Source organism: Streptomyces sp. NPDC091281, from assembly GCF_044757425.1.
Classification (GTDB): Bacteria; Actinomycetota; Actinomycetes; order Streptomycetales; family Streptomycetaceae; genus Streptomyces.
Genome location: NZ_JBIVUY010000010.1, coordinates 286,242 through 342,654, shown reverse-complemented (window position 1 = coordinate 342,654; position 56,413 = coordinate 286,242). Strand labels below are relative to the sequence as shown.

Genomic DNA, 56,413 nt, shown 5'->3' with positions numbered 1-56,413 from the left:
CAGCATCGAGGTGCTGGAGGGGGTGGAGGCCGTACGGAGGCGGCCGGGGATGTACGTGGGCTCGACCGGGGAGCGCGGCCTGTACCACCTGGTGTGCGAGGCGACTCACCGGTCCGTGTCCGAGGTCCTCGCCGGACGGGCCACCACCGTCGACGTCACCCTCACGGCGGACGGCCGCGTGCGGGTCCGCGACGACGGTCCCGGTGTCCCCTTCGAGGCGGCGGGACACCCCGGTCGGCCCGGCCTCGAAGCGCTCCTGACCAGCACGACCGCCAGGGAGAGGCCCGACGACCGGCACACGGTCGACCTGACCCGCCTCGGGATCGGCCTCATCGTGGTCAACGCCCTGTCGAGCCGCCTCACCGCCGAGGTGCGGCGCGACGGCGTCCACTGGGCGCAGGAGTACGCGCGCGGTGTCGCCCTCGCACCGCCCGCCCCGGTGGGGCCGGCCACGGGAACCGGGACCACCCTCACCTTCCGGCCCGACCCCGGCGTCTTCCCGACGGCACGCTGCTCCCGCGACGCGCTCGCGGACCGCTTCCGGGAACTGGCGTTCCTGAACCGGCCGCTCGCCCTCTCACTGGCCGACGAGCGCCCTCGCGACGCCGACGGCTACGACGGGGCCGTACCAGGCGGGACGTGGCACGAGCGGTTCGACTTCCCAGGCGGCCTGAGGGACTACGTCGCCCACCTCGACGCACGCGAGGGAACGCCCGTCCGCCACCCGGACGTCGTCCACTTCGAGGCCGAGGCTCCCCGCATGGCGGGCACGGTGGAGGTGGGCCTCCGCTGGAACGACTCCCGCGAGGAGCGCGTCCTCGGGTTCGCCAACAGCCGGGCCACGCCGGAAGGCGGCACGCACCTGACCGGTCTCCGCGAGGGAATCGCCGCGGCGGTCGGCGCGTACGCCCGTGGGCGGCGGCTGCCCGCGGCGACCGACCGCGCTCCGGGCGGCACCTGGACCGGTGCCGGTCTGACCGCCGTGGTGTCGGTCAAGCTCGACCGTCCCGAGTTCCAGGGCGCCACAAGGAGCCGACTGGGCGGCGCCGTCGTGCACGAGTGCGTCGCGGAACTGGTCCGTGAGCGGCTCGGCGCCTGGCTGGAGGAGCATCCGGAGCAGGCCGCCGCCGTCGTCGTCGGCCGGAGCTGACGCGGGGGCGGCAGACTGACGGTATGACTGCCCTGGACTTCAAGACCGATCTCCGCTCGTACCTCCAGTCGGCCCGCGACGCGTTGCTGTGGAAGCTCGACGGGCTGTCCGAGTACGACGTACGGCGGCCCCTGACACCGACCGGGACCAACCTCCTCGGGCTCGTGAAGCACACCGCCGGGGTGGAACTCGGCTACCTCGGGGACACGTTCGGGCGGCCGTCCGGGGAGGCGCTGCCCTGGCTGGCCGACGGGGCCGAGGCCAACGCGGACATGTGGGCGACCGCCGCCGAGTCACGCGAGTCGATCGTCGGGCTCTACCGGCGGGCCTGGGCGCACGCCGACGCGACCGTCGAGGCGCTGCCCCTGGAGACCGTCGGCCGCGTCCCGTGGTGGCCGGACGGCAAGGACGAGGTGACCTTGCACCACGCCGTCGTCCGGGTGATCGCCGACACCCACCGGCACGCGGGGCACGCCGACATCGTCCGGGAACTCCTGGACGGCGCCGTGGGCATGAACCAGGACAAGGACAACATGGCCTCGCACGACCCGGCCTGGTGGGAGGAGTACCGCGGCCGCCTGGAGCGGGAGGCGCGGGCGGCGGACGGGACGGACGGCTAGGGCCTGTCTGACCATTCCCGTCTGCCGCGCGACGCCATGCACGCACTCTCGCCGCACCGGGCGCGGACCCGAGTACGTCCAGTACGAGGGTCCACGCCCGGCACGCCGAGAGCACGCACCTGACGCCGCGCGGCCGCCCTCCGGGCGACGACGGGAATTGTCAGACAGGCCCTAGGACTTCTCCGAGCCGAGCCGAGCCGGGGCGGCTCGGGGCGGGCCGAGCCGGAACGGCGGAGGGAGAGGGGCTGGACGGCGGGTCGAGCCGTCCTGCCTTCGGCGCGTCTCGCTTGACACGAAAATCGAACATCCATTCTCATGGGGGTTCCGGGCGAGGCGTTCGGAGGCTGTTTCGTCCCGTTTCGGGGCGGAAAGCGCCTGAGTTGTCCACAGGCCGGACCAGCGTCGAGGCGCATTGTCAGTGGCAGGCGTTAGCGTCTTTGACGTGAAGCGATCGACTCAAGCAAATCGGGTGGAACCCATGGCAGGAACCGACCGCGAGAAGGCGCTGGACGCCGCACTCGCACAGATTGAACGGCAATTCGGCAAGGGCGCGGTCATGCGCATGGGCGAGCGGACCAAGGAGCCCATCGAGGTCATCCCGACCGGCTCGACCGCCCTCGACGTGGCGCTCGGCGTCGGCGGCCTCCCGCGCGGCCGCGTCGTGGAGATCTACGGACCGGAGTCCTCCGGAAAGACCACGCTCACCCTGCACGCCGTGGCCAACGCGCAGAAGGCCGGCGGCCAGGTCGCGTTCATCGACGCGGAGCACGCCCTCGACCCCGAGTACGCGCAGAAGCTCGGCGTCGACATCGACAACCTGATCCTCTCCCAGCCGGACAACGGCGAGCAGGCCCTGGAGATCGTGGACATGCTGGTCCGCTCCGGCGCCCTCGACCTCATCGTCATCGACTCCGTCGCCGCGCTCGTCCCGCGCGCGGAGATCGAGGGCGAGATGGGCGACAGCCACGTCGGTCTCCAGGCCCGTCTGATGAGCCAGGCCCTGCGGAAGATCACCAGCGCGCTCAACCAGTCGAAGACCACCGCGATCTTCATCAACCAGCTCCGCGAGAAGATCGGCGTGATGTTCGGCTCGCCGGAGACCACGACCGGTGGCCGCGCCCTCAAGTTCTACGCCTCGGTGCGCATCGACATCCGCCGCATCGAGACCCTCAAGGACGGCACCGACGCGGTCGGCAACCGCACCCGCTGCAAGGTCGTCAAGAACAAGGTCGCCCCGCCCTTCAAGCAGGCCGAGTTCGACATCCTCTACGGCCACGGCATCAGCCGCGAGGGCGGCCTGATCGACATGGGTGTGGAGCACGGCTTCGTCCGCAAGGCCGGCGCCTGGTACACGTACGAGGGCGACCAGCTCGGCCAGGGCAAGGAGAACGCCCGCAACTTCCTCAAGGACAACCCCGACCTCGCCAACGAGATCGAGCGGAAGATCAAGGAGAAGCTGGGCGTCGGCGTCCGTCCCGTCGAGGAGCCCGCCGCCGAGCCGGGCGCCGCCGTCACCGAGGGCACCCCGGCCGACGACGCCAAGACGGTTCCCGCCCCCGCGGCCAAGGCGACCAAGACCAAGGCCGCCGCCGCCAAGAGCTGACCGTGACACGACGAACGGACTGGGCCGAGTACGACGTCCACCCCGGCGTCCCCCCGGAACAGGGGACCGGGGGTGGCGACGGCCCGGCCGGGGACGACGGCTCCTCCGGGGGAGAGCGGGCGGGGCGGCGTCGGCGCGGCCGGGCGGGACAGCACGGCGAGGGGGGTTCACGGGGCGGGCGCCGACGGCGCGGCTTCGGGGAACCGTCCGCCGAGGACGAAGGCACCCCTGCCTCGTCGAGGGCCGAGAAGGGGGAGTCTTCAGGGGACCCGGTGGAGCGGGCACGGGCGATCTGCCTGCGCCTGCTCACCGGGACCCCGCGCACCCGCAAGCAGCTCGCCGACGCCCTGCGCAAGCGCGAGATCCCGGACGAGGCCGCCGAGGAGGTGCTCTCCCGCTTCGAGGAGGTCGGGCTCATCGACGACAGTGCCTTCGCGGACGCCTGGGTGGAGTCCCGGCACCACGGCCGCGGACTGGCCCGGCGCGCCCTCGCCCAGGAACTCCGTACCAAGGGCGTGGACGCCACCCTCATCGAGGAGGCCGTCTCCCAGCTCGACTCCGAGCAGGAGGAGGCCACCGCGCGCGAACTCGTCGACCGCAAGCTGCGCTCCACCCGGGGCCTCGACCGCGACAAGCGGCTGCGCCGCCTCGCCGGAATGCTCGCCCGCAAGGGCTACTCCCCGGGCATGGCCCTGCGCGTGGTCCGGCAGGCGCTGGAGGAGGAGGGCGACGAGGGGGACGACGGCGGGGACCTGGACTTCCTGGCCGACGAGTCGATCTGAGGCGGGCGGGAGGCCGACCGGCCGGTGGGCGGAACCGGACGACCGGACAGCAATCCGCTGACGAGACTCCGTCGCTCCGCCGTCAGGCTCTGCCGCCCGACTCCGACATCAGACCCCGCCGCCCGGTTCCGCCGGTTCTGTCGTTTCCGCCAGTTCCGCCAGTTCCGTCGGTTTCGTCGTCAGGACTCCACCGGCAGGCCCGCCGTGCGCCAGGCCTGGAAGCCGCCGATCAGATCGGTGGCCCGGTGCAGGCCCAGCTGGTGCAGGGAGGCCGCCGCCAGGCTGGACGCGTAGCCCTCGTTGCAGATCACCACGACCCGCACGTCATGGCCGGTCGCCTCAGGGAGGCGGTGGCTGCCCCGCGGGTCGAGGCGCCACTCCAGCTCGTTGCGCTCCACGATCAAGGCGCCGGGGATCGCGCCGTCCCGGTCCCGCAGAGCCGCGTACCGGATGTCCACGAGCAGCGCGTCACCCGCGCGGGCCGCCTCGTACGCCTCCGACGCCGCCACCCGCGTGTACCGGGCCCGCACCTGCTCCAGCAGTTCGTCTATGCCCGGTGCCGTGCCCGGAGACGGCACCTCGGTCCCGCCGTCCGTCGCGCCGGTCGTCGCCCCGTTCGCCGGACGGTCCGCCGTGCTCACTGCCAGTCCTCCGGCCGCTCGACCTGCTCCAGCCGCAGCACCTGGCCGCTGCGGCTGTAGCGGCGGATCTGCGGCAGGGGCGGGTAGTAGGCGTGGACGGAGATCGCGTGCTCCTCCGTGGACTCGTTGAGGACCTCGTGGACGTGGTGGCGGCCGAAGGCGCGGCCCTTGCCCGGGGTCAGACGGCGTTCCCGGTCGACGCCCTCGGTGAGTTCCAGGGTCTTCCAGCCGTCGGTGGGCAGCCGGGCGGCGAGGGAGTACTCCTTCAGCTCGCCGCGCGCGGTGAGGAAAGCGCCGACCGAGTCCGCGTGGTCGTGCCAGCCGGTGCCGCTGCCGGGCGGCCAGCCGATCAGCCACGCCTCACTGCCGCCGGGGCCCTCCAGGCGCACCCACGTGCGGCCTTCCGGGTCGAGCGGGAGGGAGGCGATCAGCTCGGGGTCGGCCGCGGTGCGCCGGACGAAGTCGAGCAGCTCCGCCTGGGTGGGCGCGGCGGCGGGAGAAGCGACGGCGGTAGGAGCCGAGGGGGAAGGGGAGACAGACACAAGTACCGTCCTGAGAGCGTTCGCTGGAGCGCGCGGCAGCGGGGAACCGCTTCGGCGGCGCGCGCCGGAGGAGAAGTCGGTCGCGAAGTCAGCAGGACGGACGACACACGCAGCCCGGATAGCGGACCAGGTCCATATGGACCCTCCGCCACAGGTGCACACAGGTGTCGGTCACGATCCGGAGTACACCATGCCGGTGAGGGCCGGTCAATCGGCTGCCACGATGTGGACAGATGGAGGAGAGGGGAGGCGGGGGAGCCGGGGCGAGCAGTGCCCGGCCCGCTCCCCGCCCGCCGGCCCGACCTCCGTCGGGAGGCCTAACGCCCCCGCCCGTCAGCGCGGCCGGCTCCCGCACGGGCCTCCGCGTCCGCCGCGGTCGCGCTGCCCGTCGACGGGCCCCCACCCGCAGCCGCACCCGTGCCCGCAGCCGCACCCGTGCGCGCCGCTGAACCCGCGTCCGCCCCCGCGGTGGCGCTGCTCGCCGCGTCCTCCGGAGTGCCGTCCACCGCGCCCCCCGTCGCCGCCTCCGCTGCCGCGTACAGGTCGGCGGGGCGTACCCCGTTCAGCGCGGTGACGAGGTGGCCGTCGGGGCGGACGAGCAGGACGCTGTGGGCGGCGGCGCCCGGATAGCTCTCGGCGACCAGCAGTTCGGCGGGGCAGGGCAGCGCGCTCACCGCGGCGGCGAGCCGGGGCATCAGCCCGGCGCCCACCCAGTGCCGCCGCTCCCACACGCCCGTGCCCGGAGCGATCAGCACCACCAGCAGCGCGCCCCGGCCGAGCCGGTCCCGCAGCCGGACGAAGGAGCCGTCCTCGGCGGTCACCCGGACGTCCGTGACCTGGGCGCCGGGCGCGGTGTCCACCGGCACCTCGGCCTCCAGGTGCCGGGGCGCGAGCGACGAGACCGGATAGGCGCCGGGCGCCCCCAGCGCACCGCGTCCCAGGTGGCCGTCGGTGACCAGGCTGTCGTGGTTGCGGGCGGCGCCGGGGACGTACGCCCTTATGCCGGGGCCGCCGCGCAGCAGGGGGAGTGTCTGGTCGGCGGCGCGCAGGCGGGCGGCGACGACCGCGCGCCGCTCCTCCTGGTAGCTGTCGAGGAGGCCTTCGTGCGGGCCGTGGTGCCAGGCCAGGGCGAGCTTCCAGGCGAGGTTGTCGGCGTCCCGCAGGCCCTCGTCGAGGCCCTGGGTGCCGAACGCGCCGAGCAGGTGCGCCGCGTCCCCGGCGACGAAGACCCGCCCCGCGCGCCAGCGGCGGGCCAGCCGGTGGTGCACGGCGTGGACGCCGGTGTCGAGCAGTTCGTAGGCCGGGGCCGTGCCGCCGCTCCAGCCCGCGAGGGTCTCGCGGACGCGGGCCACCAGCAGTTCGGGGGTGACCAGGTCCTTGCCGGGCGGCAGCAGCCAGTCCAGCCGCCAGACGCCCTCCGGCAGCGGGCGGGCGGTGATCTCCCCGGCGGACGGTCCCGAGGTCCGCCACGGCGGCGAGCGGTGCAGCAACGCCTGGTCGGACCAGGGGAGTTCGGCGCGCAGCGCGGCCACCGCGTGCCGTTCCACCGCCGTGCGGCCGGGGAAGCGGATGTCGAGGAGCTTGCGCACGGTCGAGCGGGGGCCGTCGCAGCCGACGAGGTAGCTGCCGCGCCACCAGGTGCCGTGCTCGCCGCGGGTGTGGGCGGTGACGCCGGAAGGTTCCTGCTCGACGGTGTCCAGCCGGCTGTCCACGGCGATCCGGACCAGCCGTTCGCCCGCCAGGGCGGTGCGCAGGACGCCGGTCAGCACATGCTGGGCGAGGTGCAGGGGGGCCGGTCCTGCGGTGCCGTCGGGGACGGCCTGGCCGTCGGCGTCGACGGCACCGGCCAGGCCGCCGCCCGGAGCGGACCGTGCGCCCGGAGTGATCCGTTCCGCCGCGGCGACCGGGGGGTCGAAGGCGATCTGCTGTGTCACCTGCTTGCGTCGCATCGACCGCCAGCCGGTCCAGCGGGTGCCGGCCCCGTCGAGCGGGGTGCCGGTGAGGCGTTCCACGAGGGCGGCGGTGTCCTCGCGCAGCACGACGGTGCGGGCGAGCCGGGGTTCGTCCTTGCCGGGGCCTTCGTCGAGGACGACCGAAGGCACCTCCTGACGCGCCAGCGCCAGGGCGAGCGTGAGCCCCACGGGCCCCGCTCCGACGATGATCACCGGGTCCACGGAGTGGCGCCCCCTGCCCGTGTCGGCGTCCGCGGGGACGTGAGTGAACAAGAGGGAGGAGCAGGGTGCACGATCACAGAACGTATGCAACCCATTGCCGGTGCTCGCGTCAAGTGACGGAGGCAGCGGCGCGCACGCCACTGCCTCCGTACAGCTCACGCGGGGTGGGGGTGGGTCGGACCTCCGTCCGTCCGGACCACCGCACCACGCGCCCGCCGGTCGCTAGACCGTGCCGCCGCCCGCCCCGGTGCCCGGGGTGCCCGCGATGGCCGCCGGGTTGTCCTCGACGTCCTCGCCGCCCAGGACCGTGCCCGTGGAGCGCTTGCTGCGCCGCAGCCGGTCCTCCAGCCAGGAGGCGAAGGAGGTGAGGGCGAAGTTCACCACGATGAAGATGATCGCCACCATGATGAAGCTGGGGACGACGTTGGCGTAGTTGGCCGCCAGGGTGCTGCGGGCGTTGAGGAGTTCGGGGAAGCCGATCAGCACACCGCCGAGCGCGGTGTCCTTCACGATGACCACGAGCTGGCTGACGATCGCCGGGAGCATCGCGGTGACCGCCTGCGGCAGCAGGATGCTGGTCATCGTCTGGCCCTTGCGCAGACCGATCGCCTGCGCCGCCTCCGTCTGCCCCTTCGGCAGCGAGAGGATGCCCGCCCGGACGACCTCGGCGAGGACCGAGGCGTTGTAGAGGACCAGGCCGGTGACGACCGCGTACAGCGGACGGTCCTCGCTGCTGATGTCCGAGGCCTGCACGTACAGCTCGTTGGCGAACAGCATGAGCAGCAGCACCGGGATGGCGCGGAAGAACTCCACCACCGCGCCCGCCGGGACGCGCACCCAGCGGTGGTCCGACAGCCGCAGGATGCCCAGCAGGGCGCCCAGCGGGAGGGCGATGACCATGGCGAGCGCCGCGGCCTTCATGGTGTTGCCGAGACCCGGCAGCAGATACGTGTTCCACGCCTCGCCGGTGAAGAACGGGTCCCACAGCGCCCATTCGAGCTGGTTCTTGTCGTCCATCTTCAGCCAGACCCACCACAGCACCAGGGCCAGCAGCAGGAAGAAGAGGACCGAGAAGAGGACGTTGCGCCGCTGGGCGCGGGGCCCGGGAGTGTCGTAGAGGACCGAGCTCATCGCTTCACCGCCAGTCGCTTGCCGAGCCAGCCGAGCAGCAGGCCGGTGGGAAGGGTCAGCACCACGAAGCCGAAGGCGAAGACCGCGCCGATGGCCAGCGTCTGGGCCTCGTTCTCGATCATCTCCTTCATCAGGAAGGCGGCCTCGGCCACGCTGATGGCGGCCGCGACGGTGGTGTTCTTGGTCAGGGCGATCAGGACGTTCGCCAGCGGGCCGATGACCGCGCGGAACGCCTGGGGCAGGACGATCAGCGTCAGGGTCTGGCTGAAGCTCAGTCCGATCGCGCGCGCCGCCTCGGCCTGTCCGAGGGGCACGGTGTTGATGCCGGAGCGGATCGACTCGCACACGAAGGCCGCGGTGTACGCGACCAGGCCGAGGACCGCGAGGCGGAAGCCCTGGAGGGCGAAGTCGTTGGGGGCGCCCATCGTCATGCCGAAGATGTCGGCGAGGCCGAGCGAGGTGAAGACGATGATGACGGTCAGGGGGATGTTGCGGACGATGTTGACGTAGACGCTGGCGAACCCGCGCATCAGCGGGACGGGACTGACCCGCATCGCGGCCAGCAGGGTGCCCCAGATGAGGGACCCGAGGGCGGAGAAGACGGTCAGTTTGATCGTCATCCAGAACGCCCCGAGGACGTCGTAGCCTTCAAGAAAGTCGAACACGATCTCCCGCGCTTCCGGGTGGGTGGGGTACGTGGAGGGCGTGACACGCCGCCCGCCGTGATCGCGACGGCGGGCGGCCTGCCCGCGGGACCCCACGTCGCGCGCGGGGATCCAGTGGCAGCGGGTGCCGGGTTACTTGACGACGACGCCGATCTTCGGGGCCGGCTCGTTCTTGTAGTTCGCCGGGCCGAAGTTGGCGGTGACGGCCTTGTCCCAGGCGCCGTCGTCGACCATCTTCTCCAGCGCGGTGTTGATCTTGTCCGTGGTGGCCTTGTCGCCCTTCTTGACGCCGATGCCGTAGTTCTCGTTGCTGAGCTGCTCGCCCACCAGCTTGAACTGACCCTTGTACTTGTCCTGCGCGGCGAAGCCCGCGAGGATCGAGTCGTCCGTGGTCACGGCGTCGACGGCACCGCTCTGGAGGGCGGCGATGCACTCCGAGTAGCCCGCGTTCTGCCGCAGGTTGGCCTTCGGGGCGATCTTGTCGCGGACGTTCTGGGCCGAGGTCGAACCGGTGACGGAACACAGGTTCTTGCCGTTGAGGTCCCCACCCTTGCTGATCTTCGAGTCGGCCTTGACCAGCAGGTCCTGGTGGGCGAGCAGGTACGGGCCCGCGAAGTCGACCTTCTGCTTGCGCTCGTCGTTGATCGAGTAGGACGCGACGATGAACTTCACGTCGCCGCGGGCGAGGGCGTTCTCGCGGTCCGCGCTCTTGGTCTCGACGAACTCGATCTTGTCCTTGTCGTAGCCCAGTTCCTTCGCCACGTACGTCGCCACGTCGACGTCGAAGCCCGAGAAGGAACCGTCGGGCTGCTTCAGACCGAGACCGGGCTGGTCGTACTTGATGCCGACCTTGATCTTGCCGCCGCCGCCGGAACCGCTGCCGGCGTCGTCCTTGTCGTCGGAACCACCGCAGGCGGTGGCGGCCAGGGCGAGGGCGAGAACGGCGGCCGAGGCGGCGGAGACCTTGCGAAGCTTCATGGTGACTTCCTTTGGGTGATGCCTTCTGGTGGTGAAGGAATGCGGGCCGTCAGGTGCGGGTGGCCGGGCGGTGGCGGTCGGACCGGATCGTGGTCGATCGGTCGCGGCCGGACCGGGTGGCGGCCGCCTGGCGCCGTCGTGCCGGGCCGCGGGGTGCGGCACGGCCGTCGGCGACGGGCGACGCGTCAGTGGTGCAGGATCTTCGACAGGAAGTCCTTGGCGCGGTCGCTGCGCGGGTTGCTGAAGAACTGGTCGGGGGTGGCCTGCTCGACGATCCGGCCGTCCGCCATGAACACCACGCGGTTGGCGGCCGAGCGGGCGAAGCCCATCTCGTGGGTCACCACGATCATGGTCATGCCGTCCCGGGCGAGCTGCTGCATGACCTCCAGCACCTCGTTGATCATCTCCGGGTCCAGGGCCGAGGTGGGCTCGTCGAAGAGCATCACCTTCGGGTTCATGGCCAGGGCCCGCGCGATGGCGACGCGCTGCTGCTGGCCGCCGGAGAGCTGGGCGGGGTACTTGTCGGCCTGGGTGCCGACCCCGACCCGGTCGAGGAGGGCACGGGCCTTCTCCTCGGCGTCCTTCTTGTCGGTCCTGCGGACCTTGATCTGGCCCAGCATCACGTTCTGCAGCACGGTCTTGTGCGCGAACAGGTTGAACGACTGGAAGACCATGCCGACATCGGCGCGCAGCCGGGCCAGCTCCTTGCCCTCCTGGGGCAGGGCCTTCCCGTCGATGGTGATCGACCCCGTGTCGATCGTCTCCAGGCGGTTGATGGTGCGGCACAGGGTGGACTTGCCGGACCCGGAGGGTCCGATGACCACGACGACCTCACCGCGTTCGATCGTCAGATCGATGTCCTGGAGAACGTGCAAAGCGCCGAAGTGCTTGTTGACGCTCTTCAGGACGACCAGCTCGTCGGGCACGGCCTTGTCTTCCTTGGCCACCGATACTTCGGTCATCGCTCTCGGGCTCCGTCCTCCTCGGTTTCGGAGGACAGTAGTGACGCTGCCCGACCAGCGTCATTACATCTGAGGTGAATCTGAGCATCACGATCCGATAGCAATCGGACACGTGTCGTAGCCCGGCCCCCGTGGGCGCGTATCGGGGGGATAACTAAAGTCCCGCGCAACCGGAACCCACTTGACGGCGTCCTCGTCCATCAGCGTGACTGCCAGGGTGCACGCGCGCGTGCGACGCGCCGGCCGCGCGCCGGAACCGTGAGGCCCTGGTCGTATGACTGTGTACAGCATTCGAGGGTACGCCCGATGAACCGGAGGAGGCCGGAGTGAGACTGCTGCTCGTGGAGGACGACAACCATGTCGCCGCCGCGCTCTCCGCGGTCCTGAAACGGCACGGTTTCGAGGTCACCCACGCGCGCAGCGGCGAGGAGGCGCTCCAGGCGCTCGTCCCGGAGGGCCCCGGCTTCGGGGTCGTCCTGCTCGACCTCGGCCTGCCCGACCAGGACGGATACGAGGTCTGCGGCAAGATCCGCAAACGCACCGCCACCCCCGTGATCATGGTGACGGCCCGCTCCGACGTCCGCTCCCGCATCCACGGCCTCAACCTGGGCGCCGACGACTACGTGGTGAAGCCCTACGACACCGGGGAGCTGCTCGCCCGTATCCACGCCGTGAGCCGGCGCACCGTCCCCGACGACCCCGCCGAGGCGGGCGACGGCGAGCTGCGGCTCGGGCCCGTCCACATCGAGCTGCCCACCCGGCGCGTCACCGTGGACGGCGCGGTCGTCCAGCTGACCCGCAAGGAGTTCGACCTGCTGGCGCTGCTCGCCCAGCGGCCGGGCGTGGTCTTCCGGCGGGAGCAGATCATCAGCGAGGTGTGGCGCACGAGCTGGGAGGGGACCGGGCGCACCCTGGAGGTGCACGTCGCCTCGCTGCGCGCCAAGCTCCGCATGCCCGCGCTGATCGAGACCGTGCGCGGGGTCGGCTACCGGCTCGTCACCCCGGCCTGACGGGGATCACGCTTGCGCACCCGTCTGCTGCCGCTGCTCATCGTCCTGATGGCGGCCGTCCTGCTCGCCCTCGGGGTGCCCCTCGCGGTGAGCGTGGCGGGCGCCCAGCAGCAGGACGTCGTCGTCGACCGCATCGACGACACGGCCCGCTTCGCGGCGCTCGCCCAGTTCGTCACCGCGCCCACCGGCGGCTCGGCGGCCGTCGGCACCACCAACGACGAACGCCGTCAGACGCTCGCCCGCGAGCTGACCAACTACCACGACGTCTACGGCATCCGCGCCGGTGTCTTCTACGGCAACGACACCCCCATGGCTCATGCCCCGAGGGACTGGTACCTCCCCGCTTCGGGCGAGGTGCGCGACGCCTTCGACGAGGCCCTTCTCAGCCGCCGCAGCCACGACCCGCGGCAGGTGTGGCCCTGGCAGCGCAACCGCATGGTGGTCGCCTCCCCGGTGATCCGGGACGGCGACGTCGTCGCGGTCGTCGTCACCGACTCGCCGACCGGGCCGATGCGCTCGCGCGTCCTGCACGGCTGGCTGCTCATCGCGGCGGGGGAGGTCGCGGCGATGCTGCTCGCCATCGGCGCCGCGCTGCGGCTGACCGGCTGGGTCCTCAAGCCCGTGCGGGTGCTGGACGCCACCACCCACGACGTCGCCACCGGGCGCCTGAAGTCCCGGGTCGCCGTCGACAGCGGCCCGCCGGAGCTGCGGCGGCTGGCCCGCTCCTTCAACGAGATGGCGGACAACGTCGAGGACGTGCTGGAGCAGCAGCGCGCCTTCGTCGCCGACGCCTCCCACCAGCTCCGCAACCCGCTCGCCGCGCTGCTGCTGCGCATCGAGCTGCTCGGCTACGAGCTGCCCGAGGGCAACGAGGAGATCGCGTCCGTGCAGAGCGAGGGCAAGCGGCTCGCCCAGGTCCTCGACGATCTGCTCGACCTCGCGCTGGCCGAGCACACCGAGGCCGACCTGCGGATCACCGACCTCGGCGCGCTGACCGCCGAGCGGGTCGCCGCCTGGGCGCCGACCGCCGCCGCCAAGGGCGTCCGGCTGGTGGGCGACTGCCCGCCCACCACGGCCTGGGCCGACCCGGTCACCCTCTCCAGCGCGCTCGACGCGGTGATCGACAACGCGGTCAAGTTCACGCCGGAGGGCGAGCGGGTCGACGTGACGGTGGCGTCCGTCGGCGAGACCACCACCGTCGTCGTCGCCGACCGCGGGCCCGGCCTCACCGACGAGGAGCTGACCCGGGTCGGCGACCGCTTCTGGCGCAGCGGACGCCACCAGAACATCAAGGGCTCGGGCCTCGGCCTGTCCATCTCCCGCGCCCTCCTCGCCGCGGGCGGCGGCTCCCTGTCGTACGCCCACCACGAGCCCACCGGCCTGCGCGCCACGGTGTCGGTGCCGCGGTCGCGGCCGACGGGGTAGCCGGACGGCCCACGGCGCGTGGCGCACGGCGTACGGTGCGCGACGTTGATCGCGCGCCCGTGGATCGCGCGGCGTACGGCGGGACGCGCGGCGGGGTGGGGTTGTGCCGGCGGGGGCCGGTTGCGGACGGTCAGCGCAGGGCGGTGCCGTCGCCGTGGGTGGCCAGGTCCAGGCCCTCGCGGGAGGGCAGGCCCTCCCAGTCGCCGTTGGTGCCGACGCAGGCCGCGCCCGCGGTCGCCGCGCGCAGCAGGCGGTCGGCCGGGGAGAGGCCGTCGAGGATGCCGGACAGGTAGCCCGCGACGAAGGCGTCCCCGGCGCCGACGCTGTCCACCACGGTCACCGGGACCGCGGGCTGGTGGAGGGTGCCGCCGGGGGAGTGGGCGTGGGAACCGGCCGCGCCCGCGGTGACCACCACCTCCGCCGTGCCGCGCGCCAGCAGGTCGGCGACCGGGAGCGGCGCCGCGCTGAGCAGGTCCAGCTCGTCCTCGGAGGCGAACACGGTGTGCACCCACGGCAGCAGCTCGCGCAGCGTGCGCGCCGCCTCGGCCCGGGACCAGAGCAGGCCCCGGTAGTTGACGTCGAGACAGACGTGGGTGCCCGCCGCGTGGGCCGCGCGTGTCACCGCCCGGACCGCCTCGCGGGCACCGGCGGACAGGGCGGGGGTGATGCCGGTGACGTGCAGGACGCGGGGCGCGGTGGCGGCGCGCGCGGCAAGGCACTCCTCGGCGGTCAGGGTCGAACCGGCGGAGCCGGAGCGGTGGTAGCTGACGCGGGTGACGTCGTGCGCGGGCCGGTCGAAGACGACGAAGCCGGTGAACGCCCGGTCCGTCGTGCGGACGTAGCGGGTGTCGACGCCCTCCGCGCGCAGGGTGCGGCGGATCAGGGACCCGGGCTCGTCGGCGCCGACCACGCCGAGCCAGCAGGCGGTGTGGCCGAGGCGGGCCAGGCCGATCGCGACGTTGCTCTCGGAGCCCGCGACCGACAGCCAGGCCCGGCCGCCGAGCCGGACGGGCTGCGGGGTGCGGATCGAGGCCATGGCTTCGCCGAGGGTGAGGACGTCGGTCATCGCCCGGCCTCCGCCCCGCCGCGCGGACCGTCGGCGGCACCGGGTGCCGTACCCGTACCGGCACCCGCTGCCGCAGAGGTGGGCGCCCGGTCCGCGCCGACCGCGGCGAGCAGGGCGGTGGCGCGGGCGGCCAGGGCGGCCTGGTCGCCGCCGCGGCCCGCGTCCCCGAGCAGCGGGGAGCCGACGCCGACCGCGCGGGCGCCCGCCGCCAGGTACTCGGGGGCGGCCACCGCGTCCACGCCGCCGACCGCGACGAGGGGGGCGTGCGGCAGGGGGGCCAGCAGTTCGCGGAAGTAGCGGGGGCCGTGCACCCCGGCAGGGAACACCTTGACGCCCGTCGCGCCGAACTCCAGGGCCGCCACCACCTCGGTCGGCGTCAGCGCCCCGCAGAGCAGGGGCAGGCCCGACTCGACCGCGCGCAGGGCGCCCGCGGTCAGCGCCGGGGTGACGGCGAAGGCGGCGCCCGCCGCGGCCACCTCCTCCGCCTGCGCGGCGGTGAGCACCGTGCCCGCGCCGATCAGCACGGACGGCGGGCTCTCGGCCCGCGCCCGCGCGATCACCTCCACCGCGCCGGGCGTGGTCAGGGACACCTCCAGGGCCGTGACCCCCGCGCCGGTCAAGGTGCGTACGCACTCCAGGGCGCGCTCCGGCCGGTCGGCGCGGATGATGGCAAACACCCTGCGGTCCGTCAGTTCCGTCAGCAGGTCCACGGCTCCTCCGATGCTTCGACGGGGCTCTCACCCCGAATCTTGGTGGATGCTACTTTCAACATGCGCAATAACCAAGGCATAGTGTGGATTACTCACCACTAGGAGAGCCTGTGCGGATCACCCATGTGACGACCTACGTCATCAAGCAACCCACCGAGACGGCCTACCTCGGCGACGACGGCGAGGAGCCCCGACCGCCCTCCGATCCGGGCTACTTCACCCGACCGCCCTGGCGCAGCCTCTACTCCGCGCGCATGGAGACCCTTCTGGTCCGCGTCACCACCGACGACGGCCTGGAGGGCTGGGGCGAGGCCCTCGCGCCCGTCGGCCCCGAGGTCGTCGCCGCGATCGTCGACCGCCTCCTCGGCCCGTGGCTCGTCGGCCGCGACCCCCGCGCCGTGCGCCCGCTCTGGGACGGCATGCGCGACCTCATGCGCGAACGCGGCCACCTGGTCGGCCACCAGGCCGACGCCATGGCCGCCCTCGACATCGCCCTGTGGGACCTCCTCGGCCACGCCACCGGCCTCTCCGTCGCGCAACTCCTCGGCGGCACCTACCGCACCTCCATACCCGCCTACATCTCCGGACTCGGCGAGCCCACCGACGAGGGCCGCGCCCGGCTGGCCGCCGAGTGGGCCGCCCAGGGCGCCACCACCGTCAAGATCGCCGCGGGCAACGGCGTCGAGGCCGACCTCGCGACCTTCGACGCCGTCCACGCCGCCGCCCCCGGCCTGCGCATCGCCGTCGACGCCCACTGGGTCTACTCGCTCGCCGAGGCTCTCGAACTGGGCCACGGACTCGACCGCCGCCGCGCCCTGTTCTTCGAGGCCCCCCTCGCGCCCGAGGACGTCGACGGCCACCGCGAACTCGCCTCCCGCATCACCACCCCGGTCGCCGTCGGCGAGGCCATGCGCAACCGCTACGAGTTCCGCGACTGGCTCACCCGGCGCTCCCTCGCGATCGCCCAGCCGGACGTCGCGCGCACCGGCCTCACCGAGGCCATGGCCATCGCCGCGCTCGCCGACGCGCACCACGTGCCCGTCGCCTTCCACCACTCCGTCGGCCTCGGCGTCGCCCTCGCCGCCGGACTGCACGCCTCCGCGGCCTCCGCCGACTGTCCGTTCTTCGAGTTCCAGCCCACGGTCGTGCCGTACGCCCAGCGCGTCCTGCGCCACCCGATCGTCGCCGGACCCACCGGGTTCACCCTCCCCGAAGGCCCCGGCCTCGGCATCGAGGTCGACCGCGACGCCGTCCACGCGTTCGTCAAGGAGAGCTGACCGTGTCCCGCACCCACACCCCCGTCGGGCTCATCCCCATCCTCGCCACGCCGTTCACCGACTCCGGTGCGCTCGACCTGCCCTCCCTGCACTCCCTCGTCGAGTTCCAGCTCTCCGCCGGGGTCGACGGCGTCGCCGTGTTCGGCATGGCCAGCGAGGGCTTCGCGCTCACCGCCGACGAACGGTTCACCGTCCTGCGCGAGGTGCGCGCCGTCGCGGGCGCCGACCTGCCCGTCGTCGCCGGGGTCAACGGCACCAGCACCGTCGTCGCCGTCGAACAGGCCCGTCAGGCCGCCGCGGGCGGCGCCGACCAGCTCATGGTGCTGCCGCCCTTCCTCGCCAAGCCCAACCGGCAGCAGGTCATCGACTTCTACGCCGAGGTCGCCGCCGCCACCGAGGCCAGCGTGATGATCCAGGACGCGCCCGGCGTCACCGGCGTCCCCATCGACGCCTCCGCCATCGCCACCCTCGCCGAGGTCCCCGGCATCACCTCCGTCAAGGTCGAGGCACCGCCGACCCCGCTGAAGATGGCCGCCGTCGGCGCCGCCGCGCCCGACGGCTTCGCCGTCCTCGGCGGGCAGAACGCCGCCGCCCTCATCGAGGAGTACGGCAACGGCAGCGTCGGCACCATGCCCGCCTGCGAGTTCACCGACCGGCTCCGCCCGATCCTCGACGACCTCGCCGCCGGCCGTCACGCGGACGCCCGCGCCGCCTTCGCGCCCCTGCTGCCGCTGATCCACCTCGGCATGCGGCCCGGCCAGGCCTGGGCCGTCCACAAGGAGGTGCTGCGCCGCCGCGGCGTCATCGCCTCCGCCGCCGTCCGCCTCCCCGCGCAGGACCTCGACCCGCTGACCGCCAGGGCACTCGGCGACATCCTCGACGACCTGCGGCTCAGCAGCCGCGAGCAGGCCGCGGCGTGAGCCGCGCCGTCCTCCTCGTCGGGGGCTCCTCGCCCATCGGCCGCGCCATCGCCGGGGCGTTCACCCGCTCCGGCGACCGGGTGGTGGCCGTCAGCCTCGACGCGGACCCGCTCGACGCCGGGAGCCTCGCCCTCGACGTCAGCACCCCCGAGGGCGCCGACGAGGCGGTCCGCCGCACCGTCGAACGCCTCGGCGGGCTCGACGTCCTCGTCCTCGCCGCCGCCGTGATGGCGCCCGGCGCGGCCCACGAGGTCTCCCCGGAGGACTGGCGGCGGGCCCTCACCAACACCCTCGACACGGCGTTCTTCCCGGCCCGCGCCGCCCTGCGCGTCCTGCCGCCCGGCGGCGCGGTCGTCGCCGTCGGCTCTGTCAACGCCACCCTCGCCGCGCCCTCCCTGCCCGGCTACTCCGCCGCCAAGGCCGGAGTGGAGGGACTGGTACGGCAGCTCGCCCTGGAGTACGGGCCCCGCGGCATCCGGGTCAACGCCGTCGCGCCCGGCATGATCGGCAACGAGCACCTGCCGAAGGTCACCGAGGGCTACCCCCTCGGCCGGGTCGGCCGCCCCGACGAGGTCGCCGACGCCGTCCACTTCCTGGCGGGCGCGGGCTTCGTCACCGGCGCCGTCCTCCCCGTCGACGGCGGCCTCTCCATCGCCTCCCCGGCCGCCTTCCTCCGCCCCGACCTGCGCCGACGCCTGCTCGGCGAGGAGGACAACAGCGCCTGACACGCCACGGGGCGCCCCGGTCGGGGGGCACCCCGGCGGGCCCCTGACCCGGGCCGCACGAGGAAGAGGGGGCCGCACCACCGGGGGGTGGTGCGGCCCCCTCTTCGGCGTGGCCGCGGCCGTGGGCGTGGCGTGGGGCGCGGGGCGCGGGGGCGCCCAGGTCCGTACGGGCGGCTCGGGTGCCGGGCGACTGTGCCCCCCGGCCCGGGGGTCAGAGCAGGGTCGCGCGCGGGGCCGGGGGGCCCGGGACGTCCGTGTCCGCGCAGTAGGTCCAGCCCGAGTCCGGTTCGTCCGGGAGGCGGGCCGTGGTGATGAGGAGCCGGGTGCCTATCAGGGTGCAGGCGCTGGGGCGGGAGCAGGGGACCTCGACACGGCGCAGCTCCTCGCCGTCGGGGGAGAGGCGGACCACGCAGCCGCCGTTCCACAGGGCCACCCAGAGGCAGCCCTCGGCGTCGACGGTGATGCCGTCGGGGACGCCCACCGGGGCCTCCAGGGGCGCGCCGTCCGCCGTCCAGCCGCCGGTCGGTCCGGGGCGCAGGCGGTGGACGATCCGGCGGCCGCTGTCGACGACGTACATCCGGCGTCCGTCGGGGCTCCAGCCGATGCCGTTGGCCGCGAGGAGGCCGTCGAGGACCACCTCGGAGCGGGACGGGTCGAGCAGATGGAGCCGTCCCCAGGGGCCCAGCGGGCGGCGGGCGTCCATCGACCCCACCCAGAAGCGGCCGGTGGGGTCGACGGCGCCGTCGTTCAGGTGCGCGCGCTCCGGGTCCGGCTCCAGGACGGCGACCGTCGCCGGGAGGGTGCCGGGCCGCCACCGCGCGACCGTGCCGCCGGTGGCCAGCAGCCAGTCGTCCCCGGCCCCGGCCCGGACGGCGCAGCTCAGCGAGCCGGGGAGTTCCAGCACCAGGCGCGGCCGTGACAGCCACGCCCCGTCGGGTGCGTCGGCCGCCTCCGCGACCACGTCCGCCACCCACAGACGGCCCTCCACGATGTCCACCCAGCTCAGCGTGGACGTGGCGGCGTCCAGGCGCGGGCCCTCCCCCAGTTGCGTCCGCGGCAAAGCCGTACGGACCGTCTCCCCGTTCGCGGTGTGCTCCTCGTGCGGTGCGGTACGCGCGGTGTCCGCACGTACGGTGTCGGTGGGGCCCCGGGGATGCCGGGGCCCGCGGTCAGCCCGCCGACTCCTGCGCGGCCAGCGGCTGGCGCGGCTGGGCGACGCGGGTGACGGTGAAGCCGAGGGCGACGGACAGTTCGTCGGCCGCCTCGATCACGGTCAGGGCCAGCTCCTGCTGGCGGCCGGGCAGGCCCAGCTCGGAGAGCGGGCCGCTCAGCGACAGCGCGGCGACCACCCGGCCGCCGCGCCCCCGGATGGGCGCGGCCACGCAGGCCCGCCCGAAGGCCAGTTCCTCGACCTCGGTGGCGTAGCCGCGGGCGCGGATCTCCTCCAGCGCCGTCCCCATCGCGGCGACGTCGGTGATGGTGTGCGGGGTGTACGCGTCCGCGAGGCCCTTGGCGAAGTAGTCGCGCACGTACGCGTCGCCCAGCACGGCCAGCGCGGCCTTGCCCATGCCCGTGGCGTGCAGCGGCGCGGTGCGCCCGGCCATCGTGAACGACTTCGGGGACTTGGGGCCCTCGAAGTTGCACAGGTAGAAGAGGTGATCGTCGCGCAGCTCCGCGAGGTTCACCCCGAGCCCCGTGGTCTGGGACAGGTTCTGCGCGATCTGCCGGGCCGCCCGGAAGAGCGGCGAGCTGTTGAGCGCGACGGACCCGAGCGTCACCGACGTCGGACCCAGCCGGTAGAGCCCGGTCCGGGCGTCCTGTTCGAGGAAGCCCAGGCGGTCCAGCGAGGACACCATCCGGGACACCGTGGACTGCCCGAGGCCGGTCTGGGTACAGAGTTCGGAGATCCGCAGCTCGCTATGCTCGTCGGTGAAACAGACCAGCAGCGACATCGCCCGCTCGACGGCCTGCGTCCCGGCTCCGGATTCGACTGACATGGCCCTCCTCGTCGGACGCGACGAGAAGCCGCGCCTCTAAGTCATCCATAAAGTGCAACTTGCTTTCATATAATGACTGAGAGTATCGCAAGGCGGGGTGACCGACCAACCGTTCGGCGCGTTCCCCTGTGCGGCGGAACCGGGCCGGGGCCGGTCGTCGTGCGTCTCGCGGCTCCCCGTCCAGTCTGGGCGACGGACGCGCCGGGGACCCGCTCGGGGGCGGACCGGACGTCCCGGCCCGCCCCCGAGCGACGGCGTCACGACTTCTGGGCGAGGATGTCCTCGATCTTGCGCTTCAGGGTGTTCAACCCGTTCTGCACACCCGTCTGACCGGCCATGATGACGGCGACGCCCTCACCGATCGCGGTGTCGATCTGCGCCACGCTCGGCAGCTTGTCCCAGGCGGCGGCACGGGAGTGGTCGGCGATCGCGGTGCGGAACGCGTTCTGGAAGACGTCCTTGTCCAGGCCGGGCACCTTGGCCGAGACCTTGGCGTCGGCGGGGGCCAGCGCCGACTGCTTGTACAGCGCGGTGGCCGCGTCGACGTCCCCGGCGACGTACGTGATGAAGTCCTTGCTGGTCGCCTCGCCCTTGCCGGAGCTGCAGAACAGGCCGCTGCCCCAGAAGCGGTTGCAGGAGGGGAGGCTGTCGACGGCCGGCCGCTGGAGCGGGCGGATCGCGGCCGCCAGCTCCGCGGTGCCGCCGTTGGTCTGCACGAACTTGTTGGCGAGCGGGGCGTCGTCGTACAGGACCGCCTGGCCGCGGGCGAAGAGGATGCGCGCGTCGGTGCGGGCCACGCCCGCCTTGGTCAGCCCCTCGTCCTGGAGCTTCTTGTACCAGGTGATCGCGGCCACGCTCGCCGCGTCGCCGATGGTGCACTTGAGGTCGGGCGTGACGACCTCGCTGCCCCAGCTCCACATCCAGTGGACGGCGTCCTTGAGGTCCGGGTTCTTGGTGACCGCGGCGTACGGGATGAGCTTCTTGTCCTGCTTCTTGATCCGCTCCAGGGCGGCGGCGAAGTCCTCCACGCTCACCGCGTCCTTCAGGCCGACCTCGTCGGTGATCCGGCTGTCGCCGACCAGGCCGATGCCGGAGGCGTTCAGCGGCAGGAAGTACAGCTTGCCGTCGATGCGCAGCGAGTCGACGATCTTGCCGGGCAGGCTCATGCCCGCGGCCAGCTCGGAGAGGTCGGCGAGGATGCCGGTCGGGATCAGGACCTGCCAGGGGCCGCCCTGCCCGACGCCGCCGAAGTCGCCGGAGCGCGCGGCGAGCGCCAGCTGGGTGGACGCCTGGTCGTAGGGGTAGATCACCGGCTTGACGGACTTGCCGCTCTTCTTCTCCCAGCCCGCGATGGCGGCCTCCCAGGCGGCCTTCTGGGACTCCTCGCCGAGGACGTTGCCGTAGAACTTGATCGAGTCGACCTCCGTGGGGCCGGACTTCGCCGATCCCTTGTCGGCGGACGGGGTCGAGCAGCCGGAGATGCCGAGGGCACCGGCCACGCCGAGCGCGCCGATGGCTCCGAAGCCCGCGAGGAAGCCTCTGCGGGACGGGTCCGGCTGGTTCGAGAAGGTGTGCGTCATGGTCGGGCTCCTGTGCGACGAAAAGGGCGTGCTGAAGGGACGGGTGAGGGGGAGTCGCGGGGGGATTGCGGGGGGAGTTCCGAGGGGGCGCGGCGGCGGACCGGAGGCCGGTCGCCGGGGGGCGCGCCGGGGGAGGAGGGCGGGAGGTCAGCCCTTGACCGCTCCGGCGGCGAGGCCGGAGACGAAGTAGCGCTGGAGCATCACGAAGATGACCACCAGCGGGAGGGAGGTGATCACCGACGACGCCATCAGGGCGGGCCAGTCGGCGGCGCCCTCGTGGATGAAGGCGGTGGTCATCCCGACGGGAAGGGTCTGCTTGTCGGGTCCGGCCAGCGTCAGTGCGAAGAGCAGGTCGCTCCAGCCGCGCATGAAGGCGAACATCCCGGCGGTGACCAGGCCCGGCGCGATCAGCGGGAAGACGATCCGGAACAGGGTCGCCAGGTTGGACAGGCCGTCCACCCGCGCCGCCTCCAGCAGTTCGTCCGGCAGCCCGTCGATGATCCCCTTGAGCAGGAACGCGCAGAGCGGCAGCGTGAACGTGGTGAACGCGAGGATCACGGCGGTGTACGTGTGCAGCAGTCCGGCGGAGCTGAACATGAGGTACAGCGTCACCAGCAGCAGCGCGCCGGGCAGCAGTTGGCCGAGCAGGAACATGACCATGATCGCGTTGCGGCCGCGGTAGCGGAACTTGGACAGCGAGTAGGCCATGAGGCCGGACACCAGCACCGAGAGCAGGGCGGTGCCCGCGGAGACGACGACGGAGTTCCAGAGGTTCTTCAGCAGGACCGAGTCGTCGAAGAACGCGCTGAAGTTCTCCAGCGTCGGGTTCACCGGGAAGAGCGGACGGTCGGTGGAGAAGACGTCCTCGCGGTGCATGAACGCGGTGGCGAACAGCCAGTAGACGGGCAGCAGACCGAAGAGGGCCAGGGCGGCCAGTCCGATGCCGCCGGCCCAGCCCAGGGTCGGGTTGGTGATGCCCTCGCCGACGTGGCGGGAGCGGCGGCGCGGCCGGACGGATGCGGAAGCGCTCATGAGCGGGACTCCAACTTCTTGTTGAGCAGGAAATACGCGCCGCACACCAGGGACAGGGCCACCAGCCACAGGACGCCCATGGCCGCGGCCCGTCCGAGCGAGAACTCGGTGAAGGCGTACTGGTAGAGGCTCACCGCGAGGGTCATCGTGGACGTGCCGGGGCCGCCGCCCGTCATCACGAAGATCATGTCGAACGAGCCGAAGTTGTAGATGAACTCCAGCATCGCCACCAGGGCGACCGGGCCGAGCAGGTGCGGCAGCGACACGTGCAGGAAGCGCTGGCGCCGGGAGGCCCCGTCGATGGCCGCCGCCTCCAGCTGCTCGCGGGGCAGGGTCTGGAGGATCGCCAGGATGACCACCATCACCCACGGGAACGTGTTCCAGGTCTTGGCGATGACCACCGCGGCCATCGCGGTCCCCGGCTTGCCGAGGAAGTCGACCTCCGGCAGGGACAGCTGGGTCAGCACGTGGTTGAGGACCCCGTAGCTGTCGTTGAAGATCCAGGCCCAGAGGAAGGAGACGACGACGCCGGGCAGCAGCCACGGCAGCATCAGCATGCCCCGCAGCACGCCCCGGCCGCGCAGCCGTGCGTTGAGCAGGACGGCCAGGGCCAGGCCGACGAGCAGCGGACAGATCGTTGCGAAGGTGGCGAACACCAGGGTGGTGCCCAACCGGTCCACGAAGTCGGGCCAGACGGCGGTGTAGTTGTCCAGGCCGATGAACTCGCGCTCGGGCCGGATCAGGGACTGGTCGTAGAAGCTGGTCCAGACACCGGCCAGCAGGGGATAGACGGCCACCACGAGAAACAGGGCGACCGCGGGCGCAGCCAGCATGAACCCGAAGGTGCGGTCTCGGGCGCCCAGGGACTTCTGCTGTCCCTCGGGGCGGGGGGCGGGGGCTGCGGTCCGCGACGGCGGAGGCTTCATAGTGACCGCCATGTTGACTCCTCACAATGTGACGACACTTAACCGTACTGTAGAAGTCACATCCAGTAAATGAATGTCAGACTTACGAGGGGGATAATGTGACCTTCCCTCCCCGCGGGTGCGGGAGCCGGGTGGCTCCCGCACCCGCCGCCACGGGGACGACCGGACGCCGGTACGGTCGGACGGCCGGGCGCCGGGCTCAGCCCAGGGCGGTGACCTTCACGTCGCTGACGCCGAAGAGCTGCTGGTAGCCCTTGACGCCGACCCGGCCGGTGCCGAACACGAAGTCGTCCTTCGTCACCTTCTTCACGCCGTTCACCCAGCCGGTGAGCGTGTTGTCCTCGATCACCAGCTTCAGCCGGTACGGCGTGCCGGTGGTCAGGGCCTGCGGCGCCGTGGCCAGGACCGTGGAGACGCCCTTGACCTTCTTCACCAGCGCCACCTGCTGCTTCGCCGGGTCGAGTTGCAGGTAGTAGTAGTTCTGCGCGTCCGCCGCGCGGCCCATGAGCCCGGCGCCCTGGCCGGCCGCGTCGAGCGTGACCGTGGCCTCCGCGCTCACGTTCGTCCACTCCGGGGTGAACGGCAGCTCGTTGGTCTGCGGCGGGGTCGTCACCGGCTTGCCGAGCAGCCGGATCGCGTCACCGCTCGCGGAGGTGCTGCGCAGGGTGTGCCCGCCGTTCTGCGCGGCGACCGTCCACTGGGAGCCGGGGTTCTGCCACCAGCGGCCCGCCCCGTCCGCGAAGTCCTCGGTGAACGTGGTCGTCGCGGGCGGCATCGGCGTCGGGTCGTACGGCGGCGGGACCTCGCCGCCCGGCGCGTAGTAGGCGATCCGGTCGACGTCGAAGGTGCCGAAGCTGTGGCCCACCGGCACGTCGTCCCCGATGTACTGCGACGTCGTCAGGATCGACGAGATCCAGATCGACATCGGCGAGTTGTACTGGGCCGCGGGGAGGGTGGAGGTGCTGGGCAGCGGGTCCTTCACCGGGTTCGGCTCGCTCTTCACCGGCTTGCCGTCGAGGACCCAGGTGAGCGTGGTCGGGGTGTAGTGCAGGCCGTAGCGGTGCTTCTCGTCCCACGTCGACTTGCCGTTCGGCTTGGTCCAGGAGAAGCGCGGGGTGAAGTGGGTGTTCTTGACGTCGGTCCCGGAGGAATCGTTCTTCCATGTGATCACGCCGCCGTCGAGCTTGGTGCTGCCGCTGCCCCCGCCGCAGGTGGCGGTCGACTGCACCTCGAAGATGTCCAGCTCGGTGAAGGGGCGTTCGTGGACCGGCTTGGCCTCGGCGCCGTCCCAGATCTGGGTCCAGAAGGCGGGGTGCCAGCCGGGGGTCAGGTGGGGGATGGTCGCGGTCAGCTCGTAGTAGCCGTAGCCGAAGCGCTGCTTCGAGGAGATGCCGCCGCCGCGGAATCCGTCGCGCTCCTTCGAGGTGCTCACGCGCTTCATGTCGACGGAGAGCTTGCCGCCCGACACCGACACGTTGGCGTCGTTCGACCAGGCCGTCTTGCGGACGTTCCACTTGCTCGGGTCCAGCGCGGTGCCGTCGAAGTCGTCGACGAACACCGGTTCCAGGCAGTCCAGGGGGTAGGTGGCGGCCGGGTCGGAGGCCGGGGGGCCGGAACACGGCTCCTCGGCGGGCGCGGCCGGGGCGGCCTGCGCGGCTTGCGGTGCGCGGGCGGCCGGTCCGCCGACGGCCGTGGCCGCCCCGGTACCGGAGAGGAGACTGCCGACCGACACGACACCGACGGCCCCCGCGAGGAGGCGTCGGCGCGGAGTGCTGGCGCTTCTGGGTTGCATAGCTGCGGCCCTTCGAGACAGGCAGTGGGGTTGTTCGTATGGTGGCTATGACATTCATGTAACGCAATAGTCATGCACCATGTGTTTTCCATCTTCAATGAAGAGGGAGCTGCCGGGTGGGGGGCTGCTGGTGGGCCGCACGGCTGGGAGTGGGCCCGAATATCGCACAGCGGGTCCGCATTCCGGAAGGTCGGGCGGGCCGGACGGAGCCCCGGCGGCGGTGGGCGCGCCAAAAGTAGGGGGGTCCGGTAAGGGGGCCCGCAGGCTGGTGGGCGGGGTTCCCGGTGTGGCCTGAGGGGCGGGGGCGGCCCTGCGGGCGTGAGTGGTTCCCGTAGTCATGAATGTTCATATGCAGTATGTGCAATGGCACTGCGCGATGTGAACCTCGCCTGTAACACTGCTGCGCGGTGGTCGCCCACGGACGCGGCCGCCCCACCGCGCTGCCCGAGGCCGTACGGCGGTTCCCCCGGCCGTCCGGTCTCCCCTTCCCCCTGGAGAGTGATCGTGTTCCGTCCCTTACTCCGAGGCCGACGCCCCGGAGCGCTCCGCACCGCGCTGTCCGCCCTGCTGCTGGCCACCGCGGGCACCCTGGTCGCCGTCCCGTCCCCGGCCGCCGCCGCGGGCCCCGTGTACACGGGCGTGGGCACCCACTTCGTCGCCACCGGCGAGAAGGGCGGCGCCTGCGGTGTGCCGCCGGCCCAGATCGAGAGCACGAACTTCGTCGCGCTCAACGTCTGGGACACCCCCGGCTACTTCGGCGACGGCCTGCCCCGGCCGGTCCCCGCCGACCGCGCCGCCGTCAAGGGCGCCTGGGACAACGGGCGCAACTGCGGCCGCTGGGTCCGCATCAGCCTCGGCGACTTCTGCAGCGTCGCCAACGGCGGGCAGGCCGGGCAGGGCATCTGCCGCGGCGGCAGCTGGAACCCCGACCGCTTCAACGGCGCCACCGTCGACGCCGTCGTCACCGACTCCTGCGGCGACGACAACGAGTGGTGCCGCTCCGACCGCAACCACCTCGACCTGTCGACCAGTTCGCTGAGCCGGTTCAAGCTGAACGGCAACCCGGTCGGCGACCTGGACGCCCAGGGCGCCTGGAACAACCGCAAGATCACCTGGGAGTACATCCCGGCCCCGAACTACAGCGGCGACATCAAGCTCGGCTTCGGCACGGACGCCAAGGCCTACTACGCGCCGCTCGTCGTCACCAACCTCCCCAACGGCATCCACGGCGTGCAGTACCACGACGGCTCCGGCTGGCGGTCCGCGCCGCCCGTCGGCGGCGAGCTGGGCCAGCGCTACGAGATCGGCGCCCAGACGCCCGGCGGCAGCACCTACCGCGTCCGCGTCGTCGACGCCTCGGACCAGCTCCTGGGCGGCGGACGCGAGTACTCCTTCAGCCGCCCCGCGGGCTGCGACCCCTGCACCCCGCTCTACACCCCGCTCGGCTACACCACCTCCGGCGGACAGCAGCCGCCGACGGCCCCCGACACGACGCCGCCGACCGCGCCCGGCCCGCTGACCGCGACGCCGACCTCCGGCAGCACCGTAGCCCTCTCCTGGCAGCCCGCCACCGACGACGTGCGCGTCGCCCACTACGAGGTCTGGCGCGACGGACGGCTCGTCACCACCACCACGGCCACCTCCTACACCGACACCGGCCTCGCCGCGGGCAGCACCCACCAGTACCGGATCTTCGCCCGTGACGGCGCCTACAACGGCTCACCCGGCTCCGACCTCGTGTCCGTCACCACCCCCGCCGACAGCGGCGGCAACGGCGGGAACGGGGGCAACACAGGCGGCAACACGGGCGGCGACACCGGCGGGAACCCGGGCGGCGGCACCGGCACCGGCGCCGGCTGCTCCGCCCGGCTGACCTTCGCCGACACCTGGGGCAACGGCTTCAACGCGGCGGTCGTCGTCACCAACACCGGCGCCACGCCCACCGCGGGCTGGCGGCTGCGCTGGGACTGGCCCTCGAACCAGACCGTGCGCCACGCCTGGAACGGCGCCCTGACCCAGTCGGGCCGCTCCGTCACCGTCGACAGCGACGGCAACGCCAACTCCGTGCTCGCCGCGCACGCCACTACCGCGGAGGGCAAGCACCCCGGCCTGACGGTGGACGGCGACGTCCCCGCCACCCTGCCGACCGTCACCTGCACCACCCGCTGACACCCGCCGAGCGGCCGTCCGGTCGCCCGCCGACCCCACCGGACCGGTCCCGCCAGGGCCGGCCCGGTCCGGCGGTCACGCCGTACCCGTGACCGCCGGACCGGCCCCCGGGTCTCCCCGCCCGGGGGCCGGACCCGTTCCCGCGCCCCGCTCCCGTGCGCCTCCCGGTCGGGTCCGCCTGCCGGTCTGGTGCGCTACGGCCGCAGCGCCCGCGCCAGTTCCGTCCGGGCGGTGATGCCGAGCTTGCGGTAGATCCGCGACAGATGGACCTCCACCGTCTTCGGCGTGACGAACAACTGCTGCGCGATGCCCCGGTTGGTGTGCCCCCGCGCCGCCAGGTCGGCCACCCGGACCTCGCTCGGCGTCAGCGCGCGCGGGCCGGTCAGCGCCGACCGCCGGGGACGCGCGCCCGCCGCCCGCAGCGCGGCCCGCACCCGCCCCGCGAGCGGCGCCGCGTCGCACTGGTCGGCCAGGTCCAGCGCGACCCGCAGCCGGGCCCGGCCCTCCCGCGCCTGACCGGCCGCGTGCAGCGCCGTCCCGAGGTCGGCCTCCGCCTCCGCGTACTCCAGCCGCGCCTGCGAGCCCTCCAGGACCCCGACCGCCTCCCGCAGCAGCTCCAGCGCCCGCCCCCGGTCCGCGGCGAGCCCGGCCCCCACCCGCAGCGCCCGCCCCACGGGCCCCGGCGCCCCCCAGCCGCGGGCCAGGTCGAGTTCCCGTACCGCCAGCTCGTGGGCCTCCTCCGGCCGCCCGGCCGCCCGCAGGGCCAGCGCGGCGGGCAGACGCCACTGCGTCACCGCCGGGTTGACGATGCCCAGCTCCTCCGTGGCCCGCCCCACGGCCAGCGCCGACTCGGCGACCTCGGCGGCGGGCACCCCGCGGGTCAGGGCCAGCCGGACCCGCGGCCCGGACAGCATGTGCACCGGCCCGCCGAACCGGCCGCCTTCGGCCGCCCCGAGGACCTCCTCCGCCTCGTCCGCCAGGCCCCGCTGGAGCAGCGCGTCGGCGAGGGTCGCCCGCACCACCGGGCCCAGGACGGCCGTCCGGGGGAGACGCTCCAGGATGCGCGCCGCCTCGACCCCCTCCCGCGCGTCGGTCTCCGCCTCGGCGAGCTGGCCCAGCGAGAGCCAGCCCCGGGCGCGCACCGTGCAGGCGGTGGCGAGGATGCGCAGCGACCCGCGCCGCCGGGCGTACGCCATCAGCTCGTCCAGGCGCCGGATCGCCGCCGGGTCCTCCGCGAGGACCAGCACGGCCAGGCCGAGCGCGAGCGCGGTCAGCGTGTGCTCGGACGGTTCGAGGAGCCCGCTGGACAGCGCGCGCCGGGCCCGTTCCACGGCCCGCGGGTCGCCGGTCATGGCGTCCTGGTAGGCGATCGCGCAGTCCAGCATGCGCGCGCCGGGCCCCTCGGCCTCGGTCAGGCGGCGCAGCGGCGGCACCCGCCGGGGGAGGGCCGCCCGGCCGCTGCGGGTGGCGAACTCGGTGAAAAGGACGGTCGCCGCGATCCGGGCCCGCAGGTCGGCGGAGCCGTCGGCGCCGCCCGCCGCGTCCGGCTCGATCTCGGCCACCGCCCGCTCCAGGTCGGCCAGGGCCTCGGCGGTGGGCTGGACATAGGCGGCGGCCTCGCCGAGCAGCGCGGCGATCCTGGCCCGCTCCACGGAGCCGGTGGCGAGCCGCAGCGCGCTGTGCAGATGCCCGGCCGCCGCCCCCACGTCCCGCGCGAGCGTCACATCGGCCAGTTCCAGCAGCACGGCTGTCCGCTCGGCAGGCGGCGGGGGCTCCTCCAGGCAGCGCCGCAGGTAGGCGGCGGCCTCGGCCGGGGCGCCGAGCCCGCCCGCCCGCGCGGCGGCCCGGCGCAGCAGGGTCACGGTGCGCGGGTCGCCCGCGGGGACGGCGTGCAGCAGGTGGGCGGCGATCTGCGCGAGGTCCGCCTCGCCGCCGCGCGCCTCCACCAGCCGGGCCGCCGCCCGGTGCATGCGGGCCCGCCCGGCGGCGGAGATCGACGCGTACACCGCCGACCGGATCAGCGGGTGCACGAACCGGACCCGCCGCGCCCCGGCCGCGTACCCGCCGCGCCGCGTCCCGGCCGGGCCGCCGTACCCGTACGCCGGGTCGCCGGAGCGGACGGCGTCCCGGCCCCCGCCACCGGCACGGTCACCCGCATCGCTCCCGCCGTCGGTGCCGCCGTGTGCGTCGCCGTCGTCCGCGCAGTTCCCGCAGTCGCTGTCGCAGACGATCTCGGGGAAGCCGATCGTGTCCAGGGCCGCCAGCGCGGTGTGCATGCCGACCCCGGCGAGTTCGGCGGCGTCGGCCAGCGGCGCGCCGTCGCCCAGCACGGCGAGGGCGGCGGCGAGCCGTACCGCGGGCGGGTCCAGCCGGGCGCGGCGGCGCTCGACGAGCCGGGCGATCGCGTGCGGACCGAGGTCCACCACGTCCCCGGCGTGCGCCGCGTCGGTGGGCAGCCCCTGGTCCCGGACGGCGCGGGCGAGTTCGCGCAGCAGCAGCGGGTTGCCGCGGGTGGCGCGGTGGCAGGCGCGGGCGAACTCGGGGGCCACCCGCTCCTCGAACACGCGGGCCAGCAGGGCGGAGGTGCCGATCGGGGTGAGCGGCCGGGGGCGCACCACGGTGAACGCCGGGTCGGTGGCGAGGAGGGTGAGCAGCCGGTCCGCGCCGGGCTCGTCGCCGCGGGCCGCGGCCACCACGCCGACGTTCAGCTCGGCCAGCCGGGGCAGCAGGAAGGCGAGGTAGCGCAGCGAGGGCGGGTCGCACCAGTGCAGGTCGTCGACGAGCAGCAGCAGCGGGCCCTGCTCGGCGGCGTTCACGGTGAGCCAGAGCAGGCTGTTGAGGGCGGCGTAGTCCCCGACGGCGGACCCGTCGGTCGCGCTCTGCCCGACGACCGCGGCGGCGGGCGCGGCCGGACCGGCGAGCAGCGCGGCGCGGCGCTTCGGGTCGGCCCCCACCAGCAGCGGTTCGAAGAGCTGCCGTACGACGCCGAAGACGAAGCCGGTCTCCAGTTCCCCGGCGCGGGCGGCCAGGACGCGGACGCCCAGGGCGTGGGCCGGGCGGCGGACCTCGGCGAGCAGCGCGGACTTGCCGATGCCCGCGACGCCCTCCACGAGCACGGCGCAGCCGCTGCCCCGGCGGACGCTCTCCACGGCCCGGGTCAGGGCGGCCGACGCCTCGCGCCGCTCGACCAGGCGGGGGTGCGCGCTCACAGGTCCGGTCCCGTCCGTTCGCTTCGCTTCGTCTCGCTCGTCGCGGGGGCTACGGCTTGACGGAACGGTAGTAGCGGCGGGCGCCCTCGTGCAGCGCGAGCGGGTCGGTGTAGATCGCCGTCCGCAGGTCCACCAGCTGCGCGGAGTGGACGTGGCGGCCGATGCCGTCCCGGCTCTTGATGACGGTGCGGGTCAGCCACTCGGTGAGCCGCGGGTCCAGGTCCGTCCTGGTCACCAGCAGGTTGGACACCGCGATGGTCGGGACCGACGAGCCGTTCTGGATGGTCGGGTAGGCCGACTCGGGCATGTTGGTGGCCCGGTAGAAGCCGGTGGCGTCGTCCTGCTCGTGCATCCGGGCGACCAGCGCGGCGTCGATCGGCACGAACCGGAAGGTCGACCCGTCGGCCAGTCGCCGCAGGCCCGCCGTGGGCACCCCGCCGGACCAGAAGAAGGCGTCGATGCCACCCTCGCGCAACTGCTCGGGCCCGGTGTCGATGCCCTCGGAGACGGCGTCGATGTCCCGCGCCGGATCCAGCCCCGCGGCCCGCAGCACCCGCTCGGCTATCAGCCGGACGCCCGAGCGGGGCAGCCCGGTGGCGACGGTCCGGCCCTTGAGGTCGGCGACCGACCGCACGGGCGAGTCGCGCGGCACGACGAGCTGCACGTAGTCGTCGTAGAGCCGGGCGATACCGCGCAGCCTGGTGGCCGAGCCGGGGTTCTCCCGCTCGTACGTCTCCACCGCGTCCGCCGCGGCGATGGTGACGTCGGCCTCGCCGTTCGCCACCCGCGCCACGTTCTCCTGGGACCCGTTGCTGGTGGTGAGGTTGACGTCCAGCTCGGGCATGTCCTCGGCCAGCGCGGTGCGCAGACGGCTGCCGTACTCGTAGTAGACGCCGCTCGTGGTGCCGGTGCTGAACGTGATCATCCCCTTCGGCGGGGCCTCGCCCAGGGGCAGCAGCCACCACAGCAGCAGCCCGAGCGCGACGGCGCCCGCGACCGTGCCCTGGAGGGCGCGGCGCCTGCCGATACGGGGGATCACCGGGGACATGCGGGCGATCCTGCCAGCTGAGGCGGCGCCCTGGCCAGGACGCGGCTCACACCCGCGGGCGGCACCCCCGGCCGGGCCGGGGCCCGTGGGGCCGTCGCTACAGTCGGGGCATGAGTTCCTCGCCCGCCGACCTGGTCCGCGCGTTCCACCTCGCCTTCGGCCTCGACGCCCGCAGCACCCCCACCGAGGTGCCGCCGCCGCTCGCCGCCCACCGCGGCGAACTCCTCGCCGAGGAGGCCGCCGAGGTGGCCGAGGTCGCGGTCCACGGCCCGCTGGACCGGCTCGCCCACGAACTGGCCGACGTCGTCTACGTCGCGTACGGCACCGCCCTGATCCACGGCATCGACCTCGACGCGGTCCTCGCCGAGATCCACCGCTCCAACATGACCAAGCTGGGCCCCGACGGACAGGTCGCCCGCCGCGCCGACGGCAAGGTCCTCAAGGGCGAGCACTACGAGGCACCGGACGTGGCGGCGGTGCTGCGACGGCAGGGCTGGCAAGGGGGCGGCGGGGCGCGGGAGGCGCAGGGCGCTCGGGTGTCCGGAGGGGACGGGCAGGCGGCGGAGGGCGCCGGGGTCTGACACCCGGCGGGCCCGTCGGGGCTGACCGGGACGGGTGTCGGCGGGGCGGCCCGCCGAGGACCCCGGGCGCGTGGTCCGGGTACGCCGGGGCGTGTGCCCCGTACGCCCGCCGCCCGGTGCGGCGGGGCTCGCCGGGCCGCACCCGGACGGCGGCGGCCCGGCGGCGGGGTTCAGTCGCCGACCGACGACCCCTCGCGCGGCTTCGGCGCGGGCTCCTCCGGCATCCGCCGCACCGCGCGCGCTCCGCGCCACCGCGTCCAGCGGGTCGCCAGCGGCTCCGTGTAGCGGGCGGTCAGCGGACCGAGGACGACCAGGATCAGGACGTACGCCGTGGCCAGCGGGCCCAGCGACGGCTCGATGCCGGCCGTGACGGCGAGGCCCGCGATCACGATCGAGAACTCGCCGCGCGCCACCAGCGCGCCGCCCGTGCGCCAGCGGCCCTTGACGGAGATGCCCGCCCGGCGGGCCGCCCAGTAGCCGGTGGCGATCTTCGTCCCGGCGGTGACGACGGCCAGCGCGAGCGCGGGCAGCAGCACCGGCGGGATGCTCGCCGGATCGGTGTGCAGGCCGAAGAAGACGAAGAACACGGCCGCGAACAGGTCCCGCAGCGGGCTCAGCAGCGTGTGCGCGCCCTCCGCGACCTCCCCCGACAGCGCGATGCCGACGAGGAACGCGCCGACCGCCGCCGACACCTGGAGCTGCTGCGCCACACCCGCGACCAGGATCGTCAGACCGAGCACCACCAGCAGCAGCTTCTCCGGGTCGTCGCTGGAGACGAAACGGGAGATGAGCCGGCCGTAGCGCACGGCCGCGAAGAGCACGAGGCCCGCGACGCCCAGCGCGATCGCCAGCGTCATGCTGCCCGCCGCGAGGCCGACCCCGGCCACCAGCGCGGTGATGATCGGCAGGTACACCGCCATCGCCAGGTCCTCCAGGACCAGCACGCTGAGGATGACCGGTGTCTCCCGGTTGCCGACCCGGCCCAGGTCGCCCAGCACCTTGGCGATCACCCCGGACGACGAGATCCAGGTGACGCCCGCCAGCACGACGGCCGCGACCGGCCCCCAGCCCAGCAGCAGCGCTGCCGCCGCCCCCGGCAGGGCGTTCAGCGCGAAGTCGACGACGCCGGACGGGTAGTGGGCCTTGAGGTTGGAGACGAGATCGCTCGCCGTGTACTCCAGGCCGAGCATCAGCAGCAGCAGGATGACGCCGATCTCGGCGCCGATGGCCACGAACTCCTCGCTCGCGCCGAGCGGGAGCAGCCCGCCCTCGCCGAAGGCCAGACCGGCGAGGAGGTACAGCGGGATGGGCGAGAACTGGAACCGGGCGGCGAACCGGCCGAGCAGCCCCAGGCCCAGGATGATGGAGCCGAACTCGATGAGCAGGACAGCGGAGGAGTGCACCCGGTCACTCCCGACCGAGTATCGCCGCGGCCGCGTCCACGCCCTCGCGGGTGCCGATCACGATCAGGACGTCCCCGCCCGCCAGCCGGAAGTCCGGTGTCGGCGACGGGATCGCCTCCGCCCGCCGCAGCACCGCCACGATCGACGCCCCCGTCTCGGTGCGCATCCGGGTGTCGCCGAGGACCCGCCCGTTCCAGCGCGACGTCCCGGTCACCTCCACCCGCTCCGCGACGAGCCCCAGATCGGTCGTGTAGAGCAGGCTCGCGCTGTGGTGGGACGGCTTCAGCGCGTCGATCAGCGCCCCCGCCTCGGCGCCCGACAGGCGCAGCGACTGGGCGCAGGAGTCCGGGTCGTCGGCGTTGTACAGGTTGACCGTGCGGGCGCCGTCGCGGTGCGCCACCACCGACACATGACGCTGCTCGCGGGTCACTAGGTCGTACTGGACACCGATGCCTGGCAGCGGTGTCGTCCGGAGGCGTGCAGCGGACACGTGGTCTTCCCCTGTCGGTTCGTGGGTCCCGGCGGTCACCGGCGGCCGGTGGGCCGACCGGTGGGCCGGCCGGCCTGCGGTCGGCCGCGGGCCGGTCCCTCCGGCCGTCGATCACCCATGCGTCAGGCCGCCATGCTGCCATCTCCCCGTACGGTGACGACATGGGTGTCATGACGGATGGACAGCGGCCGGGCGCGGCGGAGAGGCTGGTCACGGCGGTGCCATGGACACGGAAGGGATCTCCTGGGGAGCCGGGGGAGTCCGGGGCGTCGGCACGCGGACACGACCCGGGCACCGGCCCGCGGTCCGGGGGAGCACCGAAGGGAGAACGCGCGCACGTGTCGCTGTTCTGGCGGATCTTCGCCCTGAACGCCCTCGGCCTGGTCATCGCGGCCGCGCTGCTGCTGGGCCCGGTCACCGTCTCCACCCCCGTCCTGCCCGCCGAGGCGCTCACCGTCGTGATCGGCCTCGCCACCCTGCTCGCCGTCAACGCGGCCGTGCTGCGCGTCGGCCTCGCCCCCCTCGGACGGCTCAGCGGGGCCATGGCCGACGCCGACCTGCTGCACCCCGGCGCCCGCGCGGTCGTCTCCGGGCCCGCCGAGACCGCCGAGCTGATCCGCACGTACAACGCCATGCTCGACCGGCTGGAGGCCGAGCGCGCCACCAGCGCCGCCCGCGCCCTGTCCGCGCAGGAACGCGAACGCCACCGCATCGCCCGCGAGCTGCACGACGAGGTCGGCCAGACCCTCACCGCGGTCCTGCTCCAGCTCAAGCGGGTCGCCGACCGCGCCCCCGACGAGCTGCGCGGCGAGGTGGGGCAGGCGCAGGAGGCCACCCGCGCCGGGCTCGACGAGATCCGGCGCATCGCCCGCCGGCTGCGGCCCGGCGTGCTCGACGAACTCGGCCTGCTCAGCGCCCTGCGCTCCCTCGCCGCCGAGTTCACCACCCACGGCCTGACCGTCCGCACCGAACTGCGGACCGGGCTGCCCCCGCTGACCGAGGAGACGGAACTGGTGCTCTACCGCGTGGCCCAGGAAGCCCTGACCAACACCGCCCGGCACTCCGGCGCCGACCGCGCCGAGCTGCGGCTGCGCCCGGTGACCGGCGGCGTCGAACTCCTCGTACGGGACAACGGCCGCGGCCCCGGACCGGCCGCCGTCGAGGGCGCGGGGGTCAGCGGGATGCGGGAGCGGGCCCTGCTGATCGGCGCCACGTTCAGCATCGCCGCCGGGCTGGGCGGCGGGACGGTGGTGCGGCTGCGGACGGGCGCGGGAGGCGGCGGTGGCGGTGGCGTGGCGGGGACGCACGGTCCGGGGGGTGCGGCGGAGGCGCCCGGCGCTGTTCCGGCTTCCGGTGCGGTGCGGGCCTCCGGTGCGGGGGCTCCCGGCGCGGGGGACGCGCCGGGGTCCGCCGGGTCCGGGGACGCCCGATGAGCGGCCCGGCCGCGCCGACCCGTGTGCTGCTCGCCGACGATCACACCCTGGTGCGCCGCGGGGTGCGGCTCATCCTGGACGGCGAACCGGACCTGACCGTCGTCGCCGAGGCGGGCGACGGGGCGGAGGCCGTCGAGCGGGCCCGCGAGGGGGACATCGACCTGGCCGTGCTGGACGTGGCGATGCCCCGGATGACCGGCCTCCAGGCCGCCCGCGAACTCTCCCGCCGCCTGCCCGACCTGCGCATCCTCATCCTCACCATGTACGACAACGAGCAGTACTTCTTCGAGGCCCTCAAGGCGGGCGCGGGCGGCTACGTCCTGAAGTCGGTCGCCGACCGCGACCTCGTCGAGGCCTGCCGTGCCGCCGTCCGCGACGAACCGTTCATCTACCCCGGCGCCGAACGCGCCCTGGTCCGCTCCTACCTGGACCGTCTGCACAGCGGGACCGAGGTCGACGGGCTGCCCGACCGGCCCATCACCGAACGCGAGGAGGAGATCCTGAAACTCGTCGCGGAGGGCCACACCTCCAAGGAGATCGGCACCCTCCTCTTCATCAGCGCCAAGACGGTGGAACGGCACCGCGCCAACCTCCTCCACAAACTCGGCATGCGCGACCGCCTCGAACTCACCCGCTACGCCATCCGCGCGGGCCTCATCGACCCCTGAGACCTCCGGAACCCTGAGATCCTCGGACCCCCCGCACTCCCGACCCCGAGATCTGCGAGCCCCGAGACCCGCGAGACCCGAGCCGCGTCCCATCGGAGGACCCGTTGACCCAGCCCCCGGCGCCCGCGCCGCGCCCGCTCGACGGCATCACCGTGGTCAGCGTCGAGCAGGCGGTCGCCGCGCCCTTCGCCACCCGGCAGCTCGCCGACCTCGGCGCCCGCGTGATCAAGGTGGAGCGGCCGGGCGGCGGCGACTTCGCCCGCCGGTACGACACGACCGTGCACGGCGAGTCCAGCTACTTCGTGTGGCTCAACCGCTCCAAGGAGTCCGTCACCCTCGACCTCAAGGCGCCCGCCGCCCGCCGGGTCCTCGACCAGCTCCTCGCCGGGGCCGACGTGTTCGTGCAGAACCTGGCCCCCGGCGCCGCCGCCCGCCTCGGCCTGGACGCCCCCGCCCTCGCCGACCGCTTCCCCACCCTCGTCCCCTGCACGATCTCCGGCTACGGCACCACCGGCCCCTGGGCCGACCGCAAGGCGTACGACCTGCTCGTGCAGTGCCAGACCGGCCTGGTCTCCCTCACCGGCGACGCGCACGGCCCGGCCCGCGCCGGGATCTCCGTCGCCGACATCGCCGCCGGGATGTACGCCTACTCCGGCGTCCTCACCGCCCTGTTCACCCGCGCCACCACGGGCGCCGTCCGGCCGGTGGAGGTCTCCCTCTTCGACGCGCTCGCCGAGTGGATGGGCCAGCCCGCCTACTACACCCGCTTCGGCGGCACCCAGCCCCCGCGCCTGGGCACCCAGCACGCCACCATCGCCCCCTACGGCACCTACACCGCCGCCGACGGCAAGGACGTGCTGCTGTCGGTGCAGAACGAACGGGAGTGGGCCGCGCTGTGCGAGCGGTTCCTGGACCGGCCGGACCTGGTCGCCGACCCCCGGTTCGCCACCGGGCCCGACCGGGTGGCCCGGCGTGCCGAGCTGAACGCGATCCTCGCCGCCCGCTTCGCCGCCCTCGACGCCTCCGCCGCCATGCGGCTGCTGGACGCGGCGGGCATCGCCAACGCGGGCGTCAACGACGTGACCGACTTCCTCGACCACCCCGTCCTGGCCGCCCGCGACCGCTGGCGCGACGTCCGGCTGCCCGGCGGGGAGGCGGTGCCCGCGCTGGTGCCCCCGGCCGGCCTCGCCGGGGTCGAGGCCCGCATGGACGCCGTGCCCGCCCCCGGCGAGCACACCGACGCCGTCCTCACCGAGCTGGGCTACGGCCCCGCCGACATCGCGGACCTGCGGGCGGCCGGGGCCGTCTGACGACCGGGGCCGCCCGCGGGAGAGGGCTCGGCGCAGGGCACTCGGCGCAGGGGCTCAGCGCACGTGGGGTGCCCGGTGGGACCGGGTGGTGAAACGGACGCGGGTGTCCACGGTGTACGGGGCGAGGGCGCCCTCGGTGCGGGCGGCGAGCGCGGTGAGGCGGGGCAGGACGGCGCCGGGCGCGGTGGCCGGGTCGAGCCGGACCCGCAGCGTCACCCGCACCCGCCGTCGCCGGGCGGTCACCCGCGTACGGCAGTGGTCGACGCCGTCGATCGCGGCCGCGTGCCCGTTCACCGCGTCCTCCAGGGCCCGGCCGCGCAGCGAACTCCCCGCCACCGGCAGCGGAAGGCGGGCGCGGGCCCCGCTGCGGGCCTGCCGCAGACACCAGACCGCGCACAGGACGGCCGCCGTGACCGACGCCGCCAGCACGACGGGCGTCCACCAGCTCTCGGCGCGCACCGCCGTCAGGTCGTCCCGGTCGAGGAACGTGGCGTCGGGGCCGGGCACCGGCCATCCGGCGGGCAGGCGGTCCGCGAGCCCGGACCGGGCGAAGGCGAGCCAGCCGCCAACCAGGAGGAGACCCAGGCCGGTCACGGCGAGCACGGTCCGGTTCACGGCCGTACGCACACTCCGCGCACCGCGCATCACTTCGCTCCTTCCAGCGCGTCGACCGCCGGTTGCGACGGGCCACCCGGCCCGCCCGGCTCGCCCTGCTCCTTCGGTCCGGTGGGTCCGTCCGTCCCGGCCGTCCGGTCCGTTCGGTCGGGCTGGGCCGGGACCGTGTCGCCGCCGTGCTCCGGGGCGGCGGGGTCGCGGGCCGGGTGGGAGCGGAGCACGACGCGCAGCCGCATGGCCCGCCGCAGCCCGCACGCCGCCAGTGCCTCCCGCGCGACCGTCTCGGCCGCGCCCCGCGCCACCGTGAGGTCCCCGAAGGCGACCTCGGCCCGGACGGCGACCCGGCGCCGCCCGGCCCGTACCCGTACCGCCCCGACACCCGGTACGTCGCTCACCGCGTCCCGGACGAGGGCCGCGACGGCGGACCGGTCGACGGTCGCGCGCAGCCGGGGACCCGGCGAGGTGAGCGTCAGCAGCCGCCGGTGGCCCGGCGTGACCGCCAGCACGACCATCAGCAGGCCGAGCGCCAGACACCCGGCGCCGATCCACGGGCCCGCCGTGTGACCGGGGCCCAGCCGGGAGGCGAGGTCCACCGCCTCCGTCCGCCAAGGCGCGGGTGCGCGGTGGGCGGCGTGCACCAGGACCAGGTCCGTGGCCGGCGCCCCGCAGCCGAGCGCGGCGGCCAGGGCGAGCAGGGCGACGGGCACGCGCCGCTGGGACCAGCGGCGCAGCGGCGTACGGGGGGTGGGGGGCGTGCCGGGGAGGGCGTCGGCGCTCTCGGCCTCCACCGCCGGGTCCGGGCGCGCCGGTCCGTCCTCCGACCCGGCCGTCCGGACCGGGTCCAGCGCCGTCACCGCGAGGCGCGGCGGCGGGGTGTCCAGGCCGGTCAACTGCCGGGTGCGGGCGGCCACATGCTCCTGGACCGTCCGGGCCGCGTCCGGCAGCGGCGCCGGGAACGGCAGCGTGACCTGGAGGCCGACGTCCGCGCGGCGCCCCCGGACGGCCGCCGCGCTCCCGGTGGCGTGCGCCGCCGCACCGGGCAGCGCCTCGGAGACGGCCCGCTCGGCGATCCGCCGCACCGCCCGCTCCGAGACGGTCGTCCGCCCCCGCTCGGCCGGGACGGTCGTACGCCCGCGCCCCGACGGGACGGTCGTACGGTCCCGTTCGGCCGGGACGGGCGCGTGGTCCCCGTCGGACGGGAGCGTCGTCGTCCGCTCCGGGGGCGCCGTCACCGCCGGCTCCGGTCGTAGGCGTCGCGCAGGTCCTGGACCCGGCCGCCGCCGTCGAACCAGCGGCCCGCCGCCCAGCCCAGCGCGCCGAGGGCGGCCACGAGGAGGAACGCGCCGAACCCCCCAAAGTACCCGGCGAAGGCCAGCGCCATCCCGGCGACCATCCCGATGAACGGCCCGCTCACCATGTCCCGTCTCCCCTCTGGTGTCCCGACGTGTGCCCGGTCCGGCTGTCCCGTCCGGTGCCGGTCACTCCACCCGGGTGTCGGCGGGGGCCGCGTCCGCGTCGTCCTCCGGGAGGTGGACGTCGTTGATGGTGACGTTGACCTCGACGACCTCCAGGCCGGTGATGCGCTCGACGGCCGCGATCACGTTCTCCCGCACGTCACGGGCCACGTCCGCGATGGCCACGCCGTACTCCACGACCAGTTCGAGATCGATGGCCGTCTGCCGCTCGCCCACCTCGACCTTGACGCCGCGTCCGACGTTCGGCCGGCCGCCGGGCACCCGGTCGCGGACCGCGCCGAGGGTGCGGGACAGCCCGCCGCCCATGGCGTGCACGCCCGGGATCTCACGGGCCGCGATGCCCGCGACCTTCACCACGACGACGTCCGCGATGGACGTCTTCCCCCGGTCGGCGGCGGGCTGGTCGGCGCCCGTGGCACCGCCGGAGACGGCCGTCGTGGTCTGCGGGGACCGGCCGGACTGCGGGACGGACAGGGACTTGGTCGCCGGAACCGCCGACGTGCTCTGCGCGGCCTGCGGGGTCTGCGTCGTCATGGTGCGTCCTCTCGTACGTCGTCAGTTGCTCTCACTCCGTCAGACCCGCCCCGGCGACGCCTGTGACGCGCTTTTCAGAGGAATCTCCGGCGGATCGCGTCCTGTCCCGGTTCTCCTCCCCGTCCGCCCCGCCCTCGCTGTCGCCTGCCCGCACACGCGGACCGCCGGACGCTCCTCCCCCCGGAGGAACGCCCGGCGGTGACCGGGGTGACCGACGCGCGCCGTCGGCCCGCAGGCAGCGGGCCGTTCACGTCGGTCCGCGCGCGTCAGCTCGCGGGCATCAGCACGGTGTCGACGATGTAGACGTTCGCGTTGGCGGTCTTGACGTTGCCGCAGACGACCTTGGAGTCCTTGTTGACGGTGTAGGACTCGCCCGAACCGGCGGTCGTCAGCTTGGTCTTCTCCAGCGTGTCGAAGGAGCCGTTCGTCAGGTCCGCGGGCGCCAGCTTCTGACCGACGACGTGGTACGTGAGGATCTTCGTCAGCATGGCCTTGTCGGCGAGGACCTTGTCCAGGTCGGCCTTCGGGATCTTGGCGAAGGCGTCGTTGGTCGGCGCGAACACGGTGATGTTCTGGGCGTTGTTGAGCGTGTCGACCAGACCGGCCTTCTGCACGGCCGTCACCAGCGTGGAGAGCGCCGGGTTGTTGGAGGCGGCGGTGGCCACCGGGTCCTTGGCCATGCCGTCGAACGAGCCCGCGCCGTCCTTCGGCACGCCCGCACAGGCCGGGCCGAACGGCGCGTCCGCCGCCGCGGCGTCGCCGTCGGAACCGGCCATCGCGTCGTCCGTGGGCGTCGCGGCGGCCGACGTCTTCGCCGAGTCCGACTTGGCGGAGTCACCGCTGTCGTCGGAGGAGCAGGCGCTCAGCGCCAGCGGCAGCACGGCGGCGGCGGAGACGGCCAGGGCGAGACGGCGCATACGGGTGTTCATGGGGTTCTCCTTGATTGTGTTCTAAGGGGTGTTGCTCGGAGGCGGTACTGCTCGTGAGCGGTGCCGCTCCCTGGGGGCGCGGTCGGGGCCGCGCCGGGGAGGAGGTCCGGGGGTGCGGAGGCGGGTCAGTCGACGGTGACCACCACCGAGTGCCGTCCGCTGGCACCGTCGGGCACGGTGCGGGTGCGCTGCTCCGTCTGCACCTCTCCGGTGCGGTCGGTGGCGCGCACGGTCAGGGTGTGGCCGCCCCGCTCGGCCTGCCAGGCGAAGGACCACTGACGCCAGGTGTCCCGTGAGTCCTCGGCCGCGAGCCGGGCCGCCTGCCAGGGCCCGTCGTCCACCCGGACCTCGACCTTGTCGATGCCCCGGTGCTGGGCCCAGGCGACCCCGGCGACCATCACGGCCCCCGCCTTCGGCCGGGCGAACGGCTTGGGCGTGTCGATGCGGGACTGCGTCTTGATCGGCGCCCGCCGCGCCCACGTCCGCTTCACCCAGTAGGCGTCGTAGGAGTCGAACGTGGTCAGCTCGATGTCCTTGATCCACTTGCAGGCGGAGACGTAGCCGTAGAGGCCGGGCACCACCATGCGGACCGGGAAACCGTGCGCGAAGGGGAGCGGTTCGCCGTTCATGCCGACGGCGAGCAGCGCGTCGCGGCCGTCCATGACGTCCTCGACCGGGCTGCCGATCGTCATCCCGTCCACCGACCGCGCCACCAGCTGGTCGGCCGGTCCGCCCTCGGACGGCGGCCGGACCCCGCACTCGGCCAGCAGGTCGGCGAGGCGTACGCCGAGCCAGCGGGCGTTGCCGACGTACGGGCCGCCGACCTCGTTGGACACGCAGGTCAGCGTGATGTCCCGCTCGACGAGCTCGCGGCGGAGCAGGTCCTCGAACGACAGGGTGACCGGGCGGGTCACCCCGCGCCCGTGGAGGCGCAGCCGCCAGCGGGTGGCGTCCACCTTCGGCACCACCAGCGCGGTGTCGACGCGGTAGAAGCGGTCGTTCGGCGTGGTGAAGGGGCTGATGCCCGGCACCCGCAGCGCCGTCCCCGCCGGGACGGCGGCGGCGGGGGAGCCCGGCGCGGGCAGTACGACGGCCCGGCGGGAGGCGACGGCGTCCTCGCCGCGCGCCCCGTTCAGCGCCCGGCCCAGCGCGCCCGCCCCGGCGGAGGCGGCGGACACGGCGAGCGCGGCGAGGACGAAACCGCGGCGATCGGGGCCACTGTCCTCGGCGGCACCACCGTCCTCGGCGGCACTGGCAGCACTGGCGGTACCGGCAGCACCGGCGGCAGGGGTGGCGCGGGGTTCGCCGGGCTCGGCGGAGTCGTCGGTCGTACCGGGCTCGGTGGCGGCACGGCGGGCGTCGGACCCGTCAGGCGTACCGGCCGGCTCCGCCGGTCCGGCGGGCTCGCCGTCCCCGTCCGGCGCGGTGGCTCGGTCCGGCCGACGGGGCACGAGCCTGCCGGTCAGCAGGAACAGCACCCCGGCCCCGCCGAGCGCGCCCACCACGGAGGGCAGCGCGTCCGGCAGGCCCGTCGCGTCGGGACGGCTCAGCGCCGCCGCCGCGCCGACCACGCCGAACACCAGAATTCCCGCGGCCCCCGCCCGCCGGAACCGCACGGCCAGAAAACCGAGGGCGAGGGCGAAAAGCACCAGCACCGCGAGAATTCCGAGCTGGAGAACGAGTTTGTCGTTCGTGCCGAAATTCCGGATCGCCCAGTCCTTCACGGGCGCGGGCGTCCGGTCGATCGCCGCCCCGCCGACCGCCACGACCGGCGAGGCCTGCGGACGCACCCCCGCCGACACCAGCTCCGCGACCGCGAGGGCCGCGCACCCGGCGAGAACTCCGCTGAGCGCGCCCAGGGCGCCGAGCACGGCGGACGTGCCGCGCGTGCCCCGCGGGCCGCCCGCGCCGGTCACCGGCCGGACCGGGCCGGGCCGCGTCAGTGGTTCGTTCTTCTGGTGCGTCACGTGGGGAATCCGGTTCCGGAGGGCTCCGGGATTGGTCGCTCACCCGAACGAATGAAAAAAGATTCCGCACCAATCCGCTGCCCTTTCGGCAACGGATAAAGAAAAACGAAAATGCATGCGACGGCCGCGTGCGGGAACCAGGAGCCGGTCCGGAGGACGACCCGCGGCGGCCGGTGACCGCCGAGAGCAACCTCCGAAGTCCCGCGTAACGCGGCGGGGTCCGCGCGTGTCCAACCCTCAGGACGAGACGAGAGGAGCCGCCCAGTGGCGGGGGCCCCCAGACAGAGCGCACCACCGGACACCGGACGCGCGGCCGACGACGCCCTGCTCGCGGTGCGGGCCGCGGAGGGCGACGAGGACGCCTTCGCGGTGCTGCTCCAGCGGCACGCCCCGGCGATGCTCCGGCTGGCGACGCGCCTGCTCGGCTCCCGGACCGAGGCCGAGGACGCCGTCCAGGACGCCTTCATCAGCGCCTGGCGCAGACTCCCGGAGTTCCGGGGCCAGTCGTCGTTCGCCACCTGGACGTACCGGATCGTCACCAACCGCTGTCTGAACGTGCTGCGGGCCCGCAGACCCGTGACGACCCTGGACGAGGCCGGTGACGTACCGGCGCCCGAACACGCGGCCTCACCGGCCCGTATCACCGAGGCGAGGGAATCCGTCCGCGAGCTGCGCGACGCACTCGACCTGCTCTCGGCCGAACAGCGTGCCTGCTGGGTCCTGCGTGAACTGGACGGCCAGTCCTACGAGTTCATCGCGGACGCGGTCGGCATCAGCCAGGAGGCCGTCCGAGCCCGTGTCTTCCGCGCACGACGCTGCCTGACACAAGCACTGGGGGCCTGGCGATGACCGCACACCACCCGCCCGAGCGCATCGACCCGTACGCCGACACCGACCCGTACGCCGACACCGCCGCGTCGGCCGACGACGGCGTCGTCCCCGGCGCCCCTGACGCCCCCGGCGCCCCCGCCGATGCCGTCGGCGCCGACACCGACGAGCGGCTGCCCTGCGGGCGTCTCCTCTCCCGGGTGTGGGAGGACTGGGAGCACCGGGCCGACGCGCCGCACCTGCGGGACTGCCCGCACTGCCAGGAGGCGGTCCGGGGACTGGAGCAGCTGGAGTCAGCGGTCCGTGACCTGCGCGACGAGCCCGCCGACAGCGCGCACTTCGACACCTCCACGCTCACCCGGCGCGTCATGGACGTCGTCCGGCTGGAGCTGCGGCCCGGCCGCCCGCTGCCGCTCGGCGAACCGGACGAGGACCTGTGGATCATGGAGGCGGTCGCCGCCCGGACCCTGCGGGCCGCCGCCGAGTCCGTGCCCGGCGTACGGGCCGGGTCCTGCCGGCTGCGGCCGGGGGGCGTGGACCGGGCCGCCGACGTGACCCGCCCGACGGGCGGCCCGGTCGAGGTGCGCCTCGACCTCCACGCCCCGGTCGCCGCCGCCGCTTCCCTCCCGGAACTCGCCGACGAGGTCCGGGAACGAGTACGGGAGGCGGCGGACCGCGAACTCGGCATGAACGTCCTGTATGTGGACATTCGTGTCACCGACCTCGTCGACATCCCCGACGACGGGCAGGAAGGCCGGAGCCGATGAGCCAGCACACCGCGGACCCCGCGCACAGCACCCTCGCGCAGGACATCGCCCGAGCCGTGGAGCAGGTGCCCGGTGTGGCCTTCCTGCGGCCCGGCCTCGGCGGCAGGCTCCGCTCCGTCCTCACCCGGGCGGAGGCGGGCCCCCTGCTCGGCGCGGGCGCGGCGGCGGTCGAGGGACGGGGCGTGGGGGCGGGGCCGGGGACGGGGTCCTCGGCCGGGGTCCGGCTGGTCCGGCCGGGCGGCGGCGCCGGGCCGTGGCAGGTCGAGATCCACCTCGTCGCGCGCCGTCAGGCCCGCACCGTCGACGTGGCGCGCGCGGCCCGGCGCACGGTCCAGGACCACCTGGCGGCGGTGCTCCCGGCGGAGGCCGGGCGGGCGCGCGTCACCGTGACCGTCACCGGCCTCGTCTGACGCAGCCCGCCCGGCCCCACCGCGCGCGGATCGCGCGGTTCAGAGGTGCGGCGGCGGTGACGTGATCATGATGTGGACGAACACGGTCCACACCGCCGCCGCGACGGCCGCCGCGCGCAGCCTCCGGCGGCGCACCAGCGGGACGGGGTCGGGCCCGGCCCCGACGGGCACCCCGGTCACGGGCACGGCCCGCCCCGCCAGCACGGCGGTGGTCCGCGCGACGACCGGCGCCGGACGGGCGGGGACCACGGCCACCTCGTACGCACCTGTCGACCCCACACCCTCCGGGACCGCGTGCTTCGGCACCGCCGACTGCGTGACGACGTCCTTCGGCGCCGCCGTCTGCGTGACGACGTTCCTCGGCGCCGCCGCCCCCCTCACCGCGAGCGTGGCCTCGGCGCCCGCGATCTCGGGCTTCGGCGCCGGGACCATGCGCCGGGTCCGCGTCCGACTCCGGGTCCGCGTGGCGGTACGAGCGGGGGAGTCACCCGCGTGCCCGGACCGGCCCCCGTCTCCGCGCTCCCCGGCCGCCGGTCCCGGTACGGCCGGGGCCAGTCCCTGGGCCAGTCCGCTCAGGAACGCCGCGTAGGCCGCCCGCCGCAGTCCGGTCGGTGTGCTGCGGCCCGTCTCCCAGGACCGTACGGTCGCCGCGGTCACCCCGAACGCGTCGGCCACCTGCTGCGGGGTCAGCTGCCAGGCGTGCCGCAGGCGGGCCCGCTCCTCGGGGGTGGGCAGCGGCACCTTGCCGTCGCGGCGGCGGGGGTGGGAGGGCATGGGCGGCGGCGAGACCAGCTTGATCGTCATGACCGTATGACAAGCCGTCTCTCCGACTTGTGATCGCATTCATGGAAATACACCCGTACGGACCAGTCGACCCCTTTGCATGGGTGCGCCCGTCTCGACTGTCCGGGCTCGGGCCGTCCGGTCACCGGATCGTAGGAAGATCGCCCCTCCCGCCAATCCGCTTCCGCCGCGGCTCCGGATTACGCGCGAGATCGACGCCGTCGCGCGCGCGATCCACGTACGCGGCCGACCGGGAGGAAGCAGCGATGTCACACGCACCAGGGAGTGCGGCACGGGAGCCGGAGGCCGCCGCGTCCGGCGCCCCGGACGGACGGCCGCGCACCGCCGTCATCGGCAGCGGAGTGGCCGGGCTGACCGCCGCGTACGTCCTCGCCCGCGCCCGGCACGTCACCCTCTACGAGGCCGACGACCGGCTCGGCGGACACGCCCACACCCACGACCTCACCACCTCCGACGGCGCACGGCACCGCGTCGACTCCGGCTTCATCGTGCACAACCGCCGCACCTACCCGCACCTGCTGCGCCTCTTCGACGAACTCGGGGTCGCCACCCAGGAGTCGGAGATGAGCATGTCGGTCCGGTGCGAGGGCTGCGGCCTGGAGTACGCGGGCGCGCGCGGCCCCGTCGGGCTCCTCGCCCGGCCCCGCAACGTCCTCAGCCCCGCCTATCTGCGCCTCCTCACCGAGGTCCCCGCCTTCCACCGCGCCGCCCGCCGCGAACTGGCCCGGCACCCGGCCCGCCCTGAACCGTCGGCGGACCCCAAGGACCCCAAGAACGCCGCGGACCCCGCGGACCCCCGCCCGGTCCCGGACGCCGGCCCCGACACGGCCCCCGCCGTGCTCACCCTCGGCGAGTTCCTCGACCGCGAGGGCTTCTCCGCCTACTTCCGCTCCCACTTCATGACCCCGGTCGTCTCCGCCGTCTGGTCCTGCGACGCCGTCACCGCCCTGCGCTACCCGGCCGTCTACCTCTTCCGCTTCCTCGACCACCACGGCCTGCTCTCGGTCAGCGGCTCCCCGACCTGGCGCACCGTCACGGGCGGCTCCCGCACCTACGTCGACGAGGTCGCCGCCCGCCTCGACGAGGTGCGCCTGTCGACGCCGGTCCGCTCCCTGCGGCGCCTCCCCGACAGCGCCCTCGTCACCGCGGCGGACGGCACGACAGCGGCGTACGACTCGGTCGTGATCGCCACCCACCCCGGACAGGCCCTCGCGCTGCTCGCCGACGCCACCCCGGCGGAGAAGGAGGTCCTCGGCGCGTTCCGCTACTCCCGCAACCCCACCCTCCTGCACACCGACACCGCGCTGCTGCCGCGCGCCCGGGGCGCCCGCGCCTCCTGGAACTACCTCATGCCGTCCTGCGAGGCCGCCGCCGACCGGGTCAGGGTCAGCTACGACATGAACCGGCTCCAACGCCTCCACGCCCCCGAGACGTTCGTGGTGACCCTCGGCGGCGAGGACCGCGTCGACCCCGACCGGGTCCTGGCCCGCATGGAGTACGAACACCCCGTCTACACCCCGGAGTCCGTCGCCGCCCAGGCCAGGCTGCCCGAACTCGCCACCGGCGTCACCGCCTTCGCGGGCGCCTACCACGGCTGGGGCTTCCACGAGGACGGCTGCCGCTCCGGCGTCGAGGCCGCCGCCGCGCTCGGCGTGCGGTGGTGACCACCGTGCCCGGCGACGACACCACGACCGCGCCCGCCCCGGCGGGCGCCCCGGCCCTCTACCCCTGCGAGATCGTCCACGTCCGCACCGCCCCCCTGCGGCACGCCCTGCGCCACCGCACCTACCTGTGGCTCATCGACCCCGACCGCCCGCCCGTCCTGCCGCGCGCCCTGCGCCCGCTGGCCCGGTTCGAGGCGCGCGACCACTTCGGCGGCGCGCAGCCGACGATCCGGGCGGGCCTGGACGCCTTCCTCGCCGGGCACGGCGTCGACCTCGGCGGCGGGCCGGTGCGGATGCTCACCCACGCCCGCGTCCTCGGGCACGTCTTCAACCCGCTGACCGTCTACTGGTGCCACGACCCCGACGGCACCCCCCGCTGCGTCGTCGCCGAGGTCCACAACACCTACGGCGGCCACCACAGCTACCTGCTGCTCCCCGACGACCGGGGCCGGGCGGACACCGACAAGGAGTTCTACGTCTCCCCGTTCTTCCCCGTCGACGGCCGCTACCGGATGCGCGTGCCCGCCCCCGCCGACCGCCTCGACCTCACCGTGCACCTGGAACGCGAGGGCGGCCGGCCCTTCACCGCGACCGTGCGCGGCACCCGCCGGGCCGCCCGGCCCGCGGCCCTGCTGCGGCTCGCGCTGCGCCGCCCCTGGTCCACCCTCGCCGTGTCCGCCGCGATCCGCTGGCACGGCATCCGCCTCTACCTGCGCGGACTGCCCGTCCAGCCCCGCCCGGCCGCGCACGGGGACCCAGCGCACGGCGACTCAGCGCCCGACGGCCCAGCGCACGGCGACCGCGCGCACCCGGCCGACGGCCGGTCCGCACCTGAGCGCCGCGCCACCGACGGCCGGCCCGCCACACGGACCGAAGAAGCCGGCCCCGCCGCCGACACCCGCCCCGCCGCCGACGCCGCACGTGCCTCCGCCGACCCCAACCCCGCCACCCACCGACGCCCCGACGACCGACGTACTCCGGAGAACACCCCATGAAGACGGCCGAGTCCTCATCCGCCGCCGCGCCGCGGCCCACCGCCGGAGGGCGGACCGTCCCCGCCCCCGCGACCGCGCCCGACACCCGTGTCCCCACGACCGCGACCCCGCCCGTGCCCGCGCCCGTCGACCCGGCCCGCTGGCCCGACGTGGCCGCCCCGCCGAAGGCGTCCCGGGCGCGTACCGCCGTCGCCGCCGCCGTGGTCCGCCGCGCCCTGCGCGACCTGCCGCTGCACGTCCGCTTCGCCGACGGCGGCACCCTCGGCAAGGGCGGCCCGGCCCTCGACGTCCGCGACCCCCGGGCCTTCCACGGACGGATCGGCGCCCAGGGCCTGGTCGGCTTCGGCGAGTCCTACATGGCGGGCGAGTGGGACGCCCCCGACCTGACCGCCGTCCTGACCGTACTCGCCGGACACCTGGCCGAGCTGATCCCGCCGTCGCTCCAGCGGCTGCGCCGCGTGTGGGCCCTCAGCCGCCCCGCCGCCCAGCGCAACACCCCCTCCGGCGCCCGCGACAACATCAGCCGCCACTACGACCTCTCCAACGACCTCTTCGCCCTCTTCCTCGACGACACCCTCAGCTACTCCTCGGCCCTCTTCCGCGGCTTCCCCGCCGACCACGACCTGCTCCCCGCCGCCCAGCACCGCAAGATCGACCGCCTGCTCGACCTCGCCGAGGTCCGCGACGGCAGCCGCGTGCTGGAGATCGGCACCGGCTGGGGCGAACTCGCGCTCCGCGCCGCCGCCCGCGGCGCCCACGTCACCTCCCTCACCCTCTCGCGGGAGCAGCAGGCCCTCGCCCGCGAGCGGATCGCCGCCGCCGGGTTCGCCGACCGCGTCTCGGTCGAGCTGTGCGACTACCGCGAGGCGGAGGGCACGTACGACGCCGTCGTCAGCGTCGAGATGATCGAGGCCGTCGGCGCCGAGTTCTGGCCGGTCTACTTCCGCACCCTCGACGAGCGGCTCGCCCCCGGCGGCCGGGCCGCCGTGCAGGCCATCACCATGCCCCACGACCGGATGGTGGCCAGCAAGGACACCTTCACCTGGATCGGCAAGTACATCTTCCCCGGCGGCCTGCTGCCCTCCGTCGAGGCCGTCGCCGCCACCGTCCGCGACCACACCCGCCTCACGGTCACCCGCCGCGACGCCTACGGCGCCCACTACGCCGAGACGCTGCGCCTGTGGCGCGAACGCTTCACCGAACGGGCCGACGAGGTCGACGCGCTCGGCTTCGACGAGACGTTCCGCCGCATGTGGACGTTCTACCTCGCCTACTCCGAGGCCGGCTTCCGCTCCGGGTACCTGGACGTCCAGCAGTACCTGTTCACCAAGGAGAACCCCGCCCGATGACCCCCGTCAGCCCGCCCCGCACCCCCGCCGCCGCGCCCGGCGCCGCCCACCGTCTCGCCGCGCTCGCCGCCGACGCCCTCGGCGGGCCGCTCCCCTTCCGGCTGCGCACCTGGGACGGCACCGAGTCCGGCCCCGCCGACGCCCCCGTGGTCGTCGTCCGCTCCCGCCGCGCCCTGCGCCGCCTGCTGTGGGAACCCGGCGAACTCGGCCTCGCCCAGGCCTACGTCACCGGCGAACTCGACGTCGAGGGCGACCTCGGCACCGCGCTGCGCACCATGTGGTCCGCCGCCCGCGACCGCGGCCTCGGCGCGCCCCGCCTCTCCCTCACCGACCGGGCCCGCGCCCTGCGCGAGGCCGCCCGCCTCGGCGTCGTCGGCCCGCCCCCGGCCCCGCCCGCCTCCCAGGCACGGCTGCGCGGACGCCTGCACAGCCGTACCCGCGACCGGGCCGCCATCAGCCACCACTACGACCTGTCCAACGACTTCTACCGGCTCCTCCTCGACGAGACGATGGCCTACTCGTGCGGCTACTGGCTGCGCGACGACGCCGACTTCACACCGGCCGACGCCCAGCGCGCCAAACTGGAGCTGATCTGCCGCAAGCTCGGCCTCGCCCCAGGCGCCCGGCTCCTCGACATCGGCTGCGGCTGGGGCTCGCTCACCCTCTACGCCGCCGCCGAGCACGGCGCCCACGTCACCGCCGTCACCCTCGCCCGCGAACAGGCCGCCCACGTCCGCGAACAGGTCCGCGCCCGCGGCCTGGAGGACCGGGTCGAGGTGCTCTGCCAGGACTACCGCGACATCGCGGGCGGCGGCTACGACGCCGTCTCCACCGTCGAGATGGGCGAGCACGTCGGCGACGCCGAGTACCCGGCGTTCACCGCCGCCCTGCACCGCCTGGTCCGGCCCCTCGGCCGGGTCTTCGTCCAGCAGATGTCCCGCGGCGCGGTCGCGCCCGGCGGCGGCGCCTTCATCGAGGCGTACATCGCCCCCGACATGCACATGCGGCCCGTCGGCGACACCGTCGCCCTGCTGGAGGGCGCCGGACTGGAGGTGCGCTCGGTGGAGTCGCTGCGCGAGCACTACGTCCGCACGATCGACGCCTGGCACCGCACCCTGGAGGAGCGCTGGGACGACTTCGTGAAGCTCGTCGGTGAGGAGACGGCCCGCGTCTGGCGGCTCTACCTGGTCGGCGGCGCGCTGGCCTTCGAGGAGCGCCGCATGGGCGTCGACCAGATCCTCGCCGTACGGCCCGGCACCGACGGCGGCGCGGGCCTCCCGCCCACCCCGGCGGCCTGGTACGACGGGCTGGACCGGCCGTGAACGGCTTCGCGTGGGGCGCGTTCGCCGCCAACCTCGGCTGGTCCGCGCTCGCCGCGTTCGCGGTCATGGGCGTCACCTTCGCCGTCGCCGTCCGCAAGGGCCTGCACCGGATCGTGGACGTCGCCTGGGGCCTCGCGTTCACCGCCGTCGCCCTGGCCACCCTCGTGGCCTCGGCGGGGGAGGGCGACGACACCCGGCGATACCTGGTGACCGCCCTGACCGCCGTGTGGGGCGTACGGCTCGCCGTCCACATCGGGCGGCGCGGACGAGGCCACGGCGAGGACCCCCGCTACGAGAAGATGCTCGCCAAGGCGCCCGGCAACCCGAACCTGTACGCCCTGCGGATGGTCTACCTGCTCCAGGGCGCGCTGGTGTGGCTGGTGTCGCTGCCCGTCCAGGCCGCCGCCTACGTCTCCGGCCCGCTCGGCTGGGTCGCGGTCGCCGGGATCGTCGTATGGGCGGTCGGCCTGTTCTTCGAGGCGGTCGGGGACGCCCAGCTCGCCCGCTTCAAGGCCGACCCCGCCCACCGGGGACGCGTCATGGACCGCGGCCTGTGGAGCTGGACCCGCCACCCCAACTACTTCGGCGACTTCTGCGTCTGGTGGGGGCTGTACCTCTTCACCTGCGACGCCCTCCCGGCCGCCGCCGTCAGCCTCGTCTCCCCGGTCGTCATGAGCCTGCTGCTCACCCGCGGCAGCGGCCAGCGCCTCCTGGAACGCCACATGGCCGACCGCCCCGGCTACGCCGAGTACGTCCAGCGCACCAGCGGCTTCTTCCCGCTGCCGCCGGGGTGGGGGAGGAAGCGGGAACGCGGCTAGCGGGGGAGCGGCTGAGCGGCTGAGGGGCTGAGGGGGCGAGCCGTCCGGCTGTCCGGCCGGGCCGGGGGAGCGGGCCGCTGTTGGAGGGCCGCCGTTGGAGGAGTGCCGTGCGGGGGATCGCCGCTGGCGAGCCGCGCGTGAAGGGGGCTTCCCGTCCGAGTCGGGCGGGACGCCCCCTTCTTCTCCGGCCTTCTCCGGCCTTCTCCGGCTTTCTTCGGTACTGGCTGGTGTCGGCCGGTGGTCCTTCCGGTCGCCGTCGGGTCAGGCCGGGAGTCCCACCAGGGCCACAGGCGCCGAGGTGGGCGCGTCCGAGCCGCCCTCCGGTTCGACGGTGATCCCCACGCCCGAGGCCTTGTCGACCGCGCCGTCCATCAGGACGGCCTGGTCGCTGCGGGCGGGGTCCATCAGCCCGGCCGACCGCATGGTGCCGCCGTCGTCGAACCACAGCTGGTAGACCTTCCCGCGCGGCGGGCGCTCCATCCCGGCGGCGAGGAACACCGCCCGGTCCTGATCCGCGGAGACCACCACGGTGCCGGTGGCACCGCCGGACAGCTTGGCGGCGCTCGTCCTCGCGTCGGGCGCCGCGAGGACGGCGGCGATCCGCTCGGTGCCCTGCTCGGCCCGGCGGGCCTCGGCCAGCGCGTCCTGCGCACGGTCGTGCTGCCACACGGCGGTGCCGCCCAGCGCGGCCGCCGCCGCGAGACAGGCGGCCAGCGCCCACCGCGACAGCAGTCGCGCCCGCACGGCGGCTCTCCCGGACCGGACCGGACCGGGAGCCGCGGGCGACTCCTGGCGGACGGTGGTGATCCGGCGCAGCACCTGGTCACGCATGACCGGCCGGGGCCCGACCGAGACGGCCAGTCCCAGCCGGGCCGCGGTCGCCGTCAGCTCGGCGGTCTCCTGCGCGCACGGCTCGCAGCCCCCGAGATGCCGCTCGAACGCCTCGCGCTCCTCGCCGGACAGCGCGTGCAGGGCGTACGCCCCGGTCAACTGGTGCAGATCGGCCGTGATCATGCGGTCACCCCCAGGCAGTCGCGCATCCGGATCAGTCCGTCGCGCAGGCGGGTCTTCACGGTGCCCAGCGGAAGGGCCAGCGCCTCCGCCACCTGGCGGTAGGTCATTCCGCGGTAGTACGCGAGCGTCACGGCCTGCCGCTGGATCTCGGTCAGCGTGCGCAGACAGCGCCGCACCTGCTCCCGCTCCAGCCGGGCCTCCACCTGCTCGGTCACCTCGTCGTACTCGGGAGTGCGGTCCAGCAGGGCGGCCTTGTGGTCGCGGACCGCCGCCGCCTCCACCGACCGCACCCGGTCGACGGCCCGGCGGTGGGCGAGGGTGAGAATCCAGTTGATCGCCGAACCGCGGTCGGCGCGGTAGCGGGGCGCGGTGCGCCACACCTCGACGAGGACCTCCTGCGCCACCTCCTCCGACTGCGCCTGGTCGCGCAGCACGGCCCGGACGACCCCGAGCACCGGTCCGACCACGACGTCGTACACCGAGGCGAACGCCTGTTCGTCCCCGAGGGCGACATGGCCCAGCAGTTCCTCCAGGTCGGGTCCCGCCGAGGGATTTCGGCCGATGTGTACGGCTTCTTTCACAGGGTCCTCCGTGGTCGGTACATCTCCGGTCGTAATCCGGTCCCCATGGGGCCACGGATTGGTCGCGGGCCCGACGAGTTCCCTGGTGACGGGGCGCCTGGGGGAGGAGTGGAGTATAGGGACGGCGGGGGACGGGCGCGGCGGCGAAGAGGGGCGGAGGTGGCGATGAAGTGGGGAGTGCAGGTGGCGATGAAGAATTGGCGATGAAGAAGGGGGGCTGAGGTGGCGGTGAAGAGGGCGGCGCGGGGACCAAGCCGCCGGGGCGGTGGCCACGGATCACGCATGAGGGCCGTCGACCGCGCCGTCGACGCGTCCGGCTGCCGGGCGAAGGGAATCAGGACGGAATGAGCTTGTACGACGATCTGAACCATCGTGACCGTCAGGACCCCCGGCACGGCTACGAGCCCTACGCCGACGGAGCCACCCGGCCGCCGGACGGCGCCCCCCTGCGGGAGGGTGCCGCACTGCCGGACGGTGGCGCGCCCGCCCTGGTGATCCGCCGGGCCCCCCGCGCGCCGCGCGCCCCCCGGGCCGCGGTGCTGTTCCTCCACGGCGGCCGGGCCGACAGCCGGATGCGCGCCCGGCCCTGGCAGCTCGCCGCCCTCCGGATGCAGCCGTTCGTCCGATCGGTCGCCGCCGCCCTCCCCGACGACGACGTGCTCCTCGCGGAGGTCCGCTACCGCTTCCGCGGCTGGAACGGTGCCGCCGCCGACCCCCTGCGCGACACCCGCCACGCGCTGCGCGCGCTCCGCCACCGCGCCGGGGACGTCCCGGTGATCCTGGTGGGGCACTCCATGGGCGGCCGGGCCGCCCTCGGCGCCGCCGACGCGCCGGAGGTCACCGGCGTCGTCGCGCTGGCGCCCTGGTGCCCGGACGGCGAACCCGCAGGCCACCTGGGCGACACCGACGTGGTGGTCCTGCACGGCGACCGTGACCGCATCACCGACCCGGACGCATCGGCCGCCTTCGTCGACCGCGCCCGGAGCGCGGGCGCCCACGCCGTCCACGTACGCGTCGAGGGCGGCGACCACGCCATGCTCCGCCGCGCCCCCCACTGGCACCGCACGGCCACCACCACCGTCCTCGACCTGCTCTCCGCGGAGGGGCGGGCGGGATGACCGGGGACCTGGATGAGCCAGGTGGGCCGGGTGGGCTGGGTGAGGCGCGTGGTCCCGGTGGGCTGGGTGAGGCGCGTGGTCCCGGTGGGCTGGGTGAGCCGGGTGAGGCGCGTGGTCCCGGTGGGCTGGGTGAGCCGGGTGGTCCGGGTGGGACAGTGGTCCGGTTGGGCGGGGTGAGCCGGCCGCCGGACCCGTACGGCGGCCCTCCCGGTCGGTCGGCCGGCCGACGCCCACCCCTGGGTGGCGCGAACCGAACGCGTCGCGACGGCCTTCACGCAAACGGGTGAGTGAATGTGCTGACGTGGCGCGTCCGGCGGGTGAAACTGGGAGAGTGCTGAGCAATCTCCCTGACATCACCGACGACTTCGTGGGCCGCGAGAACGAACTGGCCTTCCTCGCAGACGTGTTGAAGCGGCATCGGCTGGTCACCCTCACCGGGGCCGGTGGTGTGGGAAAGAGCCGACTGGCCCTGCACGCGGCGGCGGCCGTGCTCAAGGACGAGGGCCGGAACGTCATCTGGGCCGACCTCTGGCCGCTGCGCGACGACCGGCGTCTCACCGCCACCGTCGCCGACGCCGCGGGCTTCGCCGACCACACGGCCCTCATGCCGCTGGACGCGCTCTGCGGCTGGCTGGCGGACAAGGACGCCGTCCTCGTCCTCGACTCCTGCGAGCACCTGCGCGCCGCCTGCCGCCACCTGGCCGCGCACCTGATCATGACGTGCCCCTCCCTGACCGTGCTCGCCACCAGCCGGGAGGCCCTGGAGGTGCCCGGCGAGTGCCTCTACGCCGTCGAGCCCCTGCCTGTCGCCACCGACGCCCTGGACCTCCTGACCCGCCGCGCCGCCACCGCGGGCACGACCCTGACAGCCCCCGCCGACCGGATCGCGGCAGAACGCCTGTGCGCCTGGCTGGAAGGCATCCCGCTCGCCCTCGAACTGGTGGCAGGACAACTCGGCACCCGCACCATCACCGAGATCGAGCGCACCTTACGTTCGCGGCTCCAGGTCGAGGCAGGTCCCCGCGTGCCCGGCCCGCCGCGCCACCGCGCCATCCGCACCACCGTCGGCTGGAGCCACGAACTGTGCGGCCCGGCCGAACGCCTCCTCTGGGCCCGCCTCTCCGTCTTCCGCGGCACCGTCGACGCCGACACCGTCCGCGCGATCTGCGGCGCCGCCCCCCTGCGCGGCCGGGACGTCGACACC

Annotated in this window: 52 protein-coding genes and 1 pseudogene (2 of these 53 only partly in view); 24 read left to right on the top strand and 29 right to left on the bottom strand. The window is 74.3% G+C overall.

Translation table 11 applies throughout. From position 1 onward, the window contains the following. The 4 genes from ACIQPQ_RS25945 to recX form a co-directional block, all read left to right on the top strand. Nucleotides 1–1,150, top strand: partial view of an ATP-binding protein gene (locus ACIQPQ_RS25945; protein ID WP_401307869.1) — the 3' portion only. It extends 35 nt beyond the left edge of the window; only the last 1,150 of its 1,185 coding nucleotides appear in the window; its start codon lies off the left edge, out of view; it ends in the stop codon at nt 1,148–1,150. A 23-nt stretch (nt 1,151–1,173) separates the two neighbouring features. Further along, entirely contained in the window at nt 1,174–1,770 is a 597-nt protein-coding gene (locus tag ACIQPQ_RS25940) for a DinB family protein (RefSeq protein ID WP_401307866.1), read from the top strand. A gap of 478 nt (nt 1,771–2,248) precedes the next feature. Continuing rightward, nucleotides 2,249–3,373 carry a recombinase RecA gene (gene recA / locus ACIQPQ_RS25935; RefSeq protein ID WP_401307863.1) on the top strand — a complete coding sequence of 375 codons (1,125 nt, stop codon included), beginning with the start codon at nt 2,249–2,251 and terminating at the stop codon, nt 3,371–3,373. Nucleotides 3,374–3,375: 2 nt separating this feature from the next. After that, nucleotides 3,376–4,155, top strand: a complete 780-nt coding sequence (gene recX, locus ACIQPQ_RS25930; protein ID WP_401307860.1) for a recombination regulator RecX — start codon at nt 3,376–3,378, stop codon at nt 4,153–4,155. Between the two features lie 179 nt (nt 4,156–4,334). On the opposite strand, the gene ACIQPQ_RS25925 is transcribed toward recX, so the two are convergent. The 8 genes from ACIQPQ_RS25925 to ACIQPQ_RS25890 all read right to left on the bottom strand — a co-directional run bounded on the left by ACIQPQ_RS25925 (nt 4,335) and on the right by ACIQPQ_RS25890 (nt 11,248). Continuing rightward, the gene (locus ACIQPQ_RS25925) at nt 4,335–4,733 is read right to left on the bottom strand and encodes a rhodanese-like domain-containing protein (RefSeq protein WP_401307943.1); all 399 of its coding nucleotides are present in this window, start codon (nt 4,731–4,733) and stop codon (nt 4,335–4,337) included. Between the two features lie 59 nt (nt 4,734–4,792). Beyond that, a complete protein-coding gene (locus tag ACIQPQ_RS25920; protein ID WP_401307857.1) occupies nt 4,793–5,338 on the bottom strand; it encodes a cysteine dioxygenase in 546 nt (181 codons plus the stop codon). A gap of 88 nt (nt 5,339–5,426) precedes the next feature. Further along, nucleotides 5,427–5,498, bottom strand: coding sequence for a putative leader peptide (locus ACIQPQ_RS25915; protein WP_383779063.1), 72 nt, complete (start codon nt 5,496–5,498; stop codon nt 5,427–5,429). A 157-nt stretch (nt 5,499–5,655) separates the two neighbouring features. Next, on the bottom strand, nt 5,656–7,512 hold the full coding sequence (locus ACIQPQ_RS25910; RefSeq protein ID WP_401307855.1) for an FAD-dependent monooxygenase: 1,857 nt from the start codon (nt 7,510–7,512) through the stop codon (nt 5,656–5,658). Between the two features lie 222 nt (nt 7,513–7,734). Beyond that, nucleotides 7,735–8,643, bottom strand: a complete 909-nt coding sequence (locus tag ACIQPQ_RS25905) for an amino acid ABC transporter permease (RefSeq protein WP_401307852.1) — start codon at nt 8,641–8,643, stop codon at nt 7,735–7,737. After that, complete coding sequence (locus tag ACIQPQ_RS25900; RefSeq protein WP_383779024.1) at nt 8,640–9,308, bottom strand: amino acid ABC transporter permease; 669 nt, start codon at nt 9,306–9,308, stop codon at nt 8,640–8,642. Before ACIQPQ_RS25900 ends, ACIQPQ_RS25905 begins: the two co-directional genes overlap by 4 nt. 132 nt (nt 9,309–9,440) lie before the next feature. Further along, entirely contained in the window at nt 9,441–10,286 is an 846-nt protein-coding gene (locus tag ACIQPQ_RS25895; protein ID WP_401307849.1) for a glutamate ABC transporter substrate-binding protein, read from the bottom strand. Nucleotides 10,287–10,471: 185 nt separating this feature from the next. Next, nucleotides 10,472–11,248, bottom strand: coding sequence for an amino acid ABC transporter ATP-binding protein (locus tag ACIQPQ_RS25890; protein WP_401307846.1), 777 nt, complete (start codon nt 11,246–11,248; stop codon nt 10,472–10,474). Nucleotides 11,249–11,574: 326 nt separating this feature from the next. Between ACIQPQ_RS25890 and ACIQPQ_RS25885 the strand changes: the two genes are divergently transcribed. Both ACIQPQ_RS25885 and ACIQPQ_RS25880 read left to right on the top strand, forming a co-directional pair. Then, complete coding sequence (locus ACIQPQ_RS25885) at nt 11,575–12,258, top strand: response regulator transcription factor (RefSeq protein ID WP_383779019.1); 684 nt, start codon at nt 11,575–11,577, stop codon at nt 12,256–12,258. A 12-nt stretch (nt 12,259–12,270) separates the two neighbouring features. Beyond that, nucleotides 12,271–13,683 carry an ATP-binding protein gene (locus tag ACIQPQ_RS25880; protein ID WP_401307842.1) on the top strand — a complete coding sequence of 471 codons (1,413 nt, stop codon included), beginning with the start codon at nt 12,271–12,273 and terminating at the stop codon, nt 13,681–13,683. Between the two features lie 130 nt (nt 13,684–13,813). On the opposite strand, the gene ACIQPQ_RS25875 is transcribed toward ACIQPQ_RS25880, so the two are convergent. Further along, nucleotides 13,814–14,749, bottom strand: coding sequence for a sugar kinase (locus ACIQPQ_RS25875; RefSeq protein ID WP_401307839.1), 936 nt, complete (start codon nt 14,747–14,749; stop codon nt 13,814–13,816). Next, nucleotides 14,746–15,459: a bifunctional 4-hydroxy-2-oxoglutarate aldolase/2-dehydro-3-deoxy-phosphogluconate aldolase gene (locus ACIQPQ_RS25870; RefSeq protein WP_401307836.1), complete on the bottom strand. Its 714-nt coding sequence runs from the start codon at nt 15,457–15,459 to the stop codon at nt 14,746–14,748. Before ACIQPQ_RS25870 ends, ACIQPQ_RS25875 begins: the two co-directional genes overlap by 4 nt. A gap of 110 nt (nt 15,460–15,569) precedes the next feature. Here ACIQPQ_RS25870 and ACIQPQ_RS25865 point away from each other — a divergent pair, with 110 nt between their 5' ends. The 3 genes from ACIQPQ_RS25865 to ACIQPQ_RS25855 are packed head-to-tail and all read left to right on the top strand — an operon-like array spanning nt 15,570 to nt 18,381. Next, nucleotides 15,570–16,736 (top strand): mandelate racemase/muconate lactonizing enzyme family protein, encoded by a 1,167-nt coding sequence (locus ACIQPQ_RS25865; protein WP_401307833.1) that lies wholly within the window; start codon nt 15,570–15,572, stop codon nt 16,734–16,736. 2 nt (nt 16,737–16,738) lie between these two features. Continuing rightward, nucleotides 16,739–17,656, top strand: a complete 918-nt coding sequence (locus ACIQPQ_RS25860) for a dihydrodipicolinate synthase family protein (protein ID WP_401307830.1) — start codon at nt 16,739–16,741, stop codon at nt 17,654–17,656. Continuing rightward, a complete protein-coding gene (locus ACIQPQ_RS25855) occupies nt 17,653–18,381 on the top strand; it encodes an SDR family NAD(P)-dependent oxidoreductase (protein WP_401307827.1) in 729 nt (242 codons plus the stop codon). Before ACIQPQ_RS25860 ends, ACIQPQ_RS25855 begins: the two co-directional genes overlap by 4 nt. Nucleotides 18,382–18,592: 211 nt before the next feature. Here ACIQPQ_RS25855 and ACIQPQ_RS25850 read toward each other — a convergent pair whose 3' ends face one another. The 6 genes from ACIQPQ_RS25850 to ACIQPQ_RS25825 form a co-directional block, all read right to left on the bottom strand. Further along, a complete protein-coding gene (locus ACIQPQ_RS25850) occupies nt 18,593–19,441 on the bottom strand; it encodes an SMP-30/gluconolactonase/LRE family protein (RefSeq protein ID WP_401307824.1) in 849 nt (282 codons plus the stop codon). Between the two features lie 109 nt (nt 19,442–19,550). Next, nucleotides 19,551–20,378 carry an IclR family transcriptional regulator gene (locus tag ACIQPQ_RS25845; protein WP_401307821.1) on the bottom strand — a complete coding sequence of 276 codons (828 nt, stop codon included), beginning with the start codon at nt 20,376–20,378 and terminating at the stop codon, nt 19,551–19,553. A 257-nt stretch (nt 20,379–20,635) separates the two neighbouring features. After that, complete coding sequence (locus ACIQPQ_RS25840) at nt 20,636–21,958, bottom strand: ABC transporter substrate-binding protein (protein ID WP_401307818.1); 1,323 nt, start codon at nt 21,956–21,958, stop codon at nt 20,636–20,638. A gap of 147 nt (nt 21,959–22,105) precedes the next feature. After that, nucleotides 22,106–22,990, bottom strand: a complete 885-nt coding sequence (locus ACIQPQ_RS25835) for a carbohydrate ABC transporter permease (protein WP_401307815.1) — start codon at nt 22,988–22,990, stop codon at nt 22,106–22,108. Further along, nucleotides 22,987–23,928, bottom strand: coding sequence for a carbohydrate ABC transporter permease (locus ACIQPQ_RS25830; protein ID WP_401307812.1), 942 nt, complete (start codon nt 23,926–23,928; stop codon nt 22,987–22,989). The genes ACIQPQ_RS25835 and ACIQPQ_RS25830 overlap by 4 nt, the downstream gene beginning before the upstream one ends. 187 nt (nt 23,929–24,115) lie before the next feature. After that, entirely contained in the window at nt 24,116–25,708 is a 1,593-nt protein-coding gene (locus tag ACIQPQ_RS25825; protein WP_401307809.1) for a family 16 glycosylhydrolase, read from the bottom strand. 504 nt (nt 25,709–26,212) lie between these two features. Between ACIQPQ_RS25825 and ACIQPQ_RS25820 the strand changes: the two genes are divergently transcribed. Then, nucleotides 26,213–27,877, top strand: coding sequence for a cellulose binding domain-containing protein (locus ACIQPQ_RS25820; RefSeq protein ID WP_401307806.1), 1,665 nt, complete (start codon nt 26,213–26,215; stop codon nt 27,875–27,877). 194 nt (nt 27,878–28,071) lie between these two features. Here the strand turns inward: ACIQPQ_RS25820 and ACIQPQ_RS25815 are convergent, their stop codons facing one another. Continuing rightward, nucleotides 28,072–31,086, bottom strand: coding sequence for a helix-turn-helix transcriptional regulator (locus ACIQPQ_RS25815; RefSeq protein ID WP_401307803.1), 3,015 nt, complete (start codon nt 31,084–31,086; stop codon nt 28,072–28,074). A gap of 49 nt (nt 31,087–31,135) precedes the next feature. After that, entirely contained in the window at nt 31,136–32,134 is a 999-nt protein-coding gene (locus ACIQPQ_RS25810; protein ID WP_401307800.1) for a TAXI family TRAP transporter solute-binding subunit, read from the bottom strand. Nucleotides 32,135–32,244: 110 nt separating this feature from the next. Here ACIQPQ_RS25810 and ACIQPQ_RS25805 point away from each other — a divergent pair, with 110 nt between their 5' ends. Then, nucleotides 32,245–32,715 (top strand): MazG nucleotide pyrophosphohydrolase domain-containing protein, encoded by a 471-nt coding sequence (locus tag ACIQPQ_RS25805; protein ID WP_401307797.1) that lies wholly within the window; start codon nt 32,245–32,247, stop codon nt 32,713–32,715. Between the two features lie 170 nt (nt 32,716–32,885). On the opposite strand, the gene ACIQPQ_RS25800 is transcribed toward ACIQPQ_RS25805, so the two are convergent. Both ACIQPQ_RS25800 and ACIQPQ_RS25795 read right to left on the bottom strand, forming a co-directional pair. After that, a complete protein-coding gene (locus ACIQPQ_RS25800) occupies nt 32,886–34,118 on the bottom strand; it encodes a cation:proton antiporter (RefSeq protein ID WP_401307794.1) in 1,233 nt (410 codons plus the stop codon). A 4-nt stretch (nt 34,119–34,122) separates the two neighbouring features. Then, on the bottom strand, nt 34,123–34,608 hold the full coding sequence (locus tag ACIQPQ_RS25795) for a cation:proton antiporter regulatory subunit (protein ID WP_383771653.1): 486 nt from the start codon (nt 34,606–34,608) through the stop codon (nt 34,123–34,125). A gap of 338 nt (nt 34,609–34,946) precedes the next feature. Between ACIQPQ_RS25795 and ACIQPQ_RS25790 the strand changes: the two genes are divergently transcribed. From ACIQPQ_RS25790 to ACIQPQ_RS25780, 3 genes are all read left to right on the top strand, one after another. Further along, nucleotides 34,947–36,041, top strand: a complete 1,095-nt coding sequence (locus ACIQPQ_RS25790) for a histidine kinase (RefSeq protein ID WP_401307790.1) — start codon at nt 34,947–34,949, stop codon at nt 36,039–36,041. Next, complete coding sequence (locus ACIQPQ_RS25785) at nt 36,038–36,709, top strand: response regulator (RefSeq protein ID WP_383771657.1); 672 nt, start codon at nt 36,038–36,040, stop codon at nt 36,707–36,709. Before ACIQPQ_RS25790 ends, ACIQPQ_RS25785 begins: the two co-directional genes overlap by 4 nt. A 104-nt stretch (nt 36,710–36,813) precedes the next feature. After that, entirely contained in the window at nt 36,814–38,019 is a 1,206-nt protein-coding gene (locus ACIQPQ_RS25780) for a CaiB/BaiF CoA transferase family protein (RefSeq protein ID WP_401307787.1), read from the top strand. 54 nt (nt 38,020–38,073) lie between these two features. Here ACIQPQ_RS25780 and ACIQPQ_RS25775 read toward each other — a convergent pair whose 3' ends face one another. The 6 genes from ACIQPQ_RS25775 to ACIQPQ_RS25750 all read right to left on the bottom strand — a co-directional run bounded on the left by ACIQPQ_RS25775 (nt 38,074) and on the right by ACIQPQ_RS25750 (nt 43,374). Further along, entirely contained in the window at nt 38,074–38,664 is a 591-nt protein-coding gene (locus ACIQPQ_RS25775; protein WP_401307784.1) for a hypothetical protein, read from the bottom strand. Continuing rightward, nucleotides 38,664–39,866 (bottom strand): DUF6286 domain-containing Asp23/Gls24 family envelope stress response protein, encoded by a 1,203-nt coding sequence (locus ACIQPQ_RS25770; RefSeq protein WP_401307781.1) that lies wholly within the window; start codon nt 39,864–39,866, stop codon nt 38,664–38,666. Before ACIQPQ_RS25770 ends, ACIQPQ_RS25775 begins: the two co-directional genes overlap by 1 nt. After that, a complete protein-coding gene (locus ACIQPQ_RS25765) occupies nt 39,863–40,051 on the bottom strand; it encodes a hypothetical protein (RefSeq protein WP_401307949.1) in 189 nt (62 codons plus the stop codon). The genes ACIQPQ_RS25770 and ACIQPQ_RS25765 overlap by 4 nt, the downstream gene beginning before the upstream one ends. A 61-nt stretch (nt 40,052–40,112) precedes the next feature. Beyond that, nucleotides 40,113–40,643 (bottom strand): Asp23/Gls24 family envelope stress response protein, encoded by a 531-nt coding sequence (locus tag ACIQPQ_RS25760; RefSeq protein WP_401307779.1) that lies wholly within the window; start codon nt 40,641–40,643, stop codon nt 40,113–40,115. A gap of 266 nt (nt 40,644–40,909) precedes the next feature. Next, nucleotides 40,910–41,572 carry a fasciclin domain-containing protein gene (locus ACIQPQ_RS25755; protein ID WP_383771667.1) on the bottom strand — a complete coding sequence of 221 codons (663 nt, stop codon included), beginning with the start codon at nt 41,570–41,572 and terminating at the stop codon, nt 40,910–40,912. Between the two features lie 125 nt (nt 41,573–41,697). Next, nucleotides 41,698–43,374 (bottom strand): molybdopterin-dependent oxidoreductase, encoded by a 1,677-nt coding sequence (locus ACIQPQ_RS25750; protein ID WP_401307939.1) that lies wholly within the window; start codon nt 43,372–43,374, stop codon nt 41,698–41,700. Between the two features lie 429 nt (nt 43,375–43,803). On the opposite strand from ACIQPQ_RS25750, the gene ACIQPQ_RS25745 reads away from it, so the two are divergent. Genes ACIQPQ_RS25745 through ACIQPQ_RS25735 form a run of 3 tightly spaced genes read left to right on the top strand, consistent with a single transcriptional unit; the run spans nt 43,804 to nt 45,544 of the window. Then, entirely contained in the window at nt 43,804–44,388 is a 585-nt protein-coding gene (locus tag ACIQPQ_RS25745) for an RNA polymerase sigma factor (RefSeq protein WP_401307775.1), read from the top strand. Beyond that, nucleotides 44,385–45,134, top strand: a complete 750-nt coding sequence (locus tag ACIQPQ_RS25740; RefSeq protein ID WP_401307772.1) for an Asp23/Gls24 family envelope stress response protein — start codon at nt 44,385–44,387, stop codon at nt 45,132–45,134. Before ACIQPQ_RS25745 ends, ACIQPQ_RS25740 begins: the two co-directional genes overlap by 4 nt. After that, nucleotides 45,131–45,544: a hypothetical protein gene (locus ACIQPQ_RS25735; RefSeq protein ID WP_401307769.1), complete on the top strand. Its 414-nt coding sequence runs from the start codon at nt 45,131–45,133 to the stop codon at nt 45,542–45,544. Before ACIQPQ_RS25740 ends, ACIQPQ_RS25735 begins: the two co-directional genes overlap by 4 nt. A 39-nt stretch (nt 45,545–45,583) precedes the next feature. On the opposite strand, the gene ACIQPQ_RS25730 is transcribed toward ACIQPQ_RS25735, so the two are convergent. Next, on the bottom strand, nt 45,584–46,348 hold the full coding sequence (locus ACIQPQ_RS25730) for a helix-turn-helix domain-containing protein (protein ID WP_401307766.1): 765 nt from the start codon (nt 46,346–46,348) through the stop codon (nt 45,584–45,586). A 245-nt stretch (nt 46,349–46,593) separates the two neighbouring features. Between ACIQPQ_RS25730 and ACIQPQ_RS25725 the strand changes: the two genes are divergently transcribed. The 5 genes and pseudogenes from ACIQPQ_RS25725 to ACIQPQ_RS25705 all read left to right on the top strand — a co-directional run bounded on the left by ACIQPQ_RS25725 (nt 46,594) and on the right by ACIQPQ_RS25705 (nt 52,496). Then, the gene (locus ACIQPQ_RS25725) at nt 46,594–48,012 is read left to right on the top strand and encodes an NAD(P)/FAD-dependent oxidoreductase (RefSeq protein ID WP_401307763.1); all 1,419 of its coding nucleotides are present in this window, start codon (nt 46,594–46,596) and stop codon (nt 48,010–48,012) included. 5 nt (nt 48,013–48,017) lie between these two features. Beyond that, nucleotides 48,018–48,752: pseudogene (locus ACIQPQ_RS25720) on the top strand (DUF1365 domain-containing protein); the annotation flags it as partial. 251 nt (nt 48,753–49,003) lie between these two features. Continuing rightward, nucleotides 49,004–50,356, top strand: coding sequence for a class I SAM-dependent methyltransferase (locus ACIQPQ_RS25715; RefSeq protein WP_401307761.1), 1,353 nt, complete (start codon nt 49,004–49,006; stop codon nt 50,354–50,356). Next, the gene (locus tag ACIQPQ_RS25710; RefSeq protein WP_401307758.1) at nt 50,353–51,678 is read left to right on the top strand and encodes a class I SAM-dependent methyltransferase; all 1,326 of its coding nucleotides are present in this window, start codon (nt 50,353–50,355) and stop codon (nt 51,676–51,678) included. Before ACIQPQ_RS25715 ends, ACIQPQ_RS25710 begins: the two co-directional genes overlap by 4 nt. After that, nucleotides 51,675–52,496: a DUF1295 domain-containing protein gene (locus ACIQPQ_RS25705; protein ID WP_401307755.1), complete on the top strand. Its 822-nt coding sequence runs from the start codon at nt 51,675–51,677 to the stop codon at nt 52,494–52,496. Before ACIQPQ_RS25710 ends, ACIQPQ_RS25705 begins: the two co-directional genes overlap by 4 nt. Nucleotides 52,497–52,757: 261 nt before the next feature. Here the strand turns inward: ACIQPQ_RS25705 and ACIQPQ_RS25700 are convergent, their stop codons facing one another. Both ACIQPQ_RS25700 and ACIQPQ_RS25695 read right to left on the bottom strand, forming a co-directional pair. Next, nucleotides 52,758–53,510, bottom strand: coding sequence for an anti-sigma factor domain-containing protein (locus ACIQPQ_RS25700; protein WP_401307752.1), 753 nt, complete (start codon nt 53,508–53,510; stop codon nt 52,758–52,760). Next, a complete protein-coding gene (locus ACIQPQ_RS25695; protein ID WP_401307749.1) occupies nt 53,507–54,091 on the bottom strand; it encodes a sigma-70 family RNA polymerase sigma factor in 585 nt (194 codons plus the stop codon). Before ACIQPQ_RS25695 ends, ACIQPQ_RS25700 begins: the two co-directional genes overlap by 4 nt. A gap of 344 nt (nt 54,092–54,435) precedes the next feature. Between ACIQPQ_RS25695 and ACIQPQ_RS25690 the strand changes: the two genes are divergently transcribed. Both ACIQPQ_RS25690 and ACIQPQ_RS25685 read left to right on the top strand, forming a co-directional pair. Further along, a complete protein-coding gene (locus tag ACIQPQ_RS25690; RefSeq protein ID WP_401307746.1) occupies nt 54,436–55,209 on the top strand; it encodes an alpha/beta hydrolase in 774 nt (257 codons plus the stop codon). A 331-nt stretch (nt 55,210–55,540) separates the two neighbouring features. Next, on the top strand, nt 55,541–56,413 hold the 5' portion of the coding sequence (locus ACIQPQ_RS25685; RefSeq protein WP_401307743.1) for an ATP-binding protein. 1,149 nt of this gene lie beyond the right edge of the window; 873 of the gene's 2,022 nt are visible here — the first part of the coding sequence; the start codon lies at nt 55,541–55,543; its stop codon lies beyond the right edge, outside the window.

What these genes read in the sequence shown, in the direction of transcription:
- ACIQPQ_RS25940 (WP_401307866.1), top strand. Translation starts at nt 1,174, where the DNA reads ATGACTGCCCTGGACTTCAAGACCGATCTCCGCTCGTACCTCCAGTCG.
- recA (WP_401307863.1), top strand. Translation starts at nt 2,249, where the DNA reads ATGGCAGGAACCGACCGCGAGAAGGCGCTGGACGCCGCACTCGCACAG.
- ACIQPQ_RS25905 (WP_401307852.1), bottom strand. Translation starts at nt 8,643, where the DNA reads ATGAGCTCGGTCCTCTACGACACTCCCGGGCCCCGCGCCCAGCGGCGC.
- ACIQPQ_RS25895 (WP_401307849.1), bottom strand. Translation starts at nt 10,286, where the DNA reads ATGAAGCTTCGCAAGGTCTCCGCCGCCTCGGCCGCCGTTCTCGCCCTC.
- ACIQPQ_RS25890 (WP_401307846.1), bottom strand. Translation starts at nt 11,248, where the DNA reads ATGACCGAAGTATCGGTGGCCAAGGAAGACAAGGCCGTGCCCGACGAG.
- ACIQPQ_RS25875 (WP_401307839.1), bottom strand. Translation starts at nt 14,749, where the DNA reads ATGACCGACGTCCTCACCCTCGGCGAAGCCATGGCCTCGATCCGCACC.
- ACIQPQ_RS25845 (WP_401307821.1), bottom strand. Translation starts at nt 20,378, where the DNA reads ATGTCAGTCGAATCCGGAGCCGGGACGCAGGCCGTCGAGCGGGCGATG.
- ACIQPQ_RS25840 (WP_401307818.1), bottom strand. Translation starts at nt 21,958, where the DNA reads ATGACGCACACCTTCTCGAACCAGCCGGACCCGTCCCGCAGAGGCTTC.
- ACIQPQ_RS25835 (WP_401307815.1), bottom strand. Translation starts at nt 22,990, where the DNA reads ATGAGCGCTTCCGCATCCGTCCGGCCGCGCCGCCGCTCCCGCCACGTC.
- ACIQPQ_RS25830 (WP_401307812.1), bottom strand. Translation starts at nt 23,928, where the DNA reads ATGGCGGTCACTATGAAGCCTCCGCCGTCGCGGACCGCAGCCCCCGCC.
- ACIQPQ_RS25825 (WP_401307809.1), bottom strand. Translation starts at nt 25,708, where the DNA reads ATGCAACCCAGAAGCGCCAGCACTCCGCGCCGACGCCTCCTCGCGGGG.
- ACIQPQ_RS25810 (WP_401307800.1), bottom strand. Translation starts at nt 32,134, where the DNA reads ATGTCCCCGGTGATCCCCCGTATCGGCAGGCGCCGCGCCCTCCAGGGC.
- ACIQPQ_RS25805 (WP_401307797.1), top strand. Translation starts at nt 32,245, where the DNA reads ATGAGTTCCTCGCCCGCCGACCTGGTCCGCGCGTTCCACCTCGCCTTC.
- ACIQPQ_RS25785 (WP_383771657.1), top strand. Translation starts at nt 36,038, where the DNA reads ATGAGCGGCCCGGCCGCGCCGACCCGTGTGCTGCTCGCCGACGATCAC.
- ACIQPQ_RS25775 (WP_401307784.1), bottom strand. Translation starts at nt 38,664, where the DNA reads ATGCGCGGTGCGCGGAGTGTGCGTACGGCCGTGAACCGGACCGTGCTC.
- ACIQPQ_RS25765 (WP_401307949.1), bottom strand. Translation starts at nt 40,051, where the DNA reads ATGGTGAGCGGGCCGTTCATCGGGATGGTCGCCGGGATGGCGCTGGCC.
- ACIQPQ_RS25760 (WP_401307779.1), bottom strand. Translation starts at nt 40,643, where the DNA reads ATGACGACGCAGACCCCGCAGGCCGCGCAGAGCACGTCGGCGGTTCCG.
- ACIQPQ_RS25755 (WP_383771667.1), bottom strand. Translation starts at nt 41,572, where the DNA reads ATGAACACCCGTATGCGCCGTCTCGCCCTGGCCGTCTCCGCCGCCGCC.
- ACIQPQ_RS25740 (WP_401307772.1), top strand. Translation starts at nt 44,385, where the DNA reads ATGACCGCACACCACCCGCCCGAGCGCATCGACCCGTACGCCGACACC.
- ACIQPQ_RS25735 (WP_401307769.1), top strand. Translation starts at nt 45,131, where the DNA reads ATGAGCCAGCACACCGCGGACCCCGCGCACAGCACCCTCGCGCAGGAC.
- ACIQPQ_RS25730 (WP_401307766.1), bottom strand. Translation starts at nt 46,348, where the DNA reads ATGACGATCAAGCTGGTCTCGCCGCCGCCCATGCCCTCCCACCCCCGC.
- ACIQPQ_RS25725 (WP_401307763.1), top strand. Translation starts at nt 46,594, where the DNA reads ATGTCACACGCACCAGGGAGTGCGGCACGGGAGCCGGAGGCCGCCGCG.
- ACIQPQ_RS25715 (WP_401307761.1), top strand. Translation starts at nt 49,004, where the DNA reads ATGAAGACGGCCGAGTCCTCATCCGCCGCCGCGCCGCGGCCCACCGCC.
- ACIQPQ_RS25710 (WP_401307758.1), top strand. Translation starts at nt 50,353, where the DNA reads ATGACCCCCGTCAGCCCGCCCCGCACCCCCGCCGCCGCGCCCGGCGCC.
- ACIQPQ_RS25700 (WP_401307752.1), bottom strand. Translation starts at nt 53,510, where the DNA reads ATGATCACGGCCGATCTGCACCAGTTGACCGGGGCGTACGCCCTGCAC.
- ACIQPQ_RS25690 (WP_401307746.1), top strand. Translation starts at nt 54,436, where the DNA reads ATGAGCTTGTACGACGATCTGAACCATCGTGACCGTCAGGACCCCCGG.